Annotated in this window: 58 protein-coding genes and 2 tRNA genes (2 of these 60 running past the window's edge); 24 read left to right on the top strand and 36 right to left on the bottom strand. The window is 69.0% G+C overall.

Annotated features, from left to right (window positions below; translation table 11 throughout):
- Together A2790_RS09060 and pyrC are read left to right on the top strand one after the other, a co-directional pair.
- Window positions 1-948, top strand: the 3' portion of a protein-coding gene (locus tag A2790_RS09060; RefSeq protein WP_293390238.1) for an aspartate carbamoyltransferase catalytic subunit. Its footprint begins 33 nt before the window's first position; the window shows 948 of its 981 coding nt (coding positions 34-981); its start codon lies beyond the left edge, outside the window; it ends in the stop codon at window positions 946-948.
- Window positions 948-2234, top strand: a complete 1287-nt coding sequence (gene pyrC / locus A2790_RS09055; RefSeq protein WP_293390235.1) for a dihydroorotase — start codon at window positions 948-950, stop codon at window positions 2232-2234. Before A2790_RS09060 ends, pyrC begins: the two co-directional genes overlap by 1 nt.
- Window positions 2235-2241: 7 nt before the next feature.
- Here pyrC and A2790_RS09050 read toward each other — a convergent pair whose 3' ends face one another.
- Entirely contained in the window at window positions 2242-2703 is a 462-nt protein-coding gene (locus A2790_RS09050) for a chemotaxis protein CheW (RefSeq protein WP_293390232.1), read from the bottom strand.
- Complete coding sequence (locus A2790_RS09045) at window positions 2703-4199, bottom strand: PAS domain-containing methyl-accepting chemotaxis protein (protein WP_293390229.1); 1497 nt, start codon at window positions 4197-4199, stop codon at window positions 2703-2705. The genes A2790_RS09050 and A2790_RS09045 overlap by 1 nt, the downstream gene beginning before the upstream one ends.
- 358 nt (window positions 4200-4557) lie before the next feature.
- Here A2790_RS09045 and plsY point away from each other — a divergent pair, with 358 nt between their 5' ends.
- From plsY to A2790_RS09025, 4 genes are all read left to right on the top strand, one after another.
- Window positions 4558-5211, top strand: a complete 654-nt coding sequence (gene plsY / locus A2790_RS09040; RefSeq protein ID WP_293390226.1) for a glycerol-3-phosphate 1-O-acyltransferase PlsY — start codon at window positions 4558-4560, stop codon at window positions 5209-5211.
- The gene (gene dprA / locus A2790_RS09035) at window positions 5208-6308 is read left to right on the top strand and encodes a DNA-processing protein DprA (protein ID WP_293390223.1); all 1101 of its coding nucleotides are present in this window, start codon (window positions 5208-5210) and stop codon (window positions 6306-6308) included. The genes plsY and dprA overlap by 4 nt, the downstream gene beginning before the upstream one ends.
- A gap of 91 nt (window positions 6309-6399) precedes the next feature.
- Window positions 6400-9060, top strand: coding sequence for a type I DNA topoisomerase (gene topA / locus A2790_RS09030; protein ID WP_293390220.1), 2661 nt, complete (start codon window positions 6400-6402; stop codon window positions 9058-9060).
- Window positions 9061-9113: 53 nt separating this feature from the next.
- Window positions 9114-9911 (top strand): alpha/beta hydrolase, encoded by a 798-nt coding sequence (locus tag A2790_RS09025; protein ID WP_293390217.1) that lies wholly within the window; start codon window positions 9114-9116, stop codon window positions 9909-9911.
- On the opposite strand, the gene A2790_RS09020 is transcribed toward A2790_RS09025, so the two are convergent.
- Window positions 9908-11065 (bottom strand): iron-containing alcohol dehydrogenase, encoded by a 1158-nt coding sequence (locus tag A2790_RS09020; protein WP_293390214.1) that lies wholly within the window; start codon window positions 11063-11065, stop codon window positions 9908-9910. The two genes, A2790_RS09025 and A2790_RS09020, sit on opposite strands and share 4 nt — an antisense overlap.
- A 44-nt stretch (window positions 11066-11109) precedes the next feature.
- On the opposite strand from A2790_RS09020, the gene rnr reads away from it, so the two are divergent.
- From rnr to A2790_RS09005, 3 genes are all read left to right on the top strand, one after another.
- Entirely contained in the window at window positions 11110-13422 is a 2313-nt protein-coding gene (gene rnr / locus A2790_RS09015; protein WP_293390211.1) for a ribonuclease R, read from the top strand.
- Window positions 13423-13496: 74 nt separating this feature from the next.
- Window positions 13497-14219: an NUDIX hydrolase gene (locus A2790_RS09010; protein WP_293390208.1), complete on the top strand. Its 723-nt coding sequence runs from the start codon at window positions 13497-13499 to the stop codon at window positions 14217-14219.
- Window positions 14220-14269: 50 nt separating this feature from the next.
- Window positions 14270-14674 carry an NIPSNAP family protein gene (locus A2790_RS09005; protein WP_293390205.1) on the top strand — a complete coding sequence of 135 codons (405 nt, stop codon included), beginning with the start codon at window positions 14270-14272 and terminating at the stop codon, window positions 14672-14674.
- Here A2790_RS09005 and A2790_RS09000 read toward each other — a convergent pair.
- Entirely contained in the window at window positions 14652-15020 is a 369-nt protein-coding gene (locus A2790_RS09000) for a GFA family protein (protein ID WP_293390202.1), read from the bottom strand. The genes A2790_RS09005 and A2790_RS09000 overlap by 23 nt on opposite strands.
- A gap of 183 nt (window positions 15021-15203) precedes the next feature.
- On the opposite strand from A2790_RS09000, the gene rpmG reads away from it, so the two are divergent.
- A complete protein-coding gene (rpmG, locus tag A2790_RS08995) occupies window positions 15204-15371 on the top strand; it encodes a 50S ribosomal protein L33 (RefSeq protein ID WP_068874184.1) in 168 nt (55 codons plus the stop codon).
- A 39-nt stretch (window positions 15372-15410) separates the two neighbouring features.
- Here rpmG and A2790_RS08990 read toward each other — a convergent pair whose 3' ends face one another.
- The gene (locus tag A2790_RS08990; RefSeq protein WP_293390199.1) at window positions 15411-15782 is read right to left on the bottom strand and encodes a hypothetical protein; all 372 of its coding nucleotides are present in this window, start codon (window positions 15780-15782) and stop codon (window positions 15411-15413) included.
- A gap of 227 nt (window positions 15783-16009) precedes the next feature.
- Here A2790_RS08990 and A2790_RS08985 point away from each other — a divergent pair, with 227 nt between their 5' ends.
- A complete protein-coding gene (locus tag A2790_RS08985) occupies window positions 16010-16756 on the top strand; it encodes a phytanoyl-CoA dioxygenase family protein (protein WP_293390196.1) in 747 nt (248 codons plus the stop codon).
- Here A2790_RS08985 and A2790_RS08980 read toward each other — a convergent pair.
- Both A2790_RS08980 and A2790_RS08975 read right to left on the bottom strand, forming a co-directional pair.
- Window positions 16753-18120, bottom strand: a complete 1368-nt coding sequence (locus A2790_RS08980) for a PleD family two-component system response regulator (RefSeq protein ID WP_293390193.1) — start codon at window positions 18118-18120, stop codon at window positions 16753-16755. The genes A2790_RS08985 and A2790_RS08980 overlap by 4 nt on opposite strands.
- A 2-nt stretch (window positions 18121-18122) precedes the next feature.
- Entirely contained in the window at window positions 18123-18488 is a 366-nt protein-coding gene (locus A2790_RS08975) for a response regulator (RefSeq protein WP_068874180.1), read from the bottom strand.
- 104 nt (window positions 18489-18592) lie between these two features.
- Here A2790_RS08975 and A2790_RS08970 point away from each other — a divergent pair, with 104 nt between their 5' ends.
- Window positions 18593-19249 (top strand): hypothetical protein, encoded by a 657-nt coding sequence (locus A2790_RS08970; RefSeq protein WP_293390190.1) that lies wholly within the window; start codon window positions 18593-18595, stop codon window positions 19247-19249.
- On the opposite strand, the gene A2790_RS08965 is transcribed toward A2790_RS08970, so the two are convergent.
- A complete protein-coding gene (locus A2790_RS08965; protein WP_293390188.1) occupies window positions 19246-20694 on the bottom strand; it encodes an MFS transporter in 1449 nt (482 codons plus the stop codon). The two genes, A2790_RS08970 and A2790_RS08965, sit on opposite strands and share 4 nt — an antisense overlap.
- A gap of 190 nt (window positions 20695-20884) precedes the next feature.
- On the opposite strand from A2790_RS08965, the gene A2790_RS08960 reads away from it, so the two are divergent.
- From A2790_RS08960 to clpA, 4 genes are all read left to right on the top strand, one after another.
- Window positions 20885-21760, top strand: coding sequence for an ROK family protein (locus A2790_RS08960; protein ID WP_293390186.1), 876 nt, complete (start codon window positions 20885-20887; stop codon window positions 21758-21760).
- Window positions 21757-23028 (top strand): DNA polymerase IV, encoded by a 1272-nt coding sequence (locus A2790_RS08955; protein ID WP_293390183.1) that lies wholly within the window; start codon window positions 21757-21759, stop codon window positions 23026-23028. Before A2790_RS08960 ends, A2790_RS08955 begins: the two co-directional genes overlap by 4 nt.
- Before the next feature lie 197 nt (window positions 23029-23225).
- Window positions 23226-23555 (top strand): ATP-dependent Clp protease adapter ClpS, encoded by a 330-nt coding sequence (gene clpS / locus A2790_RS08950; protein WP_293390180.1) that lies wholly within the window; start codon window positions 23226-23228, stop codon window positions 23553-23555.
- Window positions 23556-23560: 5 nt separating this feature from the next.
- Window positions 23561-25876 carry an ATP-dependent Clp protease ATP-binding subunit ClpA gene (clpA, locus tag A2790_RS08945; RefSeq protein ID WP_293390177.1) on the top strand — a complete coding sequence of 772 codons (2316 nt, stop codon included), beginning with the start codon at window positions 23561-23563 and terminating at the stop codon, window positions 25874-25876.
- A gap of 63 nt (window positions 25877-25939) precedes the next feature.
- Here clpA and A2790_RS08940 read toward each other — a convergent pair whose 3' ends face one another.
- Window positions 25940-26869, bottom strand: coding sequence for a phytanoyl-CoA dioxygenase family protein (locus A2790_RS08940; RefSeq protein ID WP_293390175.1), 930 nt, complete (start codon window positions 26867-26869; stop codon window positions 25940-25942).
- A gap of 90 nt (window positions 26870-26959) precedes the next feature.
- Entirely contained in the window at window positions 26960-27394 is a 435-nt protein-coding gene (locus A2790_RS08935) for an HIT family protein (RefSeq protein ID WP_293390172.1), read from the bottom strand.
- A 55-nt stretch (window positions 27395-27449) separates the two neighbouring features.
- Here A2790_RS08935 and A2790_RS08930 point away from each other — a divergent pair, with 55 nt between their 5' ends.
- Window positions 27450-28034 (top strand): DUF4287 domain-containing protein, encoded by a 585-nt coding sequence (locus A2790_RS08930; protein ID WP_293390168.1) that lies wholly within the window; start codon window positions 27450-27452, stop codon window positions 28032-28034.
- On the opposite strand, the gene A2790_RS08925 is transcribed toward A2790_RS08930, so the two are convergent.
- From A2790_RS08925 to phaP, 5 genes are all read right to left on the bottom strand, one after another.
- Complete coding sequence (locus A2790_RS08925) at window positions 28031-29281, bottom strand: S41 family peptidase (RefSeq protein WP_293390166.1); 1251 nt, start codon at window positions 29279-29281, stop codon at window positions 28031-28033. The genes A2790_RS08930 and A2790_RS08925 overlap by 4 nt on opposite strands.
- 63 nt (window positions 29282-29344) lie before the next feature.
- On the bottom strand, window positions 29345-30508 hold the full coding sequence (locus tag A2790_RS08920) for a GNAT family N-acetyltransferase (protein ID WP_293390163.1): 1164 nt from the start codon (window positions 30506-30508) through the stop codon (window positions 29345-29347).
- Entirely contained in the window at window positions 30505-31266 is a 762-nt protein-coding gene (locus tag A2790_RS08915) for a glycerophosphodiester phosphodiesterase (RefSeq protein WP_293390160.1), read from the bottom strand. Before A2790_RS08915 ends, A2790_RS08920 begins: the two co-directional genes overlap by 4 nt.
- Window positions 31263-31724 carry a RidA family protein gene (locus A2790_RS08910; protein WP_293390157.1) on the bottom strand — a complete coding sequence of 154 codons (462 nt, stop codon included), beginning with the start codon at window positions 31722-31724 and terminating at the stop codon, window positions 31263-31265. Before A2790_RS08910 ends, A2790_RS08915 begins: the two co-directional genes overlap by 4 nt.
- A gap of 181 nt (window positions 31725-31905) precedes the next feature.
- Window positions 31906-32340 carry a TIGR01841 family phasin gene (gene phaP / locus A2790_RS08905; protein WP_293390155.1) on the bottom strand — a complete coding sequence of 145 codons (435 nt, stop codon included), beginning with the start codon at window positions 32338-32340 and terminating at the stop codon, window positions 31906-31908.
- A 280-nt stretch (window positions 32341-32620) separates the two neighbouring features.
- Here phaP and A2790_RS08900 point away from each other — a divergent pair, with 280 nt between their 5' ends.
- A complete protein-coding gene (locus tag A2790_RS08900; protein ID WP_293390153.1) occupies window positions 32621-33928 on the top strand; it encodes a D-alanyl-D-alanine carboxypeptidase in 1308 nt (435 codons plus the stop codon).
- A 51-nt stretch (window positions 33929-33979) separates the two neighbouring features.
- Here the strand turns inward: A2790_RS08900 and A2790_RS08895 are convergent, their stop codons facing one another.
- On the bottom strand, window positions 33980-34408 hold the full coding sequence (locus A2790_RS08895; RefSeq protein WP_293390151.1) for a molecular chaperone DnaJ: 429 nt from the start codon (window positions 34406-34408) through the stop codon (window positions 33980-33982).
- Window positions 34409-34411: 3 nt separating this feature from the next.
- Entirely contained in the window at window positions 34412-35245 is an 834-nt protein-coding gene (locus tag A2790_RS08890; protein ID WP_293390148.1) for a division plane positioning ATPase MipZ, read from the bottom strand.
- A 144-nt stretch (window positions 35246-35389) separates the two neighbouring features.
- On the opposite strand from A2790_RS08890, the gene panC reads away from it, so the two are divergent.
- On the top strand, window positions 35390-36241 hold the full coding sequence (gene panC, locus A2790_RS08885) for a pantoate--beta-alanine ligase (protein ID WP_293390145.1): 852 nt from the start codon (window positions 35390-35392) through the stop codon (window positions 36239-36241).
- 4 nt (window positions 36242-36245) lie between these two features.
- On the opposite strand, the gene A2790_RS08880 is transcribed toward panC, so the two are convergent.
- Both A2790_RS08880 and A2790_RS08875 read right to left on the bottom strand, forming a co-directional pair.
- On the bottom strand, window positions 36246-36656 hold the full coding sequence (locus A2790_RS08880) for a DUF1489 domain-containing protein (protein ID WP_293390142.1): 411 nt from the start codon (window positions 36654-36656) through the stop codon (window positions 36246-36248).
- Between the two features lie 42 nt (window positions 36657-36698).
- The gene (locus A2790_RS08875) at window positions 36699-37538 is read right to left on the bottom strand and encodes an enoyl-CoA hydratase-related protein (protein WP_293390139.1); all 840 of its coding nucleotides are present in this window, start codon (window positions 37536-37538) and stop codon (window positions 36699-36701) included.
- Window positions 37539-37609: 71 nt separating this feature from the next.
- Here A2790_RS08875 and A2790_RS08870 point away from each other — a divergent pair, with 71 nt between their 5' ends.
- The 3 genes from A2790_RS08870 to A2790_RS08860 all read left to right on the top strand — a co-directional run bounded on the left by A2790_RS08870 (window position 37610) and on the right by A2790_RS08860 (window position 40517).
- Window positions 37610-39418 carry a patatin-like phospholipase family protein gene (locus A2790_RS08870; RefSeq protein ID WP_293390136.1) on the top strand — a complete coding sequence of 603 codons (1809 nt, stop codon included), beginning with the start codon at window positions 37610-37612 and terminating at the stop codon, window positions 39416-39418.
- Between the two features lie 566 nt (window positions 39419-39984).
- Window positions 39985-40257, top strand: a complete 273-nt coding sequence (locus tag A2790_RS08865; protein ID WP_293390133.1) for a hypothetical protein — start codon at window positions 39985-39987, stop codon at window positions 40255-40257.
- Complete coding sequence (locus A2790_RS08860) at window positions 40254-40517, top strand: hypothetical protein (RefSeq protein ID WP_293390130.1); 264 nt, start codon at window positions 40254-40256, stop codon at window positions 40515-40517. The genes A2790_RS08865 and A2790_RS08860 overlap by 4 nt, the downstream gene beginning before the upstream one ends.
- Window position 40518: 1 nt before the next feature.
- Here the strand turns inward: A2790_RS08860 and A2790_RS08855 are convergent, their stop codons facing one another.
- Window positions 40519-41721: a TonB family protein gene (locus A2790_RS08855; protein ID WP_293390127.1), complete on the bottom strand. Its 1203-nt coding sequence runs from the start codon at window positions 41719-41721 to the stop codon at window positions 40519-40521.
- Between the two features lie 245 nt (window positions 41722-41966).
- On the opposite strand from A2790_RS08855, the gene A2790_RS08850 reads away from it, so the two are divergent.
- A complete protein-coding gene (locus A2790_RS08850; RefSeq protein ID WP_293390124.1) occupies window positions 41967-42809 on the top strand; it encodes a helix-turn-helix transcriptional regulator in 843 nt (280 codons plus the stop codon).
- Window positions 42810-42849: 40 nt separating this feature from the next.
- Here the strand turns inward: A2790_RS08850 and A2790_RS08845 are convergent.
- Window positions 42850-42926: transfer RNA gene (locus A2790_RS08845), tRNA-His, on the bottom strand.
- 53 nt (window positions 42927-42979) lie between these two features.
- The gene (locus A2790_RS08840) at window positions 42980-43768 is read right to left on the bottom strand and encodes a LytTR family DNA-binding domain-containing protein (protein WP_293390121.1); all 789 of its coding nucleotides are present in this window, start codon (window positions 43766-43768) and stop codon (window positions 42980-42982) included.
- A 128-nt stretch (window positions 43769-43896) separates the two neighbouring features.
- Between A2790_RS08840 and A2790_RS08835 the strand changes: the two genes are divergently transcribed.
- Entirely contained in the window at window positions 43897-45045 is a 1149-nt protein-coding gene (locus tag A2790_RS08835; RefSeq protein WP_293390118.1) for an acyltransferase, read from the top strand.
- 74 nt (window positions 45046-45119) lie between these two features.
- Here the strand turns inward: A2790_RS08835 and A2790_RS08830 are convergent, their stop codons facing one another.
- The 14 genes from A2790_RS08830 to A2790_RS08765 all read right to left on the bottom strand — a co-directional run.
- Window positions 45120-45824, bottom strand: a complete 705-nt coding sequence (locus tag A2790_RS08830; RefSeq protein WP_068876981.1) for an energy transducer TonB — start codon at window positions 45822-45824, stop codon at window positions 45120-45122.
- A gap of 10 nt (window positions 45825-45834) precedes the next feature.
- Window positions 45835-46269, bottom strand: a complete 435-nt coding sequence (locus tag A2790_RS08825; RefSeq protein ID WP_293390114.1) for a biopolymer transporter ExbD — start codon at window positions 46267-46269, stop codon at window positions 45835-45837.
- Between the two features lie 5 nt (window positions 46270-46274).
- Window positions 46275-47180: a MotA/TolQ/ExbB proton channel family protein gene (locus A2790_RS08820; protein WP_293390111.1), complete on the bottom strand. Its 906-nt coding sequence runs from the start codon at window positions 47178-47180 to the stop codon at window positions 46275-46277.
- 631 nt (window positions 47181-47811) lie between these two features.
- Window positions 47812-47887, bottom strand: a tRNA-Phe gene (locus A2790_RS08815).
- A gap of 83 nt (window positions 47888-47970) precedes the next feature.
- Window positions 47971-48138, bottom strand: coding sequence for a DNA gyrase inhibitor YacG (gene yacG / locus A2790_RS08810; protein WP_293390108.1), 168 nt, complete (start codon window positions 48136-48138; stop codon window positions 47971-47973).
- Complete coding sequence (locus tag A2790_RS08805; protein ID WP_293390105.1) at window positions 48135-49175, bottom strand: ribonuclease E/G; 1041 nt, start codon at window positions 49173-49175, stop codon at window positions 48135-48137. The genes yacG and A2790_RS08805 overlap by 4 nt, the downstream gene beginning before the upstream one ends.
- Window positions 49172-49747 carry a nucleoside triphosphate pyrophosphatase gene (locus A2790_RS08800; protein WP_293390303.1) on the bottom strand — a complete coding sequence of 192 codons (576 nt, stop codon included), beginning with the start codon at window positions 49745-49747 and terminating at the stop codon, window positions 49172-49174. Before A2790_RS08800 ends, A2790_RS08805 begins: the two co-directional genes overlap by 4 nt.
- 27 nt (window positions 49748-49774) lie before the next feature.
- Window positions 49775-49993 (bottom strand): translation initiation factor IF-1, encoded by a 219-nt coding sequence (gene infA, locus A2790_RS08795; protein ID WP_068875720.1) that lies wholly within the window; start codon window positions 49991-49993, stop codon window positions 49775-49777.
- A 119-nt stretch (window positions 49994-50112) separates the two neighbouring features.
- Window positions 50113-50580, bottom strand: a complete 468-nt coding sequence (locus tag A2790_RS08790) for a low molecular weight phosphatase family protein (RefSeq protein WP_293390102.1) — start codon at window positions 50578-50580, stop codon at window positions 50113-50115.
- Between the two features lie 6 nt (window positions 50581-50586).
- A complete protein-coding gene (locus A2790_RS08785) occupies window positions 50587-51066 on the bottom strand; it encodes a UPF0262 family protein (protein WP_293390098.1) in 480 nt (159 codons plus the stop codon).
- Window positions 51067-51195: 129 nt separating this feature from the next.
- The gene (locus A2790_RS08780; protein WP_293390095.1) at window positions 51196-51768 is read right to left on the bottom strand and encodes an SH3 domain-containing protein; all 573 of its coding nucleotides are present in this window, start codon (window positions 51766-51768) and stop codon (window positions 51196-51198) included.
- Between the two features lie 93 nt (window positions 51769-51861).
- On the bottom strand, window positions 51862-53088 hold the full coding sequence (locus A2790_RS08775; RefSeq protein WP_293390092.1) for a mechanosensitive ion channel domain-containing protein: 1227 nt from the start codon (window positions 53086-53088) through the stop codon (window positions 51862-51864).
- Window positions 53089-54375: a histidinol dehydrogenase gene (gene hisD, locus A2790_RS08770; RefSeq protein ID WP_293390089.1), complete on the bottom strand. Its 1287-nt coding sequence runs from the start codon at window positions 54373-54375 to the stop codon at window positions 53089-53091.
- Between the two features lie 43 nt (window positions 54376-54418).
- Window positions 54419-54569 carry the end of a DUF2948 family protein gene (locus A2790_RS08765; protein ID WP_363080642.1) on the bottom strand. The gene runs 221 nt beyond the window's last position, so 151 of the gene's 372 nt are visible here — the last part of the coding sequence; its start codon lies beyond the right edge, outside the window — the gene reads right to left on this strand; the stop codon is at window positions 54419-54421.

Raw genomic sequence — 54569 nt, 5'->3', positions numbered from 1 at the left:
CTGCAGCGGACCTTCTCGTTCCCCAAACGCCACTTCCTGTCCGCCACCGACCTCAACGAAGTCGAGGTCGCGAACCTGCTGGATCTCGCGGACGGATTCGTCAGCCTGAACCGGCAGACCTCGAAGAAGCTGGACCTGCTCAAGGGCAGGACGCTGATGAACCTGTTCTTCGAGAATTCCACCCGCACCCAGAGCTCGTTCGAGCTGGCCGGAAAGCGGCTGGGCGCCGACGTGGTCAACATGAGCCCGCGGTCCTCGTCGATCTCCAAGGGCGAGACCCTGATCGACACGGCCGTGACGCTTAACGCCATGCAGCCCGACCTGCTGGTCGTGCGCCACGCCTCGTCGGGCGCGGCGTCGCTGCTCTCGCAGAAGGTGGGCTGCTCGGTGATCAACGCCGGCGACGGCCAGCACGAGCACCCGACCCAGGCGCTGCTGGACGCGCTCTCGATGCGCCGGGCGTTCGGCTACATCTCCGGGCTGAAGGTGGCGATCTGCGGGGATGTCCTGCACAGCCGCGTGGCGCGGTCCAACATCGCCCTGCTGCAGATGCTGGGCGCCCACGTGCGCCTGGTCGGGCCGCCGACTTTGATCCCGCCGTCCGCGGACCGCTGGAACGTCGAGGTCTTCCACGACATGCGCAAGGGCATCGCCGGCTGCGACGTGGTGATGATGCTGCGCCTGCAACTGGAGCGGATGGACGGGGTCATGGCGCCGTCACAGCGCGAGTATTTCCGCTTCTTCGGCCTGGACCGCGAGAAACTGGCCTTCGCCGCGCCGCACGTGCGGGTGATGCACCCGGGTCCCATGAACCGCGGCGTCGAGATCGACTCGGAGGTCGCCGACGACCTCTCAGTCAGCCTGATCCAGGACCAGGTGGAGATGGGCGTCGCCGCCCGCATGGCGGTGCTGACCTCGCTGGCCGCGCGCCTGGAGAACGACCGCTGATGCGCCCCGTCGCCTTCACCAACGCCCGTATCGTCGACCCGGCGAGCGGCTATGACGGTCCCGGCGCCATCATCGTCACCGAAGGCGTCATCGCCGACGTGGTCCGCGGCGGCGGGCTCGGCGCCCTGTCGGCCGACGTCGAGGTGGTGGACGCCGGCGGCGCCCTCCTGATCCCGGGCCTGATCGACGTCCGGGTAAAGACCGGCGAGCCGGGGGCCGAGCCCAAGGAGACGCTGAAGTCCGCCGCCATGGCCGCCGCGGCCGGCGGCGTGACCACCATGGTCGTCCAGCCCGACACCCACCCGGTGATGGACGAGCCGTCGGTGGTCGATTTCATCCTGCGCCGGGCCCGGGACATCGAGCTGGTGCACGTCTACCCCGCGGGCGCCGCCACGAAGGGCTGCGAAGGCAAGCGAATGGCCGAGATCGGCCTGATGCACGAGGCGGGCTGCCTCTATGTGACCGACGCCGACCGGCCGATCGTGGATTCGAAGGTGTTCCAGCGGGTCCTGATGTACGCCAAGGCGTTCGACACGCCGGTCGCGCACCGGCCCGTGGACCCGTGGCTGTCGGCCGGCGCGGCCGCGACGTCGGGCGAGTTCGCCGCGCGCATGGGCCTGCCCAGCGTTCCGGCCGTCGCCGAGAAGATCATGCTGGAGCGCGACCTGGCGCTGGCCGAGCTGACCGGCGCGCGGCTGATCGTCGACCAGATCACGACAGCGGCGGCCCTGGAGAGCCTGAAGCGGGCCAAGGACCGCGGCCTCGCGGTCACGGCGACGACCTCGATCAATCACCTGTCGTTCAACGAGATCGACATCGGCGACTACCGCACGTTCTGCAAGCTGGACCCGCCGTTGCGGTCGGAGGACGACCGCCAGGCGGTGATCGAGGCGGTGGCCTCGGGCCTGATCCAGGTGGTGGTCTCGGCGCACGCGCCGGCCCCGGCCGAGGACAAGCGCCTGCCCTACGACGAGGCCGCGCCGGGCGCCGTGGGATTGCAGACCCTGTTGGCCGCTCTGCTCGCCTTCCACCACGAAGGCCGGATCCCCCTGATCGACCTGATCCGCACCGTGACCGTCGCGCCGGCGGACCTGCTGGGGCTGCAGGCCGGCCGGATCGCCAAGGGCGCGCCGGCGGACCTGGTGCTGTGCGACCTCGACGCGCCGGTTCGGATCGACGCCGACAAGCTGGTGTCGAAGTCCAAGAACTCCCCCTTCGACGGCCGCCGGCTGCAGGGAAAGGTTCTGCGGACGGTCGTGGACGGCCGGACGGTCTACGCGGCTTAGCGCCCGGTCAGGCGGCCTCCAGAACCTCCAGCGGCAACAACGACGGCACGTGCAGCCGGCTCAGGATGCGGCCCTCCAGCGGGATCAGGGCGTCGACAAACGCTTCCCCGGGGCCGTTGTCGTAACGGGGCGGCGGCTGGAGCTGGTCCATCGGCAGGATCATCGTCTCCTGCACGGCGTCGACCAGGAGGCCCGCCGGGCGGTCCTCGTGATGGACCACCACGATGACGTGCCGTCCCGACGCCTCGGTCTTGCCCAGTCCCAGCCGGGCCCGCAGGTCCAGGACCGGCATCACCGCGCCGCGGAGGTTGATCACCCCCAGGACGAAGTCCGGCGCCTGGGGCAGCGGGGTGGAGGCGGTGAACCCGCGGATCTCGCGCACGGAGCGGATGTCGATGCAGAAGTCCGCCCCGGCCACTTCGAGCAGGATCAGCTCGACGGCGCCGTGCGTGTCGAACGCGGCCGACATCAGAATTCGCTCCAGTCGCTGGCGCCGCCGCCGCCCACCGCGACGCGCAGCTTGTGCTGCAGGCCTGCGGCGTCGTTCTGGGTGCGCGCGGGGGGCGTCCGCGCCGGGGCTGCCCGGGCCGCGGCCGGCGCCTGCTCGCCCACCTCGAACCGCTCCACCAGCTGGGCCAGTTCGACGGCCTCGCGCTTGAGCTGGGCCGCCGCGGCCGTGGCCTCCTCCACCATCGCGGCGTTCTGCTGGGTCACCTGGTCCATCTGGTTCACGGCAGTGTTCACCTGACCGAGCCCCGTGGATTGCTCCTGAGCCGACTGGGCGATCTCGGACACCAGGCCATCGATGCTGGCGACCCGCTCGACGATGGCGGTCAGCGCCTGGCCGGTGTCGGTCACCAGCTTCACGCCGCGGTCGACCTGGGCGCCGGACGAGGAGATCAGGGTCTTGATCTCCTTCGCCGCCTCGGCCGAGCGCTGGGCCAGAGCCCGCACTTCCTGCGCGACCACCGCGAAGCCCTTGCCAGCCTCTCCGGCGCGGGCGGCCTCGACCCCGGCGTTCAGCGCCAGCAGGTTGGTCTGGAAGGCGATCTCGTCGATCACCCCGATGATGTTCGAGATCTTGGCCGAGCTCTGCTGGATGTCGTGGATGGCGGACACCGCCTCGCGCACCACCTCGCCGGAGCGCTCCGCTTCGGTCCGGGCGCCGGACGCGACGGCCGAGGCTTCCTTCGCGCCCTCGGCGCTCCGCTTCACCGTGGCGGTGATCTCGTCCAGCGCCGCGGCGGTCTCCTCCAGGCTCGCCGCCTGCTGCTCCGTGCGCCGCGACAGGTCGTCGGACGCCGAGGAGATCTCGTCCGCGCCGCTGCGGATGGCGCCGGTCGTGTGCAGGACCGAGCCCATCGCCGAGCGCAGGCTGGACGTGGCGCTGTTGAAGTCTTCCTTGATCCGGGCATAGGCGCCCTGGAAGTCAGCAGTGATCGTCGCCGTCAGGTCCCCAAGCGAGAGGCGCTTCAGCCCGTCGGCCAGGATGGAGACGACCTCGTTCTGCTCCTTCTCGGTCGCCGCGCGGGCGGCGTCGTTCTGCATCCGCTCATGTTCGGTCGCGGTGATGTCGGTGGCGAACTTCACCACCCGGACAGGCTTGCCCGCGGCGTCCAGGATCGGGTTGTACGAAGCCTGGATCCAGACCTCGCGCCCGCCCTTGCCGATACGGCGGAACTTGGCGGCGACGAACTCGCCGCGGTTCAGCGTCTGCCAGAACTCGCGATAGGCCGGGCTGCCCGCCTCCTGCGGGTCGACGAACATCGCGTGCTTGCGCCCGGCGACGTCGCTCTCGACATAGCCCAGGGTGTCCAGGAAGTTCTTGTTGGCGCGGACGATCGTGCCGTCGAGCTCGAACTCGATCACGGCCTGCGAACGCTCGATGGCCGCGACCATGCCTTCCAGGCTGCGAACATGAGCATCCGCCGCCTTGGCGCCCGAGGCGCCGCCGAACAGTTTCATCACCAAACCCTTGCTGCAGACTCCCGCCGCAGCGGGAATGACGTTGTTCGGCGAACGAGTGGCTCAACCACCCTTAACTTTGTATAAGTTGTGAGAATACCTACCCCATTATGGGTACGTCGGCGGATATACAGATTATCGTGACACCCTGAGGTATATCGAATGGTATAGGCGCAACTATACCAAAGTCTTATACTCGCCCGGATTGCGCGCCCCTCCCCCGCAACCGGCAGCTGCCCTAGCCCCATAGTTCATCTTTTGTTCTTGAACAGGTCGCAGGGGGTCTGTATGGCCCGTGGAGACCGACGCTGACGCGGACGGCGAGCCACGCTAGGACTCAAGGCGATTGGGAGGGTCCATGTCAGAGTCCTTGAACGCCGTGATGATCGGAGCCGCCCTGGCCGGCGGCTATCTGCTGGGATCGATCCCGTTCGGCGTGATCGCCACGCGGCTGGGCGGCGCGGGCGATGTGCGGACGATCGGATCCGGCAACATCGGGGCGACGAACGTCCTGCGCACCGGCCGCAAGGATCTGGCGCTGTTGACGCTGCTGGGCGACGGGGGCAAGGGCGCGGTGGCCGTGCTGCTGGCCTGGCTGGCGACCCGCGACGGGACGGCGGAACAGCAGGCCGTGCTGACGTCGTTGGCGGCCGGGGCAGCGTTCCTGGGGCACCTGTTTCCCGTCTGGCTAGGCTTCAAGGGCGGCAAGGGCGTCTCGACCTTCTTCGGCACCATGCTGGCGGCGGCCTGGCCCGTCGGGCTGGCGGCGGCGGCGACCTGGCTGATCGTCGCCTTCCTCTTCCGGATGTCTTCCCTGGCCGCCTTGGTGGCGGTGGCCGTGGCCCCCCTGGTGGCCCTGCTGCTCGGCCGCCCCGGGGCGATCGCGCTGCTGGCGCTGTTCATGGCGCTGCTGGTCTATGTGCGCCACGCCGAGAACATCCGGCGGCTGCTGAAGGGCCAGGAGCCCCGCATCGGCGCCGCCAAGGGATCCACGGAGAGCGCCCAAGGGTGACCCGTCAGCTCACCGACGCCCAGCGGCGCGACTGGCTGCGGCTGGCGCGGACGGAGAACGTGGGCGCCGTCACCTTCGACCAGCTCATCGGACGGTTCGGCGAGGCCTCGCTGGCGCTGGCCGCCCTCCCCGACCTGGCCCGCCGCGGCGGCCGGGCGGCCGGCATCCGGATCGCGAACGCGGCGGAGGCGGATCGGGAGCTGGCGGACGGCGCGGCGCTCGGCGCCCGCCTGATCGCATCCTGCGAGCCGGACTTTCCCCAGGCCCTCGCAGCGCTCGACCCACCCCCGCCGCTCATCTGGGTGCGGGGCGATCCCGGCCTCCTGGACCGCAAGGTCGTGGCCATCGTCGGCGCGCGGGTCGCCTCGGCCGCCGGCCAACGGTTCGCCCGCGGCCTGGCCGCCGACCTCGGACAGGCCGGCCATGTGGTGGCCTCGGGCCTGGCGCGGGGCATCGACGGTGCGGCGCACGAGGGCTCGCTGCCCACCGGGACGATCGCCGTCCTGGGCGGCGGCATCGACGACATCTATCCGCCGGAGCACCGCGATCTCTACGCCCGGATCGTCGAGCAGGGCTGCGTGGTGTCCGAGAACCAGCCGGGCCGCACCGCCGTCGCCCGCGACTTCCCGCGCCGCAACCGGATCATCGCCGGCCTGTCCCGCGCCGTCGTGGTGGTCGAGGCCGAGTTCCGCTCCGGCTCGCTGATCACAGCGCGACTGGCCAACGAGCAGGGCCGCGAGGTGCTGGCGGTGCCAGGCTCCCCCCTCGACCCGCGGGCCCGGGGGACCAACGACCTGATCCGCCAGGGCGCGGCGATCTGCGAGGGCGTCGAGGACGTGCTGCGGGCGCTGGAGGGCCTTACCGGCCTGCGCGAGCCGGAGCCTGCGCCTTTCCAGCCGGCGCCGGTCGAGGCCGATGACGGGCTGCGCGAGCGGCTGGCCGACCTCCTCTCCCCGACCCCTGTTTCCCGGGACGAGCTGATCCGCGCCGCGGCGGCCCCGGCCCCGGCCGTATTCGCCGCCCTGATGGAGCTCACCCTCGCCGGCCGGGCCGATTTGTTGCCGGGCGGGATGGTGGTGAAAGGAATAGCCCCTTAAGGGGCTGGCTTGACCGCGCGGTCGTGGCCCGTTGACAGGCCTGCAAGACCACCCCCACCTTCCGCGCTCTTTTGGATCAGACACACCCTAGATGAAGCTCGTCATCGTCGAGAGCCCCGCCAAGGCCAAGACCATCAACAAGTACCTTGGCTCCGACTTCAAGGTGCTCGCCTCCTACGGCCACGTCCGCGACCTGCCCGCGAAGGACGGTTCGGTGCGCCCGGACGAGGACTTCGACATGTCGTGGGAAGTCGACGGCAAGGCGGCCAAGCGCCTCTCCGAGATCGCCGACGCGGCGAAGTCGGCCGACCGCCTGTTCCTGGCCACCGACCCGGACCGCGAGGGCGAAGCCATCTCGTGGCACGTGATGGAGGTGCTGAACAAGAAGCGCGGCCTGAAGGACATGCCGGTCCAGCGCGTGGTGTTCAACGCCATCACCAAGGCCGCCGTCACCGAGGCCATGGCCAATCCGCGCGACCTCGACATGGAGCTGGTGGAGGCCTACCTGGCCCGCCGGGCGCTGGACTATCTGGTGGGCTTCACCCTCTCGCCGGTGCTCTGGCGCAAGCTGCCGGGGGCGAAGTCCGCCGGCCGCGTGCAGTCCGTAGCCCTGCGCATCATCGTCGACCGCGAACTTGAGATCGAGCGCTTCAAGACCCAGGAATACTGGACCGTCGAGGCCGAGGTCTCCGCCGGCAGCGATCCCTTCACCGCCCGCCTGGTGAAGCACGAGGGCAAGCGTCTCACCAAGTTCGACCTGGCCAACGAGACGAGCGCGTTTGCCGCCCGCGACGCGGTCAAGGCCGCGACGTTCAAGGTGGCGGCCCTCGAGCGGAAGCCCGGCCGTAGGTCCCCGCCCCCGCCCTTCACCACCTCCAGCCTGCAGCAGGAGGCGGCGCGCAAGCTCGGCTTCAACGCCCAGCGGACGATGCAGACGGCCCAGAAGCTGTACGAGGGCATCGACATCGGCGGCGAGACCGTGGGTCTCATCACCTACATGCGGACCGACGGCGTGCAGACCGCGCCCGAGGCGCTGGACGAAGCCCGCGGCGTGATCGGCGGCCTCTATGGCAAGGAATATGTGCCGGAGAAGCCGCGCTTCTATTCCAGCAAGGCCAAGAACGCCCAGGAGGCCCACGAGGCGATCCGCCCGACCAGCCTGGCCCGCAACCCCGGCAAGCTGCGCCTGGAGGGAGACCTCGGCCGCCTCTACGAGCTGATATGGAAGCGGATGATCGCCTCGCAGATGGAGAGCGCCCGCATCGAGCGGACGACCATCGATCTCGAGAGCGCCGACGGCAAGACCGGGCTGCGCGCCACCGGCCAGGTGGTGACCTTCCCCGGCTACCTCGCCGTCTACGAAGAAGGCCAGGACGATCCCGAGGACGAGGAAGGCGGCCGCCTGCCGCAGGTGGCCGAAGGCGCCGACGCCAAGGTGCGCTCGGCCAAGGCCGACCAGCACTTCACCGAGCCGCCGCCGCGCTATTCCGAAGCCAGCCTAGTCAAGAAGCTGGAGGAGCTGGGCATCGGCCGGCCCTCGACCTACGCCTCGATCCTGACGGTGCTGCGCGACCGCGCCTATGTGCGGATGGAGAAGCAGCGGTTCGTGCCCGAGGACAAGGGCCGCCTGCTGATCGGCTTCCTGGAAGAGTATTTCGCCCGCTATGTGGAGTACGACTTCACGGCCGGCCTGGAGGAACGCCTCGACCTCGTCTCGGCCGGCGACCTGGACTGGAAGGTCCTGCTCCGCGAGTTCTGGAACGACTTCAACGCCAAGATCGGCGAGACGGCCGAACTGCGCATGAGCGACGTGCTGACCGCGCTCGACAAGACGCTGGGCCCGCACCTGTTCCCGGAAAAGCCCGACGGCAGTGACCCGCGCGCCTGCCCGGTCTGCAACACCGGCCGCATGGGTCTGAAGAGCAGCAAGTACGGGCCGTTCCTGGGCTGCTCGAACTATCCGGAATGCCGCCACACCCGACCGCTGACGGTGGCCGAAGAGGGGGAGGACGGCGCGACCGGCGACCGGGAGCTGGGGATCGACCCGGTGACCGGCGAGACCGTGTTCCTGAAGACCGGCCGCTTCGGCGTCTACGTCCAGCTCGGCGAAGGCGAGAAGCCCAAGCGGTCCAGCTTGCCCAAGGGCTGGTCGGCGCCCGACATGGACCTGGAAAAGGGCCTGCGCCTGCTGCGCCTGCCGCGCGAGGTGGGCAAGCACCCGGAGGACGGCAAGCCTATCCTGGCGGGCATCGGCCGCTTCGGCCCGTTCGTGCTGCACGAAGGCACCTACGCCAACCTGCCGACGGCGGACGAGGTCTTCGACGTGGGCGTGAACCGCGCCGTCGACCTGATCGCCACGAAGCGGGCCGGTCGCCGAGGCGGGGCAGAGGCGGCGGCGCTGAAGGAGCTGGGCGCCCACCCGGTGGACGGCCAGCCGATCCGCGTGCTGTCCGGCCGCTATGGCCCCTACATCAAGCACGGCTCGACCAACGCCAACGTCCCGCGCGGCGCCGATCCGCTGGAGGTGACGCTGGAACAGGCGGTCGCCCTGATCGCCGAACGCGAGGCCAAAGGCGGCGGCAAGAAGGCGAAGAAGCCGGCGGCCCGCGCCACGAAGGCCAAGGCGACCGACGGCGCGGCCAAGACCACGGCAAAGAAGGCGCCGGCCAAGAAGAAGGCCGCAGCCAAGAAGCCGGCCGCGAAGAAGGCGCCCGCCGCCGCGGCCATCACCGACGACGAGACGCCGTTCTAGGAACCGACCGCGAGTCCGGTGGCATGGGGCGCGAAGACCACTAAGGTCGACCCATGCCTACCGCGACCCTCAACGGCCTGAACTTCCACTACGAGCGTGCGGGCGAAGGCCCGCGACTGCTGTTCATCTCGGGCACCGGCGGCGACCTGCGGGTGCAGCCGAACGTCTTCGCCTCGCCGCTGGCGCGCGCGTTCGACCTGGTGGCCTACGACCAGCGGGGCCTGGGGCGGACGGACAAGCCCGACGTCCCCTATTCCATGGCCGACTATGCGGACGACGCCGCGGCGCTGCTGGACCACGTGGGCTGGGAGGAGGCCCTGGTGCTGGGCGTCTCCTTCGGTGGGATGGTGGCGCAGGAGCTTGTGCTGCGGCATCCGTCGCGGGTGACGCGGCTGGTGCTCGCCTGCACCTCGCCGGGAGGCGAAGGCGGCGCCTCGTACCCCTTCCACGAGATCGAGGACCTGAAGGGCGAGGCCCGCGCCCATCACCTGATCCCGATCAGCGACACGCGCCGGGACGCCACCTGGGCGGCCGCCCACGCGGGGGAGTACGCGAAGCTGATCGAGCTCACGGCGGCCGACCCGTTCGCGGGCGAGCCCGGGCGGGCCGAGGGCGCGCATCGCCAACTCGAGGCGCGGGCCAAGCACGACACCTGGGATCGGCTTCCGGACATCGCCTGTCCCGTCCTGGTGGCCGGGGGTCGCTACGACGGCATCGCCCTGCCCGAAACGCTGGAGAAGATGGCGGGTCGGATCCCGGGCGCGGAGCTGCGCTTCTTCGACGGCGGCCACCTGTTCATGTTGCAGGACCGCGCCGCGTACCCGGCCATGATCGCCTTCCTGAAGGCCTAGTCCGCCGCCAGTTCCAGGATCTCGACGATATCCTGCGGCCCGGTGATGGGGCGGGGGCTGAAGCGCACGCCCCCGTCGTGCATGGTGTGCTCGGCAATGGCCTGGAAGTCCTTGCGGAGGATGCCGATGCTCTTGAGGTCGTTCGGCAGGTCAAGGCCGTCGGCGAGCCGGCGCACCGCGTCGGCGGCCGAGCCCTGATACCCCAGAAGGCTGCTGATCAGGGCTTGCGGCGCGAGGGCGGCGTCATGGGTCCAGGCCAGCACCGCGGGCAGGATCACGCACGAGGTGATCCCGTGCGGGACCCCATAACTCCCGCCGAGAGTGTGGCCGATGGCGTGGCTGGGCCCCATGCCGCGGCCCGATCCCACACCGCTGATGGCCAGCCACATGCCGAACTGGCACTCCATCCGGGCGCCGAGGTCTTCGGGATCGGCATGGCTGGCGGTGAGCCCGCGCGCGAGGCGCTTCAGTCCCTCGGCGGCCAGGACGTCGGCGTAGGGCGCGCGCACCGGATGGCAGAGCTGTTCGACCGCATGGTCCACCGCCTTCATGCCGGTGGAGCCCCACAGCCGCGGCGGCGTCGCCAGGGTCATGGCCGGATCCAGCACCACCGCCCGCGGCGCCAGCATGGGATGGGTGTAGCCCTCCTTCACGCGGCGGGCCGGATCGCTGACGCCGGCAAAGGGCGTGAACTCGGCGGCGGACAGGGTGGTCGGAATTGCGATGAAGCGGAGGCCGGGCGAAACCTTGGCCACCTCAACGCGGTCGGGCCCGCGGCCGGCCCGGTAGGCGTCGAGCTCCTCCGCACGCTCCAGCCCGGCCCAGAGGCAGAGCTGCATCACCTTGGTGGCGTCGATCACCGATCCGCCGCCCAAGGCCACGATGAGGTCGGCGGCGGTCCGGCGGGCTTCCGCCGCGCCGGCGATCACGCCCTCGCGCGGCGAGTGGGCGCCGATTTCGCTGAACAGGCCCACGCAAAGATCGCCAAGGTCCGCCGCCAACTCGGCGGCCACGCCATCCCTCAGCGAGCGGGTCGTGGTCAGCAGAATGCGGCGGGCGCCCCAGGCTTTCGCCAGCTCGCGCACCACCTCCACGGCGGGCCGGCCGTAGACGACCTGGTCCTGGCCTGGGAACCTATGCGCGCCGGCGAGCATCTTCCGTTCCTCCGCTGAGCCGCCAAAGGTGCTAAGCACGACCAATGGCCCGATCCAAGATGCCGAAGTCGACCCGCTTTGCGAAAGGCGTGCCCGACCGCGAAACCCTGCTGAAGTTCATCCGCGAGAGCGGCGAGACCGACAAGGCCGCGATCGCGCGGGCGTTCGGCCTCAAGGGCGAGGACCGCCGGGTGCTGCGCAGCCTCCTGCAGACGATGGAGGCCGAGGGCGCCCTGGGCAAGCGCGGGCGCAAGGGCTTCGCCGAGGCCGGCGCCCTGCCCGAAGTGGGCGTGGCGGACGTAGCCGAGCGCACCACTGACGGCGACCTCCTGGTGCGACTGACCCGTGGCGAGGACGCGCCTCTCGTGCCGCTGGCGCCTGGCGGCGACGCGCGCGGCGGGGCTCCCGGCCTGGGCGACCGCCTGCTGGTGCGGTTCGTCACGCTGGAGAACGGCGAGACCGAGGCGCGGCTGATCAAGCGGCTGGGCCAGAGCGCGCACCGTATCCTGGGCGTGGTCCGCAAGGTGCGCCGCGAGATCCGGGTGGAGCCTGTCGATCGCAAGTCGAAGGACACCCTGCTCCTCCCCGATGGCGAGGACGTCCGGGACGGCGACCTGGTGCTGGCGCAGGTGGAGCCGCACGGCCCGCGATACGGCCCCAAGCGAGGCAAGCTGCTGGAGGTGGTCGGGCGCGAGGACGAGCCGCGCGCCTATTCGATCATCGCCATCCACGCCCACGGCATCCCCACCGGCTTCTCGGAAGGCGCCGAGGCCGAGGCGGAGGCCGCACAGCCGCCCACGCTCGGGGGGCGAGAGGATCTGCGCGAGATCCCGCTGATCACCATCGACCCGCAGGACGCCCGCGACCACGACGATGCGGTCTATGCCGAGCCGGACGACGACCCCAAGAACCCTGGCGGCTGGGTCTGCTGGGTCGCCATCGCCGACGTGGCCGCCTATGTGCGGCCGGGCTCGGAGCTGGACCGCATCGCGCGGGACAAGGGCAACAGCGTCTATTTCCCCGATCGGGTCGAGCCGATGCTGCCCGAGCGGCTGTCGAACGGCCTCTGTTCCCTGCGCGAGGGCGAGAACCGCGCGACCATGGCCGTACGGATGGTGTTCGGGGCAGACGGCCGCAAGCGCAGCCACAGGTTCGTCCGCGGCCTGATGCGCTCGGCCGCCAAGCTCTCGTACGAACAGGCCCAGGCCGCCATCGACGGCCAGCCGGACGACAAGGCCGGCCCGCTGCTCGAACCCGTGCTGAAGCCCCTGTGGGCCGCCTATGCCTGCCTGAAGAAGGGCCGCGACGCCCGCTCGCCCCTGGCCATCGAGAGCCTGGAGCGGAAGATCAGCATCAACCGCGAGGGCGAGATCGCCCAGATCACGCCGCGCCCCAGCCTGGAGGCGCACAAGCTGATCGAGGAGTTCATGATCCAGGCCAACGTCAGCGCCGCCGAGACCTTGGAGCAGAAGAAAACGCCTCTGGTCTACCGGATCCACGACCAGCCCAGCCAGGAGAAGATCCAGGCGCTGGTGGACTTCCTGTCGACTCTCGGGCTGCCCTGGACCAAGGGCGAGGCGCCGCGCACCGAGCGCTTCAACCGCCTGCTGGAGGAAACCCGCGACGGGCCGCATGCCGACATCGTCAACGAGGTGGTCCTGCGCACGCAGATGCAGGCGGTCTATTCGACGGACAACATCGGCCACTACGGCCTGAACCTCGCCAAGTACGCCCACTTCACCTCGCCGATCCGCCGCTACGCCGACCTGATCGTCCACCGGGCGCTGGTGACGGCCCTGGGCCTGGGCAGCGACGGCCTGTCGGACCGGGACATCGCCACCATGAAGGACACGGCGGAGGTCATCACCTTCGCCGAACGCCGGGCCATGGCGGCGGAGCGCGACGCCACCGACCGCTACGTGGCCGCCTTCCTGGCCGACCGGGTGGGCGCGGAGTTCACGGGACGTATCACCGGCGTCACCCGCTTCGGCCTGTTCGTCCGCCTGGCCGAGACCGGCGCCGACGGCCTGGTGCCGATCTCCAAGCTGGGCGGCGAGTTCTTCATCCACGACGACCGCAGCCACGCTCTGGTGGGCGAGCGGTCCGGCGCGCGCTGGCCGCTGGGCATGACGGTGGAGGTTCGCCTCGAGGAGGCCACGCCCATCACCGGCGGGCTGCTGTTCGAGATGCTGAGCGAGCCTGCGCCCCCCGACAAGGCCGCCCCACGCCCCCGCCTGGGCATGCGAGCCCGCGGCGACCGGCGGCCCGGCGGCGGCGGCCCCGGAAAGCCCAAGAGCGGCCGCCCGCCCGGCATCCGCACCGGCCGCAAGAAAAAGATGGGCGGCAAGCGCCGCTGACACCGCTGCCCCGCCAGCGGCCTTCCGCCACGGCGCCCTTCCCTCGCCGCCCGGCGTGGCCATACAGTTGTTTCATGACGACGAACGGGCCGCCGAAATCCGAAGACGGGGTATCCAAGCCCGAGGGACCGCCCCGCGTGCCGGGCCAGCGGGCCGTGCGCCCGAAGAACGCGGCGACCGTGATGATCATCCGCCGGGACGCCGCCAAGCCGCGCGTCCTGATGGGCAAGCGCCACGGCGGGCACAGCTTCATGCCCGACCGCTGGGTGTTCCCGGGCGGCCGGATCGACCGGGCGGACTATCGCGCCCCTTACGCTACCGACCTGCGGCCCGACGTGGGCGGGCTCTTCGACCGTTACCTGCCCGCCGGACGCGGCCGGGCGCTGGCCCTGGCCGCCGTACGCGAGACGTGGGAGGAAGCGGGCCTGCTGCTGGCCCGGCCCGGCCAGGCGCGCGCCAGGGGCCCGTGGAGCACCTTCGCCGCCCAGGGCGTGCTGCCGGACCTGGAGGCCATGGACGTCGTCGCCCGGGCGATCACCCCGCCGGCCGTGGGCAAGCGGTTCGACACCTGGTTCCTGATGGCGGACGCCGAGCGGCTGACCAGCCTGGATCGCCAGCCGGACTGCGGCGAGTTGGAGGAGATCGACTGGGTCGACTTCGACGACGCCATGAGCCTGCCTCTGCCAACCGTCACGCGCCTGATGATCAAGGAGGCCGTGGCCCGGATGGAGGACCCCAGCCGCCCGAAGCCGTTCCTGCGGTACAAGGACCGCGGAATGCGGCCGACCAGCCTCTAGCCACCGGCCGCGCGGCGCCTATCTCTCGAAGATCTCATCGGGAGCGTTGCATGAAGTCCCTCGCCCTTGCCGCCATGGCCGCGGCGCTCGCCTCGCCCGCCGCGGCCCAGCCGGTGCAGCAGCTGCGGATCTACGAGATCTTCGACGGCAACAAGCAGGCTTTCCACGACCGGTTCCGCGACCACGGCGCGCGGATCATGGCTCGCCACGGCTTCAAGGTGCTGTCGATGTGGGACAGCCGCTTCGACGGGAAGACGGAGTTCGTCTACCTCCTGGAGTGGAAGGACGAGCCCACGATGAAGGCCGCTTGGGCCGCCTTCATGGCCGATCCGGAATGGGCGGAGATCAAGCGCGTGACCGGTGCGCAGCATGGCCGGCTGGTCGGCGCGATACAGGACCGGACCCTGCGGCTCACCGACTATTCGCCGACGCTCACCAGTCCTCCCGCCCGTTGACGTGCTTCACGGGCAGCGTCTCCCAGGACGTGTCCTCGAACAGCCGGGCGTTCACGGCGATCCTCGGGTTGTCGAAGTCGGGCTGGCCGCTCTCGAAGCCGGGCATCTCGGAGTGCGTCCCCATCCCGCAGACGGGGCAGTAGTGATGCTGCACGAGGTAGTCGCCCCACTGATAGGTCCAGACGCGGCTGGGCGCGGTGGCGAGCTTGAACTGCCCGGGCTTGTAGTAGGCGACCAGTCCGCCGCGGCGAACGCAGAACGAGCAGTTGCACGAGGTGAGCTCGGCCGGCATCTCGCCGACCTCGAACTGGATCGCACCGCAATGGCAGCGGCCTTTGACGGGCATCGGGCATACTCCGTGATGGCACGAAGGCCACCCTGGAACCCCCGTCCCGCCACCGCGGTGTCAGCAGGCGACCTAAGCGGTTGACTTACGCGCGCGGATTCGTATTTTCCGCGCCTCCTGAACACCCGCCGGCGGTGCGACTCCGTTTGGCCCCGCCCATTTCTTGCTTCTAGGATTCGAGCCATGGCGAAGCCCGCCTCCATCAAGATCCGCCTCAACTCGACGGCGGACACCGGCTACTTCTACGTGGCCAAGAAGAACGCCCGCACCAAGACCGAGAAGATGGTGGTGCGGAAGTACGACCCGGTCGTGCGCAAGCACGTCGAGTTCAAGGAAGGCAAGATCAAGTAGGCCATCCAAGCCTCTGATTTCGCATGAAGACGCCCGGCCTCACCGCCGGGCGTTTTTCGTTCCGGCGAGGGCGGTGACGAAGCCCAACATCGTCAGGCCGAACATGATTCCGATGATCAGCGTCAGGCGCTGTTCGCGCGCGCCCACGGCCGCGCCCTGCCTCAGCACCTCGTCGAAGTGGCCGAAGAACGACATCCAGAACATGGCGCAGGCAAAACCCCAGCCGGCCGTCAGCCAGTGCGCCGGGCCGCGGCGCAACACCAGCACGCCGCCGACCACGAGCAAGGTCGCGGCGACGTAGTCCACAACCCAGAACGGCCACCACTGCCAGTCGCCCCAGTTTCGGACAGCCTCCAGCACGGCCAGCGCCAAGCCGAAGACGACGGCCAACCACGCTGAAATCCGGATCAAGACGCCCTCCCCGTTTTACCTGAGCATAGGCTCGCAGGCTTGGCCGTAAAGCGGGCGACCGCCGGTTGACGGCCCCCCGGGACGGCGCGAGCATGGCGGATCGATAACCCGCGCCTTGCGGGTGTTCGCGGGGTACCGCCCCGCGGCGAACAGGTGGACGGCCCGACTTCCCAGCGAAGTTGCCGCCCGCCCGTTCTCCGCGGGGCGTTTCCTTTCAGGAGCCTCCGATGGAGCATCCCCGCACCGGCCTCACCGCGGATCAGGCCGAAACCTACGCCCGGGACGGCGTGGTGCGCCTTTCCGGACTGATCTCCGCCTCTGACATTGAGAGGATGCGGGATGCAGTCTGGCGCAAGCTGCACGCGCGACCAGGGCGGGCGGCCCGCCCGTCCAAGCTCACCGCGCGCGACGGCGAGTTCGATGCGATGGCCAGCCCCGCCATTCGCGGCCTGCTCGACGATCTTCTGAGCGAATGGGCCGAGCCGACGCGCTGGGGCTTGCCGCTGGTGGCCTTCCACACCGGCGAGGCGGTCTGGGACGTCCCACATGAAAACTGGCACATCGATCTCGGCGGGCTTCCCGGCGAATACGCCCTCGCGCGGTTCTTCGTGATCCTCGAGCCGTCGCGGCCGGGCGGCGGCGGCACCGGTTACGTCGCAGGCTCACACAGGCTCTTCGCGGCCATCGTCGAGCGTGAGGGCCGCCTCCGTTCGTCCGCCGAGGCTCGGCGCAGACTGATCGAGCGCGCGCCCTGGTTCGGCGAGCTATCGTCCACGCGCCCGGGCGAAGACCGTATCCAGCGCTTCATGCAAGAAGGGGCCGAGATCGACGGCGTCCGGGTCCGCGTGTGCGAGATGTTGGGCGATCCCGGTGATGTGATCGTCATGCATCCGCTGATGCTGCACGCGCCCATGCCGAACGTCCTGCCGACGCCCCGGATGATGCTGACGCAGTTCGTATACGGACGCCGCTAGGCCGCCGCGCGGGCGATGACGCGGTTGCGGCCGGCGGACTTGGCCTCGTAGACCGCCTCGTCGGCGCGCTTTAGCAGCGCGGTGGGGGTGTCGTCCGTGCCGGAGCTGGAGGCCACGCCGATGGAGATGGTCACCGACAGGAGTTCCTCGCCGCCCATGACGCGGAACGGCGCGCCGGCCGCGTGGAGGCGGATCCGCTCGGCGATGCGGCGGGCGTCCTCCAGGTCGGTATCGGGCATCACCACCACGAACTCCTCGCCGCCGTGGCGGACCGGCAGGTCGATGGCGCGGACGTTGGAGGCCAGGCGCACCGCGAACTCGGACAGCACCTCATCGCCCACGTCGTGGCCGAAGCTGTCGTTCACGCGCTTGAAGTGGTCGATGTCGATGACCAGCAAGGAGACGGGCTCGCCGCCCTGGTTCGCCCGGCGCATCAGCGCCTCGAGCTGGCCGGACATGTAGCGGCGGTTGTGCAGGCCGGTGAGCTGGTCGGTGACCGCCAGCTCCAGCGAATGATCTAGGTTGGAACGCAGGTAGTCGGTGTAGCGCTTGCGGCGGATCTGGGTCCGCACGCGGGCGGCCAGCTCGCCGGGATCGATCGGGCGTGCCAGGATGTCGTTGACGCCGATCTCCAGCGCCTTGACCGCCTTCTGCCGCTCGTCGAAGTCGGCGATGGCGAGGATCGGAAGGCTGCGGGTGGCCTCGTCCGAGCGCAGCTGGGCGGCGAAGCGCAGGCCGTCGAAGGCCTTGGCGTTGGCGTTGACGATGACGAGGTCGACCGGGCCGCGGGCGGTCAGCACCGCCTTGTAGGCCTCGCTCTCGACCACCGGGCGGTGCTCGACGGCCAGCTCGGCGGCGACGCGTTCGGCCTGGCGCACATTGTCGTCGACGATGAGGATACGCCCGCCCGATCCGCCCAGGCGCGAGGCGGCGCCGGCGATCACGCCCATGCGGCGACCCGAGGCCTCGCGGGCGCGAAGCTCGTCGATCACGGCCTTCAGGCGGGTCAGGCTGCGCACGCGGGCGAACAGCATGACGTCGTCGATGGGCTTGGTCAGGAAGTCGTCGGCCCCGGCCTCCAGGCCGGCGACGCGGTCGGCGCGGCCGTCGAGGGCGGTCACCAGCACCACCGGCACGTGGCGGGTCTCGGGGTCGTCCTTCAGCCGGCGGCAGACCTGGAAACCGTCCATGCCGGGCATCATCACGTCGAGCAGGATGATGTCGGGCTGTTCCGAGGCGGCGATGGCCAGGGCCGTCGGGCCATCGCTGGCGGTCAGGACCTCGTAGTACTCGGCCGAAAGCTTGGCCTCGAGCAGGCGCACGTTCGATTCGATGTCGTCGACGACCAGGATGCGCGCGGACATGGCTAGTTCAGCAGGCGCTTGATGGTGTCGAGGAAGTGGCTGACCGAGATGGGTTTGGAGATATAGGCCTCGCAGCCGCCCTCCCGGATCCGCTCTTCGTCCCCCTTCATGGCGAAGGCGGTGACCGCGACGACCGGGATGTGAGCCAGATCGTCGTCTTCCTTCAGCCACTTGGTGACCTCGAGGCCCGAGATCTCCGGCAACTGGATGTCCATGAGAATCAGGTCGGGGCGGTGCTCGCGCGCAAGCGACAGCGCCGCGAGCCCTTCACGGGTCTCGAGGGTCTCGTACCCCTGGGCTTCGAGCAGATCATGAAAGAGCTTCATGTTCAGCTCGTTATCCTCGACGATGAGGACCTTCTTGGCCATTGAGGACCCGACTGCTGGGGGCTCGGCCGAAGTCGGCCCTCCCACCCTTCCGGAGCTTATCGGGCCGGATATCCTTAAACTTCGTTATCCGCGCTGGAACAACGTTGGCCGAGCAACCTCACATCGTCGCCCCCAGCCTTGCTTCGCTGGGCCTGTCCACCGGGCGTCCCCTGGTGCTGGTCGACGTGGACGAAGTCCTGGGCCTCTTCATGCAGGGGTTCGGCGACTTCCTGACCGGGCATGGCCTGGAGATGCGGATCGAGCGGTTCGCGCTGTTCCAGAACATCTATCGTCCCGGGGCGACCGAGCACCTTCCGCTCGAGGACGGCAAGGCGCTGTTCGACGCCTTCTTCGCGACGCACTGCCACGAGATCGAGCCGGCGCCCGGCGGCATCGAGGCCCTGAACCGGCTCGCGCGGTCGGCCGAGATCCTGATTCTCTCCAACGCACCGGCCGAGGCCGAGCGGCTGCGGACACAGTGGCTGCGCAAGCATGGCCTGCCGCACCCGCTGATCCTCAACTCGGGACCGAAGGGTCCGATGGCGGCCGGCCTGGTGGCGCAGACGTCCCAGAGGACGGCCTTCGTCGACGACCTGCTGCCGAACCTCGACTCGGTGCAGGACCACTCGCCCGCCACGGCCACCTTCCAGCATGTGGCGGACCTGCGCCTGCGGCCCTTCGCGCCGCAGTCCGAGCGGCACCCGCGGATCGACGACTGGGCCGAGCTGGCCGACGCGATCGAGGCCGCGATCCGGTCTTAAGCCTTCTGCGCCAGCTTGCTGACCGTGGCCTCGTGATCGGCCTTGGTGATCCGGTACAGGGAGATCGCCAGAATCGCGCCGCCATAGAGCGCCGCCAGCACCACGACGTAGGACAGGCCCAGGCGCTCGATGACCTCCGGGGTGACCTGTCCCGGCTTCGCGCCATTGGGAAAGGCCACGAGCGCCAGGATCGCGCTGGAAATGAAGATGCCGACGCCCGACACGACCTTGGACACGAAGGCGCTGACCGAGAAGAACAGCCCCTCCGACCGGCGCCCCGTGCGCAGCTCCGAGTCCTCCACCACATCCGCCATCATCGATGAGATCAGGATCGAGGTGATGATCGTGGTGGCGGTGGCAAGGGCGCCGGCTGCGAACAGCAGCGGCATAAGCAGCGGATCACCGTTGGCCGGGAAGACCCCGAGCAGCCGCAGGATGATGGGGGTCGTGGCGAACGCCAGGGAACAGGCCTTCATGAGGCGGGCGGCGTCGCGCTTTCCGATGCCCTTCGAGACCGGCGGCGCGAAGATCAGGGCCAGGATCGCCGACAGGAAGTTGCTGGCCGCCAAGATCGCGATCTGGCCCGACGACAGCTGCCAAAGATAGGTGCCGAGATAGAGGTTGAGGGACAGGAAGAGGCCCTGGGCCATGGCGTTGAACAGCCCCGCGACGATCAGCATCAGGAACGACCGGTGGGCCACGGTCGCCGCCATCTCGCGGAACACCATCGGCAGCGAAACCTTCCGCTGCGGCGGCACGCGAAGGCGGGGGATATGGCGATGGGTGCCCGCCGCCGACACCAGGATCGCCACGAGCATCACCGCGGCCGCGGCCACGGAATAGGCCTGGTAGCCGTCGCGGTTGAGTTGGCCGACCGGGTTGTCCGCGGACGGCCGCAGGAAGACCTGCAGCGCCAGGATGGTCATTCCGACGCCGCCGAACCACCCGAAGAACTGGCGGTAGGCGAAGACGCGGGTGCGTTCGTGATAGTCCTGGGTCAGCTCGGGCGCGAGCGCCGAGGACGGGATCTCGTACATCGTGATGAAGCTGCGGATCACCATGGCCACCACGACCAGGTAGGCGAACAGCAGCGACGGCGGCAGGTCCGGCGGGTTCCAGAGCAGGACGTAGGACAGGGCCACCGGCACGGCCGCGGCGTACATGAACGGGTGCCGCCGGCCCCAGCGCGATCGCCAGTTGTCCGACACCTGGCCCATGATCGGGTCGAGCACCGAGTCCACCATCAGTGCGATCATGATCGCCGCGCCGACCGTCGCCGCGGGGAGCCCGATCACCTGATTGTAGAAGATGAGCAAGAGCGACGAGAAGCCCTGGTCCTTCACCCCGAACGCCACCGTCCCGAATCCGTAGAAGAGTTTGGTCGACAGCCCCAGCTTCGGCGAGGCGGCCGGGGCTCCGGCCCCCTCGGCTTTCGACGCGGTCATGGTTGCTTCTCCTGCGGCGCGCCGCATCTCAGCGGACGCTACCCAACGCCTTTAACGTACAGTGTAAACTTTTGCAGCCGGAAGACCCTTTCTCGCTGGAGGCGTTGGCGCTGAGGGAACGGCCGTTGCGCCGATCGACGCTTCGGCGCAGACCCGTGAGCCTGTGGAACAAATCGGGTATTCAGGGTCGATGATCCGCATCGGCGTCGATATCGGGGGCACCAAGATCGAAGCGGCGGCGCTGGACGCCGACGGGCGGTTCCAGGCGCGCGTCCGCGGCGCCACGCCGCCCGCCTACGAGGACCGGCTGGAAGCGACCCGCGAGATCGTGGCCGAGGCCGAGCGGCAGGCGGGTGTCGCGGTGACCCGTGTGGGTGTGGGCGGGCCAGGATCGCCTTCGCCGGCCACCGGCCTGATGCGCAACTCGAACTCCACGGTCCTCAATGACCGGCCCTTCCCCACCGACCTCCAGCGGGTTCTGGGCCGTGCCGTCCGCTACGCCAACGACGCGAACTGCCTGGCGCTGTCCGAAGCGCGGGACGGGGCGGCCGCGGGCAAAGGCGTGGTCTTCGCGGTGATCGTCGGCACGGGCTGTGGCGGCGGGATCGCGGTGGACGGGCGTCTGGTGGAGGGGCGCAACCTCGTCGCCGGGGAATGGGGCCACACGCCCCTGCCCTGGCCGCGGCCGGAGGAGATCCCCGGAATCCCTTGCTGGTGCGGGCGCGTGAACTGCCTGGAGCTCTGGCTCAGCGGAACGGGCTTCGCACGCGATGCCGGGCGTCCTGCAGAGGCCGTGATCGCCGAACCGGACGCCGCGGGCGCTGCGGCGCTGGAGCGCTACATCGACCGGCTGGGCCGCGCGCTGGGCGTGGTCTGCGACATCCTCGATCCCGACGTGATTGTCCTGGGCGGCGGCCTGTCGAACCTGGACACCCTCTACCCGCGGCTGCCCGCCGCGATCGCCCCGCACGTCTTCTCCGACGTCTTCGAGACCCCCGTCCGCCGGGCGCTGCATGGGGATTCCTCCGGGGTCCGGGGAGCGGCCTGGCTGTGGCCCCTGGAATGAAGGCGTTCTGCCGCGACTGCTTCTGGCAGGGCGAGGAGCCGGTGCGGCGCTGCCCGGACTGCGCCTCCCCGCGGATCGTCAGCCATCCGGAACTGAGCCGACTGTCCATCGCGCACATGGACTGCGACGCCTTCTACGCCAGCGTCGAGAAGCGCGACCGGCCGGAGCTGCGCGACGTGCCGGTGATCGTGGGCGGCGGGAAGCGCGGCGTGGTGACGACCTGCTGCTACATCGCGCGCATCAAGGGCGTTCGCTCGGCCATGCCGATGTTCAAGGCGCTGAAGGCCTGCCCGGAGGCGGTGATCGTCAAGCCGGACTTCACCAAGTACCGCGCGGAGTCGAAGCGGATCCTCGGCATGGCCGCCGAGCTGACCCCGCTCATCCAGAACCTCAGCCTGGACGAGGCCTGGATGGACCTGTCCGGCACCGAGCGCCTGCACGGCGCGCCGCCGGCGATCACGCTCGCGAAGCTGCAGGCGCGGATCGAGGCCGAGACCGGCCTGACCGTCTCCATCGGCCTGGCCGTGAACAAGTTCCTGGCCAAGGTGGCGTCCGACCTCGACAAGCCGCGTGGGTTCTCGGTGATCGGCCACGAGGCGCAGACCTTCCTGGCCGGCAAGCCGGTGAGGATCCTGCCCGGGGTCGGGCCGGCCATGGTCGCCAGCCTGGAGAAGGCCGGCTACCGCACCGTGGGCGACCTGGCGCGCGTGGACATCAAGGTGCTGGCCGATCGCTGGGGCGCCTACGGCCTGCGCCTGCACGACCTCGCACATGGGCGGGACGCCCGCGCGGTGAACCCCAATGAGGCGCGCAAGGGAATCAGCTGCGAGACCACGTTCAACGAAGATCTGCACCGCATCGCCGACCTGGAGGACAAGCTGGCGCCCCTGTGCGAACGGGTCGCACGCCAGGCGCGCCAGGGGGCGGTGGCCGGCCGGGTGGTGACCCTGAAGCTGCGGACCACCGATTTCCGGATCGTGACCCGGCGGCGCACCCTGCCCGTGGCGACGCAGACGGCGCACACCCTGTTCAAGGTCGGCCGCGAACTGCTCGCGAAGGAGGCGACCGGCCGGCCCTGGCGGCTGATCGGCATCGGGATCGCCGACCTGATCGACGCCGAGACCGCCAGCGACGACTTCTTCGCCGGCGATGAGCGCCGGGCGCTGTCGACCGAGCGGTCCATCGACGCCATCCGGGCCCGCTTCGGCGCCGACGCCGTCACCTCCGGCCGCATCCTCCGCGCCCGCTCGGCCTCCGACGACGATTGATCGCCGGACGGGTCCAGGACCGCGTTCCTACCTTGCGAACCGCCTGCGACGTTCGGGCGCAACCGAAGTGCGGATTTCGTAATCACTGTGGGTGGAGGGTGAGCATCGTCAATTCAACCCTTCCAAAAGGCGATATCTTCCATATCTAATCAGGTTGGCAGCCGGCGTTTGGCCGCCCACCCTTGGAGAATGGACAGATGAGCGAACGGAAGGATGGTGGCGCTGACACCGGCGTTCGCTCTGCGGTCATCACGCAGACGAAGCCAAAGACGCAAAAGCCGTCGATGTACCGCGTTCTGTTGCTTAACGACGACTACACGCCAATGGAATTCGTCGTCTATGTGCTCGAACAATTCTTCAATAAGTCGCGCGAAGACGCGACTCGCATAATGCTCCATGTCCATCAGCACGGCGTGGGCGTTTGCGGGGTCTACACATACGAAGTGGCGGAAACAAAAGTGGCCCAGGTCGTTGATACGGCGCGGCGGCACCAACACCCGCTGCAGTGCACCATGGAGAAGGACTAAGGCGCTTGCCTTCATTTTCTCGCCAGCTCGAAGAATCCCTGCATCGCGCCGTGGCGTACGCCAACCAGCGCAAGCATGAATATGCCACCCTGGAGCACCTGCTCCTTAGCCTGATCGATGACGAGGACGCCGCCGGCGTGATGCGCGCCTGCGACGTAGAACTCGGCGCGCTCCGCACCACGCTCACCAACTACGTGGACAACGAGTTGCGCTCCTTGGTCGTCGACGATGGCGAGGACGCGAAGCCCACGGCCGGCTTCCAGCGCGTGATCCAGCGCGCGGTGATCCACGTCCAGTCCTCCGGCCGCGAGGAGGTCACCGGCGCCAACGTGCTTGTCGCCATCTTCTCGGAGCGCGAGAGCCACGCCGCCTACTTCCTGCAGGAGCAGGACATGACGCGGTACGACGCGGTGAACTACATCGCCCACGGCATCGCCAAGAAGGCCGGCGCTTCGGAACAGAAGCCGGTCAAGGGCGCCGAGGACGAGGACAAGCCGCAGGTGAAGACCGGCGGCGAGGCGCTCGAGGCCTACTGCGTCAATCTGAACGAGAAGGCCAAGCAGGGTAAGGTGGATCCGCTGATCGGTCGCATGGCCGAGGTCGAGCGCTGCATCCAGATCCTGTGCCGCCGGACGAAGAACAATCCCCTGCTCGTTGGGGACCCCGGGGTTGGCAAGACCGCGATCGCCGAAGGCCTCGCGCGCAAGATCGTCAACAAGCAGGTGCCGGACGTTCTGGCCGGCTCGACCATCTTCTCGCTCGACATGGGCGCGCTGCTGGCCGGGACCCGCTACCGCGGCGACTTCGAAGAGCGCATCAAGCAGGTGGTCAAGGAACTGGAGAACCACCCCGACGCGGTGCTCTTCATCGACGAGATCCACACCGTGATCGGCGCGGGCGCCACCAGCGGCGGCGCTATGGATGCTTCGAACCTGCTGAAGCCTGCCCTGGCCTCGGGCACCCTGCGCTGCATGGGCTCTACGACCTACAAGGAGTTCCGCCAGCACTTCGAGAAGGATCGGGCCCTGGTCCGGCGCTTCCAGAAGATCGACGTGAACGAGCCCACGATCGACGACACGATCAAGATTCTGAAGGGCCTGAAGGTCTACTACGAGGAGTTCCACAAGCTCCGCTACACCAACGACGCCATCAAGGCGGCGGTGGAGCTGTCGGCCAAGTACATCACTGACCGGAAGCTGCCGGACAAGGCGATCGACATCATCGACGAGGCCGGCGCCTCGCAGATGCTGCTGGCCGAGGGCAAGCGGAAGAAGACGATCGGCCTGAAGGAGGTCGAGGCCGTCGTGGCCAAGATCGCCCGCATCCCGCCGAAGTCGGTCTCCAAGTCCGACACCGAGGCGCTGAAGCAGCTCGAGGGTGACCTGAAGCGCGCGGTCTATGGCCAGGACAACGCCATCGACCAGCTCTCCTCGGCCATGAAGATGGCCCGGGCTGGGCTACGCGACGCCAACAAGCCGATCGGCTGCTACCTCTTCTCGGGGCCTACCGGCACCGGCAAGACCGAAACGGCCCGCCAGCTGGCGTCGACCCTGGGCATCGAGCTCCTGCGCTTCGACATGTCGGAGTACATGGAGCGCCACACCGTGAGCCGCCTCATCGGCGCGCCTCCCGGCTACGTGGGCTTCGACCAAGGCGGCCTGCTGACCGACGCGGTCGACCAGCATCCGCACGCGGTGGTCCTGCTGGACGAGATCGAGAAGGCGCATCCCGACGTCTTCAACATCCTGCTCCAGGTCATGGACCACGGGCAGCTGACCGACTCGAACGGCAAGAAGATCGATTTCCGCAACGTGGTCCTGATCATGACCACCAATGCGGGCGCGTCCGATGCGCAGAAGAACTCGATCGGCTTCGGCCGCGGCAAGGCGGACGACGAGGTGGAAGAGGCTCTGAAGCGCCTGTTCACCCCGGAATTCCGTAACCGCCTGGACGCCATCGTCCAGTTCCGGCCGCTGACGCCCGAGATCATCCGCCAGGTGGTGCAGAAGTTCGTCATGCAGCTGGAAGCCCAGCTGGCCGACCGTCACGTCACTATCGAGACGGCCGACGACGCGGCGGACTGGCTGGCCAAGAACGGCTTCGACGAACTCTACGGCGCCCGGCCTCTGGCCCGGGTGATCCAGGAGAACATCAAGAAGCCGCTGGCCGACGAGATCCTGTTCGGACGCCTCACCAAGGGCGGCCACGTCAAGGTCATCCTCAAGGACGGCAAGCTGGCGTTCGAGATCGAGGGCGAGGAGCGCGAACGCGGCGCTCCGATCGTCGAGAACCCGGCCGAAGAGGCCGAGGTCGTCGACTGACCCGCGGCTAAACCGACAAGACCAGGGCCTCGGACTTCCGTCTGAGGCCCTTTTCTTTGGTCGTTAGAGCGCCGCCGGACGCCGTCTTCGGTCGCGCACCCAGGCGGCGGCGATCAGATGCCTAGACAGCCGCGCCGGGCGGCCATTGCGGGTCGGCCAGCGCCACCAGCCGGTGCGCACGTTGGAGGGCAGCCGCATGTGCAATCGGCCGTCCGGCTCGTCCGAGTGCATGGGCGTATAGTAGAGGCAGTCCTCGAAGTAGTGGTGCACCACCAGGCTGCGGCGCGTGGAGCCGGGGTCCTGGATCGGCGATCCCCCGTGGGCGAGGTTGGCCGCCCAGACGAACGCCCACCCCTTCGGAATCACCGCCCACGCCAGCGGCAGCTGCGCCGCCTCCATGGCCGCGTCGAACCGCGGAATATAGGAGCGGACGTAGTCCTCGGCGCTTGGCTCGGATGAGTTCACGCCGACGTCGCGCATGGTCAGGACCGGCAGCCTGTGGCTGCCCTTGAGATAGGCCAGCGGCCCGGCCTCGCGGCGGACGTCCTCCAGCGCGATCCAGACCCCGCACATGAAGCGTTCGGGGACGCTGTGGAAGTGGATGGTGTCGGAATGCAGATGCTGCTGGCTGCCCTGCCGAAAGTTGAGCGTCTGGAATGGGAAAGGATCCCGCCCGTAGGCAGCCCGCAGTAGCCGGCGAACCTCGGGCCAGGCCGCCAGCTTGCGGACCGCCGGCGAGCGGTACCAGGCGTCCTGCACCCGGTTGACCCCGTCCACGAAGTAGCCTTCGGTTTCGGCGATGGCCTGGTCGCAGAGGCCGCGCGCCGCATCGCCGAGATCGATGGCCGCGGCGCCGTCCCGGGCGAAATCGCGGATGAAGGTCTCGGTCGCCGGATCGAACGCCGACCGGGACAGGTGTTCATCCAGTTGGTCGGATTCGAACCACGGCCTTGCCGGCTTCCGGCCGGCTCCGAACAACGAGAACAGACTCACGCACGCACTCCGGCAACGGCCCGGCGCGAAGCTTCATCAACGTCGCGCCGGTTGCAAGCAGGGCCCGCACGTCGCCAGGTGGAAATTTCTTCAGCTGATCTTCGCTGCGATCTGCTCGGCGAGCGCCTTCAGCTCGCCGGGGTCCGCCATCCCTTCGCCATGCCGGCCGAGCGGGACGCCCTCCCAGCGCGGGATTATGTGGAAGTGGAGGTGGTAGACCGTCTGGCCGGCCGGCGCGCCGTTGAACTGGGTGATCACCAGCCCGTCGGGATTGAGGGCGGCGCGGACCGCCCGCGCCACGCGCTGGACGCCCAGCATCAGCGGCCCCACGATCTCGGGCTCGGCTTCCAGGAAGTTCCGCGCCTGGGAGTGTTTCGGGATCACCAGGGTGTGGCCCTTGGCCTGGGGAAAGACATCCATGAAGGCGAAGACGTGCTCGTCTTCGAATACCCGCGCCGACGGCATTTCGCCCCGCAGGATCTTTGCGAAGATGTTGCCCGCGTCATAGGTCCCGTCCAAGCTCATGCGCCGTGCTCCTCAGGTGGGGCGTCACGCGTAGCAAATCGCCCGGGAGTCTGGAATGTCGCAAGCGGACAAGCCGGCCACGATGACCGCGCGGCAGGAGAAGTGGTTCGCCTCGATCCTTGAGAGCATGGAGCGAGAGACTGGCAGGACCCTGGACGAATGGGTGGCCATCGCGCGCACCTGCCCGGAAACCAGACCCGGCGCGCGCAAGGCTTGGTTCAAGACCCAACACGGCATTGGCACGAACCGCGCAAGCGTGATCCTCGGCACGGCGTTCCCCGAGGCCGCGGTCTGGGCGCAGCCGGACAACCTCCGCGACGCCCTCTGGGCCGACGCCGGATCTCGCGCGATCCTGGAGGCGATCGAAGCCGCGGTGGCCGCCCTGCCCGGCCTGGTGTCGGCGCGGCGCAAGGGGTTCACGGCCTTCTCGAAGGACGTACAGTTCGCCGCGATCCGCCCGACCAGGGGCGGCGGCGCGCGCCTTGGCCTCGCTGTCGATCCGGCCGCAGACCCGCGCCTGGAAGCTCCGAAAAACGAGGGCTGGAGCGAACGGCTGAAGTCGGTGCTCGTGCTGGCCTCGCCGGCCGAGGTGGATGCCGGGGTCGCGAGGCTGGTCAAGCAAGCCTACGAGCGCTCTTAGGGCGTGGTCACCAGCTCGACCGCCTTGGCAAGGTCCGGGTCGTTCGCCCGGCAGACATCGGCGGCCGTGCGCGTCAGATGCACGTCGGGCTGAACCGGCTTGTCGGCATAGTCGCGGCCGTCGGGCGCCCAGACGCCATCTACCGGCAGGGTCAGGCGCCAGCCGCCGGTCAGGGGGATCACGTCGCTGCTCAACAGATACCCGGCGGTTGGGCGTCCGATCAGCTTCGCCCCCGCCAGCTCGCGCATCATGATCGCAAAGCCCTCCCCGGCGCTGGCGGTCTCGGTGGAGGTCACGACCACGACACTGCCCTTGTAGCGCTTGGCCCCAAGGTCTTCTGAGTGGAAGACTGCAGCGCCCTGCCCGGCCTTGATCGCCCCGACCACGGCCTCGGTCGTATAGGCGCCGCGCACGGGCGGCAGCCTGGCCAGATCGGCGGCCGTCGCCGGCCGGCCCAGCGGCGCGAGATAACTGCGTCCCAGCAGCGCCACCGCCGGCCTGCTCTCCCCGCTGAAGTAGCTGACGAGCCGCAGGCCCGACATGTTCCCGCCGGTGTTGCTGCGCACGTCGATGACGAGGCCCTGCGTGTCGGCCAAGTCAGCCATCGCCTGGTCGGCCAACGCCGCCGCGCCGTCGTCGAAGCGGTCGGCCCGGATGTAGCCCAGCTTCACCCCCGGCCGGACCGTGATCCTGCGCCACTCGAAGCCCGGATGACGCAGGGGCCAGGCCGCGCTCTCATGACGGATGACAAGCGTGCGCCGAGCCCCGTCGCAGCCTACAACCTGCAGAGTCGTCGGCTGGCCGAGCCCGCCACGCAGCCCTTCTGGGTTGGCGATCCGATCACCCACACGCAGGCCTTGCCGCTGAGCGTCGCTGAGCGGCACGACCCCGACCACCACCTCGTCCTTGCCGATCCTCTCTGTGAGCGCACCGATGCCGACACCTCTGGCGCCGCTGGCGGCCGGAGGGGTCAGGTAGAGGTGGGAGACATCCAGCTCGTCCAGCATGCCGTTGGCGAGGCGCGCGAAGCCGGCGTCGTCCTGCGCCTCGCCCAGCCGCGCCCGATAGCGCGCGCCGATCGCCGTCCAGTTCCGGCCGTGGAAGCCAGGGTCATAGAAGCGCTCGTCGACCACCTTCCAGACCTCATCGAACAGTGCGCCATAGGCCCGCGACGGCTCTGCGGCCCGCGCCGGCGAGCACAGAATTGCGAGGCCCGCGAAGGTGATGGCGAGGGTGCGAAGGGTCATCAGGCAGCTCCGGACGTCACGGCCGAGCTGCTACCAACGTCGGTGGAGCTTGCAAGCCCCGCGTCAGAGCTGATCGCGGAACGGCGAGAACTCCTCCTCCAGCCACTCCATTTCCTGCTCCACCCCCGCCCGCTCCTGCTCCAGAAAGCGCTCGACCGGGCCGCGCAGCGCGGGATCGGCGATGTAGTGGGCGCTGTAGACCGGCCTGGGCAGGTATCCGCGAGCGATCTTGTGCTGGCCCTGGGCGCCGGCTTCCACGCGGGGCAGGCCCTGTTCGATGGCCCACTCGATGGCCTGGTAGTAGCAGAGCTCGAAGTGAAGGAAGGGAACCTCCTCCACGCAGCCCCAATGGCGACCATAGAGGCAGTCGCCGCCGATCAGGTTCAGGGCGCCCGCGACCCAGCATCCGTCTTTGCGGGCCATCACCAGCAGGACCCTGTCGGCCATCCGCTCGCCCAGCAGCGAGAAGAAGGCGCGCGTCAGGTACGGCCGGCCCCACTTTCGCGACCCGGTGTCCATGTAGAAGCCAAAGAAGGCGTCCCAGTGATCCTCGGTGAGGTCTGAGCCGGTGAGCCGAAGGATCTCCACGCCCGCTTGCGCGTCACGCCGCTCCCTGCGGATCGTCTTGCGGCGACCGGACGACAGCGCGCCCAGGAAGTCGTCGAAGTCGCGATACCCACGGTTCTCCCAGTGGTACTGCTGGCCCTCGCGTCGCCCGAGGCCCTGCTCGCCCATCCAGCGCCACTCGGCCTCGGTCAGGAAGTTCAGGTTCAGGCCGGACGCGCCGTAGCGCTCGCATAGGGTCAGTCCGCCGCCGAGCAGCAGCCGCCAGGCTTCTTCCTGGTCTACGTCGGGCCGGGCCAGGAGGCGGGCGCCGGTGGCGGGGACGAATGGGGCGGCGGACAGCAGCTTGGGATAGTAGCGGCCCCCTGCCCGCTCATAGGCGTCGGCCCAGGCGTGGTCGAAGATGTACTCGCCTTGGCTGTGGCTCTTCAGATAGAGCGGCATCACCGCCGCCACCCGGCCGTCCTCGTCCTCGATTGCAAGATGCTGCGGCCCCCACCCGGTCCGCTCGACCGCACAGTTCGCCTCTTCGAGCGCGTGCAGGAAATCGAACCGGATGAAGGGGTTCTGGTCGTAGGCGGGATTGTCGGCGCAGGCGTCCCAGGCCTCGCGGCCGATCTCGGAGATACGGCGGCAAACCTTCACCGCCGGCGTGAGCCTCACGCAGCGAACCCTTCGAAGATGAGGTTGTCGCAGCCGTCCTTGACCGCCTCCCACTGGGCCGGGTCGCGCACCGTCCAGGCGATCACCGGCATGCCCCGCGCCCGCATCGCCGCCGCCTTGGGGTTCGGCAGCATGTCGAGGCCGAGCGCCAGGAAGTGCGGCCTGGCGATCTCCACATGCTCCAGCGCGGCGAACGCCCGGCGCTGATCCTCGGCCATGTGGGGCGCCTTGTCGTACGAGTAGCTGTCCAGGCCACGGAGCACGCCCGGATAGCGATCGGCGAACCAAGCGTGGGAATAGGGGTTGAAGCCGATGACGCAGATCGGACCGTTGTGGTCGGCGATCACCTCATGGACCCGCTGCTCCAGCGGACCGACCTCGCCGTAGGGCGTCTTCAATTCAATGTGAACCATCGCGCGGTGGCCGACGACGGCCAGAGTCTCAAGCAGAGTGGGGATCTTCTCGTCGCTGCCGGCCAGGCGCAGGTCGGCCAGTTCTGCTGCGCTGCGGTCGCGAAGCCGGCCCTCCGCGCCCGTCATCCGGGCCAGCTTGTCGTCGTGGAACACCACGGCTTCACCGTCGGCCGAAAGCTGGACGTCCAGTTCGATGCCATAGCCGGCCGCGCAGGCCGCCTGGAAGGCCCCCAGCGAGTTCTCCGGCGGGCCGTCGGGGCTCCACAGCCCACGATGCGCGATCGGCGGGTGGAAGAGGAGGTCCCAGGCCTGGCCGAAGCCCCCCTTCTCCGCGGCCGCTCTCACCGGACCTGCACCACGGCGTCGACCTCGACGGCGAAGTTCATCGGCAGGCGGTAGACTCCCACTGCCGAGCGGGCATGGCGTCCGGCGTCGCCCAGGGCTTCAACCATGAGGTCCGAGCAACCGTTCACGACCTTGGGGATGTCGAAGAACGTCGGGCCCGCCTGGACGAAGCCGCCCAGCTTGACCACCCGCACGACCCGATCGAGGTCTCCGTCGCAGGCGGCCTTCATCTGGGCCAACAGGTTGACCCCGCAGATGCGCGCGGCGCGGACCGCGGTGTCGAAATCCACGTCCTCGCCCACGATCCCGCGGACGCCGCCAGCGGCGTCGACCGACACCTGGCCAGAGATGTGGACTAGGTCGCCGACCCGTACGAAGGGGACATAGTTGGCGACGGGGGCGTTGGGCGTGGGGAGTTGGATCCCGAGGCCGGCGAGGCGTTCTTCGACTTGCGACATGGCGCCACGTCTAGCGCGCGGCCGGTCAAAGAAAAAGGGCCGGCCCTCGCGGACCGGCCCCAACGCTTACTTAGAGAAAATGCGCTTCGATCGGCGGAGAACGAGGCGCTGTACGCGTACTTGGGACAGGAAAGCCCGGGCCTCGCGGCCCGGGCTTTCGCACTTCCGTACTCGTGGAAGCTTAGCGGACGGCCTGGAACTTCTCGACGACCGCGGTGACGCGCTCGTTGAGCGGCTTCATCGACTCCTTGACCGACGAGGAGACGGTCTCGGACATCGCGCCGAACTGGGCCATGTAGGTTTCCAGAGCGGACTTGGCGAAGGCGGTCTGCAGTTCGACCACTTCCTGCACGCTCTTGGCGCCGGCGAGCGACTTGGCGGCGCTCACCTGGGTGTCGAAGACGGCCTTGGAGAAGGCCATGGCCTGGGCGCCCAGGGCTTCCGCACCCTTGGCCGAAGCCGTCGCCGAGGCGACCATGGCTTCCAGGTTCTTCTTGGAATGGGTGTTCATCTCGTTCAGCGCAGCGAGGCTCTTCTCGACGCCTTCCTTGAAGGCGACGTTGGAGGCGGTGGTGAACTGCTCGACGGTGGACTTCGCGGCTTCGGCGGCGGCCATGGGGCGGCTCCTCAGGAAAATTGGGACGGGGGACGGCGCTTAAGGCGCAGAACGCCCTCTGGATCACACCCTCTTGTCTCATGTTGCACTGCAGCAGTCAAACACTTTTTGTGCACTGCACAATGCGCTTCCATCAAGCTTCACCGCCCGTTCATCAGGCGCCGCGACAATTGCGCCCGTTCAATCCTTGTTTACTCTCCTGCAAGGGTGCGGGACGCATGATACGAACTTCCCGCGCGGCGCAGTGGCCGCGTCAACGCTTTGATTCGACGGACGAAGCATGATCCAGCACGCTCGCCGCCTGTTGCTTACCCTCGGTCTGGCTGCGGCCACGGCCCTCGGCGGGGCGTCCTCGCCTGCCATGGCGCAGGTCCCCTACTTCCAGCTCATCCCGCAAAACTCGTCGAAATACGCGGCCATCGTCGTGGACGCGAAGACGGGCGAGGTGCTGTACGCCAAACGCGCGGACGCGCCGCGGTATCCCGCCTCGATCACCAAGGTGATGACGCTGTACCTGGCGTTCGAGGCGCTGGCGTCGGGCAAGATCCAACTAGACGATCCGGTCGTGTTCTCGCCGCGCGCCTCCGCGCAGGCGCCGACGAAGCTGGGCATCCGGGCCGGCGACTCGATCACGGTTGAGCAGGCGATGCAGGGCATGGTGACGCGCTCGGCCAACGACGCGGCGGTGGCCCTGGCGGAGAAGCTGGGCGGCACCGAGCAGCGCTTCGCCACGCTCATGACTCTGCGGGCCCAAGAGCTCGGCATGAGCAACACCAACTTCGCCAACCCGCATGGGCTGCCCGACAGCCGCAACCTGTCCACCGCCCGGGATCTGGCGATCCTTTCGCGCGCGGTGATGCGCGACTATCCGCAGTACTATCGCCTGTTCTCGACCAAGAACTTCGCGTTCCGCGGCCAGAACATCCGCAACCACAACGGCCTGCTCTACACGATGGACGGGGTGGACGGGCTGAAGACGGGTTTCACCAACGCCTCGGGCTTCAACCTCGCGGTTTCGGCCGTGCGCGACAATCGCCGCCTCATCGCCATCGTCCTGGGCGGGCCCACCGTGGCGACGCGCAACAAGGTGGCCGAAGGCCTGCTGCTGACCGGTTTCGACGTGCTGGACCGCCGAGCCCGTGGCGAGCAGATCACCGTCGCCCAGAACTTCTTCGAACCGCCGCAACTGGCCGAGGCGACCCAGCCCTCCATGCAGCAGGGGGACACCGAGGCGGGCCTCAAGGTCGCCCTCGCCTCCTCGACGCCGCCGTCGCGGGCCTCGAAGATTCAAATCGTCGAGCCCAAGAACGTCCCGAAGCTGAACGGCAAGGGCAAGAAGGAGGCCGCCGGGCGCTGGACCGTCCAGGTCGGCAGCTTCTCCAGCCGCGCCGACGCGCGCGAGCAGCTCGCCTTGGTCGAGAAGCGGTTCGGAAAGCAGTTCGACGACGCCCGCGGCGTCGCCGAAAAAGACGGCGGCAAGTACCGCGCCCGGTTCTCCGGCATGTCCGAGGGCGAGGCGCGCAACGCCTGCAAGACGCTCAAGGCCAAGAAGCAGCCCTGCATGGTCATGCCGCCCGGCCGCGGCTGAAACGCTCACCCTTGATGGTCCAAAGGCCCCGGTTCCGCCGGGGCCTCTTCCTTATCCGCGCCCCAGCAGCCGGTCCCGCGCGGCGTTGAGTTGGGCGGCGAGGCCAGCGGTGCCGCCCTTGTCTGGATGCACCGCGCGCATCAGGCGGGTGTAGGCGGCCTGGATCTCCTCGCGACCTGCTTCGACGCCGACGCCCAAAATGCGGCGAGCCTCGGCCTCGCTCATGCGGGCGGCGGGAGGCGGCGGAGCGATCGGGGTGGTCTTGCGCGCAGACGCCGCCAGCCAGAGCCCCACGACCACGAGCACGATGGCCGTGCCCCACGACCCGCGCACGCCCACGAAGACGGCGCCGGTGAAGGCCGCCAGCGCGAGGGCCGCAGTCACGACGCGCCATTCACGGCGTTTCAGGAGGGGGGCCTTGCCCCGAGTCAGCCAGAGGTAGCCAACGAGCAGCGCGCCGCCGAGGGCGATGTAGAGCATCGGCTACTCAGCCGCGATCCGCTCGCCTTCGTCCAGCCCATTGAAGCCGAGAGCGACCATCACGGCCCGAAGTTCCTGGCGCGCGGCCACGTGCTGCAGGCTCATGGCGACCGGGCGGATGGCGGGCGAGAGGTCGGCGACGGTCAGCCCGAAGGGAAACAGCTCGCGATAGATCACCCGGTCGCGCAGGCCCGGGCCCACGCGGAAACCCACCTTCTTGGCGAGGGACGAAACCCGCTCGTCCAGGCGGCGGCGGTTCCGGGCCTCGGTAGGGGCCAGGCGATTGCGCAGCACGACCCAGTCGATCTGCTTGCGCTCGCGCGTCGCCCGCTCCTTGCGGCAGGCCCAGACGGTTTCGGCGTAGAGGCTGTGGCGCTTCAGCTCGAGGGTCACGGGATCCACGACGCCCAGCATGTCGAAATCGACGAAGCTGTCGTTCATGGGGGTGACGATCAGGTCGGCCTTCACGTGGGCCGCGCGCATGATCGCGGTGTCCGCGCCGGGCGTGTCGATCAGGACGAAGTCCGCCTCGTTCGCCACCTGAGCGAACGCCTCCTCGAAGCGCGACAGCTGTTCGGCATCGGGCGCCTTGGCCAGGGCGTCGCCCGCCGAGCTGATCGGATGCTGGATCGGCATGGGCGCTTCGGCCCCGTTGGCCGCGAGCCAGGCCGCGCGATTGGCGAAGAAGTGCCCCAGAGTCTGCTGGCGCAGGTCGAGGTCGAGGACCGCGACCTTGGCCCCGCCGTGCAGCAGGGCGGTGACGATGTGGATGGCGAGCGTGGACTTGCCGGCCCCGCCCTTCTCATTGCCGACCACGATGACGCTGGCCTGGCCCATGATCTTCAGCTCCCCCAGACGGCCAAGCAGGCCGACTCATTAACGAATAGCAGGTGAGCGCGCCCCACGCCGCAGCGTCAACGTGCGTATGGTCGCGCGGCTGTGGATGGACTTGGCCTCCGCCGCGCACCATAAGCCGCGCGGATGCCAGAGCTGCCGATCGTCCGAACCATCGCCGACCTCCGCGCCCAGGTCGCCGCCTGGCGCCGGGCGGACCTGCGCGTCGGGTTCGTGCCCACCATGGGCGCCCTGCACGAGGGGCACTTGTCCCTGGTCCGGCTTGCGCGGACCCGCGCCGACCGGGTGGTGGCCAGCGTCTTCGTCAACCCGACCCAGTTCGGGCCTAACGAGGACTTCGACGCCTATCCGCGCGACGAGGCGCGGGACGCGGGCCTGCTGGAGAGCGCGGGCTGCCATCTGCTCTACGCTCCCTCGGTCGCGGAGATGTACCCGCCCGGCGCCTCGACGACCGTCACGGTGGCCGGCGTTTCGGAGCCCCTGGATGGCCAGGCCCGGCCCGGCCACTTCGCCGGCGTGGCCACGGTCGTCACCAAGCTCCTGAACCAGTGCGCGCCGGATGTGGCGGTGTTCGGCGAGAAGGATTTCCAGCAACTCGCGGTGATCCGCAGGCTGGTGCGAGACCTGGACCTGGCGGTGGAGATCGTCGGCGGGCCGACCGCCCGGGCGGACGACGGCCTGGCCCTGTCGTCGCGCAACGCCTACCTCAGCGAGGCCGAAAGGCCCGTGGCGGCGCGCCTGAACGCGGTGCTGCGCGAGGTGCTCGCCAGGGTGCGCGCGGGGGAACCCGTCGCCGCCGCGGAACAGGCGGCCGTGGCCGCCTTGCTGGCCGCGGGATTCCGGAAGGTCGATTATGTGGAGGCGCGCGTTCCGGAGACCCTGGAGCGCCTGGGCCCCGGTCCCGCGTCGGGCCCTGTCCGTGTGCTGGGCGCCGCGCACCTGGGCCGCACTCGGCTGATCGACAACCTCGGGGACTGACGCCCTACCAGGCGCCGATCTCGCGGAGCTGGCGGGCCAGCTCCTCCGGCGCCTCTCCGAACGCCTCGGCGTCGAGGTCCGGCGGCGCATCGCAGGCTTCCAGATATCGCCAGCCCTGGAAGGCGCGCCGCGGCGTCGGCGCCACGCGCACGATCTGTTCGTCCAGGGTGATCTCGCAGCGGGCGGCGGCGCCCTCGCCCACGGTGTTCACCGCCAGGATCCGCTGACGGCAGAGGATCACGCCCTTGAACACGCGGTAGATCGAACCACCATCGACCATTTCGGCGCCGCGCTTGGGCGTCATGCGGGTGCGCAGGATCCAGGGCTCGCCTGGCCCGGCGTGGCCGGCGCGCCAGTCCAGCAGGTCCTCGATGGTGGCGGTGCCCACCACCAGCTTGATCATGTGCAGAGCCATCGGGCCTGGATTAGGCCGAGGCCCTGCGGTTGGGAAGTGCGGCTACTCGGCCCAGAGGGGCTTGCGCCGCTCCAGGAACGCACGGACGCCCTCCTGTCCTTCGTCGCCGACCCGGGCGGCGGCGATGCGATGGGCGGTCAGCTCCATGAGGTCCCGGTCGATGAGCCGCCCTGCCACGTCGTCGACAAGCCTTTTCGAGGCCTCGACCGCGCCCGGTGCGCAGGCGACCATGCCCGCTGCGACCGCGTGGGCCGCGGCGCGCAGGCCCGCCACGTCGGCCACCGTCTGCGTCACCAGCCCGATCTTCTCGGCATAGGCAGCGTCGAATACCTGGGCGGTGGCGAAAAGGGCGCGTGCGGTTCGCGGCCCGACCGCTTCGATCACATAGGGACTGATGGTCGCGGGCAGGAGCCCGAGCTTCACCTCGGAGAAGCTGAACCGGGCGTCCGCCGTCGCGATGGCCATGTCGCAGGCGGCCGCGAGGCCCGCACCGCCGCCGAACGCCGCGCCCTCCACCAGGGCCACCGTCAGGGCCGGCAGGTCGCGCAGCTTCTTGAGCATCTTGGCCAATTCCATCGCATCGGCGCGATTGTCGGCCTCGGTCCGGTCGATCGCGGCCCGCATCCAGTCGAGGTCTGCGCCGGCCGAGAACGTCCCGTCCGCCCCGCGCACGAAGACCACGCGCACGCCCTCGGCGCCGGCCAGGGTGTCGAACGCTTCGGACAGGGCGGAGATCAGCCCCTCCTCGAACGCGTTCTTTTTCGCGGGGCGGTTCATGGTCACCGTGACGGAGCCCGACTGAGTGGCCGAGATGTGCACCAGCTCCGTCGTGGCGCTCACGTCCGGAAACTCCACCAGCGGGTGAGCGATCTCATTGGTCATGCCACAGACTCCTTCGGGCGCGAGGCGCAGCCATAGCCCTGGCGGTTCCGGGGCGCTACCCTTCGCGCGTCGTGGGTCCCCTACCCGAAATACCGGTCGATTCGGCCCTCGCGCGGCTGTTCCGCCAGCCGCGTGCGCGGAGCGAGACCATATGGTTCTCTCTGCCGGGGGGATCGAAGCTGTTCGGCCAGGGCGATCCTTCGGACCAGCTCTACGTCGTGCGCACGGGTCGGCTCGGCGCCTTCCGGCATGAGGAAGGCCAGGAGTCCCAGTTCCTGGGGGTGATCCGTCCTGGCGAGCCCGCCGGCGAGATGGCGCTGATCGCCGGCATCCCGCACTCCGCCGACGTCTACGCCCTGCGCGATTCCGAGATCTTCGCCGTGCCCAAGGACGCCTTCTTCGAGGCCTGCGACGCCGACGGCGCGGTGATGACGGAACTGGCCCGGCTGATGATCCTGCGCAGCCGGCAGACCGCGCGGCGGGGTCCGGTCGGCGAGCCTTCGGTGTTCGGGTTCGTGCCCGCAGGCCGGCCCGGCCCGTTGCGGCCGATCGTGGAGCGCCTGGAGCGAGAGATCGCAGCCCTGGGCTATGCCGTCACCACCGTCGGCTCCGAGGCCGCCAGCGCGCCCACGGAATGGTTCTCGGAGGTCGAGCGGGTCCACGATTTCGTCCTCTATGTCGCCGAGCGCGACGAAACGGCCTGGGCGCCCTTCGTGCCACGCCAGGTCGACCGCCTGTTCCGGGTCGGCCGCGGCGACCGGACCGCGGAGGCTCACGATCGCCTGCCGGGCGCGGCGACCCTGCACGAGCAGGGCCTTGTCGACCTGATCCTCATGCAGCCGGCCGACGCGGTGCGGCCGCATGGGTCAGAGGCCTGGCTGGACGCCACCGGCGCCACGCGGATTTTCCATCTGCGGCGGGGCGCGGCGCCCGACTTCCAGCGGATGGCGCGGGTGCTGACCGGCCAGTCGGTGGGTCTGGTCCTGTCCGGCGGCGGCGCGCGCGCCTATGCCCACGTCGGCGCAATCAAGGCGCTGCGCGAGCGGCAGGTGCCCATCGACTTCGTCGGCGGCTCGTCTATGGGCGCGATCGTCGGGGCCGGGGTCGCTATGGGCTGGGGCGAGGCCGAGATGGACGCGCGCCTGCACGAGGCGTTCGTCGACACCAGCCCGCTCGACGACATAGCCCTGCCCCTGCTCGCCATGACCCACGGGCTGAAGGTGAGCGACAGGCTGGCTCAGCATTTCGGCGACACCCAGATCGCCGACCTCTGGCTGCCGTTCTTCTGCCTGTCGTCGAACCTGACGACCGGCGCCTATCAGCTGCACCGGCGCGGGATGCTGCGACACGCGCTGCGAGCCTCCATCGCCTTGCCCGGCGTCATGCCGCCCGCGACCGACGGGCCGAATGTACTGGTCGACGGGGCGGTGATGAAGAACTTCCCGGCCGACATCATGCGCGCGGCGCACCTCGGGCCCATCGTGGGGGTGGACGTGACGACGGCGCGCAGCATCACCGCCAAGGACGTCGCCCGCCCCTCTTCGGTGTGGCGCTGGATCCGCTCCGGCCAGTGGCGGCTTGGACCGCCCATCGTGTCGCTGCTGATGCGGACCGCCACGGTCTCCACCGGCCGGGACCTGGCGGCCGCGCGCGAGGCCACCGACGTCCTTATCCAGCCCGACGTGTCCGGCATCGAAATCCGCGACTGGCGCGCCTACGACGAGGCCGTGGAGGCCGGCTACCGCGCGACGCTCGCTGCGCTCGACAAGACCTCGCGGCCCGTGCCCCACCTTCGCCGCCGGCAGTCCCTGCGTGAGCAGGCGGCGGCTGGCGCCGTGATGACGCCCTTCATGGCTTCGACGACCGCTGCGGCGGAATGAACCGTTGGCAGACTCGAAAAACGCCCCCCATATTCTGAATGTCTGTCCAACTTCAGAAAGGAGGTGATCCAGTGTCTCATAGTTTCATCCGCGGTGCGGAGCTCACGACCTGGACCTCCGTGAACGGGGTCCGCGCCTAGCCTAGGCAAGGTCGCGCAACCGCTAAGCGGTCCGACTATGGAAAGGCCGTCCCAGCAATGGGGCGGCCTTTCGCTTTTCCCGGCGATCGGCTATCCAGCGCGGGCAGGAGTTGTCCCGGCCATGAGCCCGACTACGTCCATCGCCGCACTGACCACCGCCGGCTCCCCGGCCAGCGGCGGCGTACGCGCGCCTGCGATGATCAAAATGTCGATGATTATCACCCGCCACGCGGGGCGCCGGCGCACGTCCTAAGGACGACGCCACGATCTTTAGAAGATCGACCGCCCCGCGCCCCAGGCCGCGGGGCTTTTTCATACGCGGCCGTCCCCAACCCGAAAAGGACACCGCCATGACCCTCCGCCCGATCGCCATCGCCAAGCCCACGATCATCATGACAAGCGGCCGCTCCAGCGGGAGGCGCGTCCATGTCGTTGGCTGAACCCGCCCCGGAAGCCTTGCAGGTCTTCGTCTTCGCTACGCCCCATCCGCACGCCGCCCTGGCCGCCATCGACGACGCCCTGGGCCGCACCACGGGCGAACTGGCGGCCCTCCGCCTGAAGCCGGTGGGGCGGATTGTCGAAGCCACCTTGACCCTGCGCGGTCTCAGCGCGGCCGCCGCGCAGTCCCTCGCCGACCGGCTAGCCGGCCATGTAGGGGTGCAGTCCCTGCGCCTCGAGCACCTGCGGGGGCGCTCGTGAGCAGCGAGAAACGGGAGCCGGCGGAGCGGCGCTGGATATTCGTCCTCGAGATGGCCGCCGGCGGGGACCTGCTCCTGCGCGCGTTGTCGCCGTTCCCGGTCCAGGGCGCGGCGGTCACCCGCCTCGACCTCCGGACCGAGGGCGGCCTGTCCCTCCTGGAGATCGAGACCGGCGGCCTGCCGCCCCACCGCGCTGAACACCTGCACGCGCGCCTTCAGACGCTGGCGGGGGTGCGCTCGGTGGCCTGTGGCTGGAGGTAGGCTACTTGGCCGACGGCGACGCCGCAGCAGGGCCAGGTTCGTATCGAAGCGGGATCACCACCTTGCCGCCGACCGTCGGGAGCCCCTCGGCCGTCCAGGTCGTCACGCGGAACGTCGGCGCAAGCGTCAAGGCCATGGCGCCGAGGCCCTTCCCAGCAGGCTGCTCCGAGATGGCTTCACAGTCTCCGACGTACCCGCCTGGGCGAATGACGCACTTCAGCTGAACCCGGAGTACGCCCTCCATCTTGAGAGCCTCGAAGGCGGACCGCAGCGCGTCCGCGCTGGGAAGCGCCGACCAGTTGGGTTTGCCGACCACCGGCTCGGCCTGCTCCAACATGGACGGATCGAACGTCACGGGCAGGTGGACCACGATATTCCGGGTGGCCGTCGCGTCCGAGGCAGACAGAACCTCCAGCCGGAAACGCTTCGCCAGACTTTTGGCGGCCGCGTCGAACCCGTAGCCGCGCGGCAGGGCCGTGAGCGTGCTGCACTGTGTGAGCCGCCCTTCGCGCGTCATTGAGCACCCCACGGTGGCCCGCCCACCAACCCTCTGCTCGCGCGCCTTGGGTGGATAGGCCGCAACGACATCGGCGTAGGTGGGCGCCTCGATCCATGGCAGGTTCGGTGGCGCGACCTTCTTGCTCTCCCCAGGCAGTCCGGGGCCGAACAGCGTGAAGTTGATCGGCACGCGCACGATGGACGGTACGGGCGCGCCCTTCAGGGTAGCCGGCCTCATCGAGAACTGGGGCGTAAGCGCGATCGCCGCGCCGCCGAACGCCATCCCCGCCGGCCTCTCGTCGAGCACGACGCACTCGCTCAGCCCACCCTGGATCGTCGCGATGCAGTCAATGATCGCGCTGCCGCTGATTCCCTTGTCGTAGGCTTCGCTCGGGAATACGGCGCGTAGCTCGGTCGCGCTGGGCCGTTTCACCCAGTCCGGCGGGCGATCCACTGTCGTCCAGGCGCCGGGAACATCGACTTCGCGCAGACTCTTGGGTCCCGGTCGCGCACGCCCGAATTTTGGCGCCAGCGACAACAGCGCTGCGCCGACCCCCGAGCCGGCGGGCATTTCCCGCGTGATGCGGCACTTCTCAAGGTCGCCGCTGTCCGCGACGGCGCACCGCATGACGGCTCGCGCGAACTGTCCTCTGCGCGCCGGCTCGGGCGCCACAGCCGTCCAGTCCGCCGGTTCCGGATACCGCACCCACTCGCTCTTCGGTGGCTTGGAAGCCGTTGCGCCCGGACCGGCTGCGCTCCCAGGGCGAGCAAGCCGCCCCACGCAACAGAACCCCTACGCTTACCCATCGCCGACGCACTCCCCAACGCGTTGACGATGCCGCTGGCGCGGCCCGAAAGCAACCCAAGCGCGTAGGCCGACCGCATACACGCCGCCAGTTACATTACCTCGGAGGTCATGGACCGACGCCTGGCGCCGGGTAAATTCGCCGCATGATCAGCCCTCACAAGCCCGTCGGCGAGCATCTCCGCGACTGGCGCACTCGCCGTCGGATGAGCCAGCTGGACCTGGCGCTGGAGGCCGAGATCTCGACGCGCCATCTAAGCTTCCTCGAAACCGGGCGGGCCCAGCCCAGTCGCGAGATGCTCCTGCACCTGTCGGACCAGTTGGAGATCCCGCTGCGGGAACGCAATGTGATCCTGGTGGCGGCCGGCTTCGCGCCCGTCTTCCCGGAGCGCAGCCTGGAGGCCCCCGAACTGGCGGCCGCCCGCCGCGCCGTGGATGTCATCCTGAAGGCGCACGAGCCCTACCCCGCCCTGGTGGTGGATCTGCGCTGGAACCTGGTGGCCGCCAACGCCGCGGTGGCGCCGCTGCTGGAGGGGGTCGATCCGGCGTTGCTGGGCCCGACGCTGAACGTCATGCGGCTCACCCTGCACCCTAAGGGTCTGGCCCCCCGGATCGCGAACCTGGGCGAGTGGCATCATCACGCGCTGGAAAGGCTACGGCGGCAGGCAGAGCTCACCGCCGATCCCGGGCTCCTGGCTCTGATCGAAGAGATCCGGGGTTACCCGCGCCCGCCCGCCCCGGACCGCCGACCCGAGGACTTCGGCAATGTGGTGATCCCGTTCCAGCTGATGGCGGGCGACACCCTGCTCTCCCTGTTCGGGACGACCACCGTCTTCGGCACGCCGGTCGATATAACGTTGTCGGAGCTGACGCTGGAGACCTTCTTCCCCGCAGACGCCGCGACGGCCGACGCGCTGCGCGTCGCCCACGAGATGCGGCAGGCGGCAGCGGCCCCCGAAGCGCCTACGTCGCCGCGTCCCGCGGCCTAACCGATCCCGGAAAAATCCCGACGTTTCAGCGTCGAAGCGATGGTACCGCCCTCCCGGATCGAACGGGAGACCTCCAGAGCCACAATCTGGCGCTCTAACCAACTGAGCTAGGGCGGCGCATCGCGAGCGCGCTTTCTAGTCGTGCGAGGCGGTCCGATCAAGCCGTGCGATCACGCGTCGAGCAGAGGGCGGCGATAGCGCCGGGAACCCGCAAGCTCGCGCCCGTCGGCCAGCCGAACCACGTAGTCGCCGGAGGGCTTCGACTCCACCTCGGCGATGGCGGCCCGCCGCACGATCCGCGACCGGTGGATCCGGACGAAGCCCGCGCCTTCCAGCTGCCGCTCGATGTCGCTCAGCGCCGCGCGATGCAGGATGGGGGTCTGGCCTCGGTGCAGCTCGACGTAGTTGCCCGCCGCCTCGATCCACGCCAACTCGGCGAGAGGCACGAAGAGGCGGCGGGCGCCATCGCGAACCTCGATCGCCTCCGGCGCGGCGACTGCTTCGGTTCGCGGCCGCAGATGCTGTCGCCACAGCACGTAGAGCAGGACGAAACCTGTGTAAGCGAGAGCGTCCTTTCGGAACTCGTAGATGAAGTTGGCCAGCGGCCAGACCGGCGAGTAGTGAGCGCCCACCGCCGCGTAGACCGCCCAGCGCGCCGCGCCCATGGCGGTGACGTGAGCCACGGCGAAGGCCACAAGGCCGGCCAAATGGACCACCGCCGCGCGCGGCCAGGGCGGGTCCAGCGGCCACACCCGCCGGACCAGCGCCATGAAAACCGGCATCATGGCGAGGATCACCGCGATGCTCGTGGTCTCCCAGACGAACGGCTCCCAGAAGTCCAGCGTACGCCCCGCGCCCTCCATGTCGTCCAGGACGCTGAACGTGTTGACGAGCGCGAAGAGAAACAGCCCGGCCGCTGTGGCGGCAAAGAATGGTCCATCCCCCTTACCGCGCGTCACGGGCGTCCCACCGTTCGTCCCTGAGGTCTGCCGATCCGTCACAACCGCTCCGCCGCGCGCCCCTTCCTTGTGGCGGGATTCCAGGTCCGCGCGGCATCTCCTTGGCGCCCGCTGACCGGAGTCTGCACATGTCCGCCCCCGCCCGACGATACGACCTGGACGCCCTGCGCGTCGGCGCATTCCTGCTGCTGCTGCTCTACCACCTGGGCATGTTCTACGTGTCCTGGGATTGGCACGTGAAGAGCAACCACGTCTTACGGAATCTGGAGCCATGGATGGGGGTGCTGAACCCGTGGCGGCTCACCCTCCTGTTCGTCATCTCCGGCGCCGCCAGCCGTTTCATGGGCGAGAAGGCCAGCTCAGCCACGCTCGCAAAGGAGCGCTCGCAGCGGCTGTTGGTCCCACTGTTGTTCGGCATGATCCTGATCGTCGCGCCGCAGAGTTGGGCCGAAGTCGTGGAGAAGAACGGCTATGCCGGGAGCTTTCTCGACTTCTGGCCGCGCTACCTGACCTTCGACCCCAGCTTCGGCCTCATCCTGCCAACCTACAACCACCTGTGGTTCGTGGCCTACCTGTGGGTCTACACCATGCTGGCTGTCGCGCTGCGGCCGTTCTGGCCCGCCATCGAAGCCGGGGCGACGCGACTGCTCAAGGGGCCGGCGCTCCTGCTCCTGCCGGCTCTCATCTTCGGTCTCTACCGCGCCACCGCGGCGCGTGCGTGGGGCGAGACGCATATCGTCTTCGCCGACGGCTACGGGCATCTGCAGTACGGGACCGCCTTCCTGCTCGGCTTCGTCATGGCGCGCAACGACGCGGCCTGGGATCTTCTGGAGCGGCGACGGCTGGGCGTCCTGGCCACCGCATGCGCCGCCCTGGCGGTGGGGCTACTCGTGCGCCGCTACGAGTACGTCCAGGAGGCCGGAAGCCTCACCACGGTCGCGGCGTTCGTCCGCGAGACCTACGCCTGGACGGTGATCTGCGCCCTCTTCGGCTATGCCCGGCACTATATCCGCTCGGGGTCGCCGCTCCTGACGATCCTCACCGAAGCCGTCTTCCCGTTCTACATCATCCATCAGACGGCGATCGTGCTGGCTGGCCATCTCCTGAAGCCGCTGGCCCTGCCCGCCCTCATTGAGGCAAGCGCCATCCTGGCCCTTGAGATCGTGGCCTGCCTGGCGACCTATGGCCTTGCGCGCCTCGTGCCGATCCTGCGTCTCCCGCTCGGTCTGAAGCCTGCGCCCCGCCGCCCAAATGCTGCGGCGGTCGCCGCGGAATAGCGGCCAACGAAAAAGCCCCGGCCGCTCGCGCGACCGGGGCTCGTTCTCGTTAGGCCGACCCAAAGGCCGGTGGCTTAGCCCTTCGGCAGGGAGAAGCGGATCGGGATCCGCACCGTGCCCCCATCGACGGGCTGACCGTCCCGGGTCTGCGGCCGCATCTTGAAGAGCCTGGACATCTTCATGGCGGCGTCGCCGAAGCCCATGTCACCCGGCTCCTCGGACACCACCGAGCAGCTTTCAAGGGTGCCCCGGGCGTTCACCTGGCAGCTCAAAGTCGCACGGCCCTCAACCTCCATCCGCGACGCACGGTCGGGATAGTAGCGGTTGATGTCGTCACCGGTCGGACGGCGGAGCCAATCCGGGTTGGTGATGACCGACGGGCGCGGCGGCTCGGGCGGCGGCGCGGCGGGCGGCCGAGGCTCCTCGATCCGACGCTCGACCGGCGGAACCGGCAGCGGCGGGATCGAAGGCATATCGGGCACCGCGACGGGCGGCCGGGGCTGCAGCTTCGGCGGCGGCGGAGGCGGCGTGTTCGGCGGCGGAGGCGGCGGAGGCGGCGGAGGCGGCGGCGGAACCGGCTTGATGAGAGCCACGTCCGTCACCTCATCCGAGTACTCCTTGTACTTCGGCTCGAAGCGCGTCTTCCAGAGGTAGACGCCCAGCGCCCCGTGCACGACGACGGCCAAGATCAGCGCGATGATGGTCCCAGGCCGGCGTTTCGGCTTGGGATCATCGAACGGATTGTGCCGGGTGAGAACTTCGTGGTGAGCATCAGTCATGGGTCACCACCTAGTTGTTGTCTTCACCGACGAGAGCCACGCTGTAGAACCCGTTGTCCTGCAGCATGTTCATCACGCCCATGAAGTCACCGTAGAGCACGTCCTTGTCCGCACGGATAAAGATGCGCTCCTTCGTCGGGTTCCGCGTCGCGCCCAGTTGGGTGCGAAGGTCGTCGCCCAGGCTCGGAAGGTCCGTCCGGAAGTCCTGTATGAACAGGCCGCCGTTCGGCTGGATCGAGATATAGACCGGCTTGGGCGGATTGGTGCCGGGCGGAGCGACGGCAGGCGGCAGAACCACCTTGACCGTCACGGCCGCCATCGGCGCCGCCACCATGAAGATAATCAGAAGGACCAGCATGACGTCCACGAAGGGCGTGACGTTGATCTCGGCGTTCTGAGTCTCTTCGTAGCGGCCGCCTCCGGAACTGGAGAGCTTGGCGGCCATCTAGGTTAGGCCCCCTTGTCGAGCTGCCGGGAAATGGCGTTCATCAACTCGGCCACGAACCCTTCCGAACGCGCGCCGAAAGCGGAGATGCGGGTTTGGAAGTAGTTGTAGAAGATAACCGAGGGGATGGCGGCGAACAGGCCCAGACCAGTCGCCAGCAGGGCTTCGGCGATGCCGGGCGCCACAACGGCCAGGTTGGTCGTGTTGGTGTTCGCGATCCCGATGAACGAGTTCATGATCCCGTAGACGGTGCCGAACAGGCCGATGAACGGACCGTTGGAGCCGACCGAGGCCAGGTACTGCATGCCGCCCGAGAGACGGCGAGCCAGCGAGGCCTGAACGGCGCTCACCGCGTGTGCCGCGCGGTCGATCGTGGTGTCGCGGTGTTCGCCGGCGATCTGCAGGCCAGCCTGGCGGCTGAGCTCGATCTCCTGGGCGGCCGCGGCGGCCATGTCGGCCAGCGGGTTGCCGTCATATTCCTCGCTCAGCGCGATACGGCTCATGTCGTTGATCGACTTGGCGCCGCGGAAGGACTCCACGAAGCCGTCAGAGACCTTATTGAGCGCGTTGAACTCGAGGATCTTGGTGACGAGGATCGTCCAGCTCAGCACCGAGGCGAGAGCTAGGCCGATCATGATCACCTTAACGACGGGGTCGGAGTCCATGAACATGGTGCCGACATTCAGCTTGCCAGCGCCCTTCATGGTCGGCGGATCGGCCGATTCAGCGGCGGCCGGTTCAGCCGGGGTGGCGGCGGGAGCCGCGGCGGCGTCAGCGGCCGGGGCGGCGGCGGCGTCGGCCGCGGGCGCGGCCGGGGCGGCGGCGTCCTGGGCGAACGCCGGCGCGCTCGCCATCAGCGCGACGGCGCCGAGGAGAGCGGAAAAAGTGGTCTTCAGTTTGTTGTCGAGCATCTGTCGCCAGTTCCTGGTTGGTCTAGCACGATTGGCCGGAGGGTCGTCGCGCGAGAGCGTCTCCACCCTAGTTGAAACAAGCCCGGCGCCCCAGCCCGCTTTCGCGGCCCGGAAACACCAGAGGCGCTGTCGCTGCGCCCGACCCGGAACGCGGACTCCCGACTTTGCGCAGGGATTGGCGTTTCGAAGGTGCGGACGGCCTTGAACTCCCACGAGGGGACCCCAAAGTCTTACCGCTTTTTTAGACGAGCGGCCCGGACCCTTTGGCAACCCCTTGTCGAAGCGTCAAGGGGCAGAAGCTTTCCCTACATCGTCAAATTATTGACGCATGCGCACGGATTGTGCGCTGCACACGCAAGAAGCGTCTTGAGCTCGTCGATTCAACACCGTTCGTCGTAGAGGTTTGCTGCAACGCAGCAATTTCACCAAACCAGGATTGATCAAGTCGAGGCGCCGTAGGCGAGCAGGTCGCGCGGATTCGAGGCGCCCTGATCTACTCTTCGCCCCGCGGCGACTTTGAGCTTTGCCTTAGACCCAGGCGACCGATCGCGACCTCCTGATCCGCCGAGCGCGCGCGGCGGATCGCGGCTAGGCCGCAGCCACCGTCGGGGATGAATTGGTTTGGGAGAAGTGGTGCCTGGGGGCGGATTCGAACCACCGACACGCGGATTTTCAATCCGCTGCTCTACCAACTGAGCTACCCAGGCCTAGGCCCCGCCGCGCGGGAGCCGCTCTATAAAAGAGGCGTCGGCGTAAGTCCAGCGAGCCGGGCCGCGGTTTTTTCGCGCCCTCAATCTTCGTAGGATTCCGCCTCCGGTCCGGCTTCGTCCTCCTGTGCCGGGACCGCATAGCGGCCCGTCAGCCAGCGCTGCAGGTCGACATCCGCGCAACGCCGCGAACAGAACGGCCGATATTCCGGCTGGGGCAGCTTGCCGCAGATGGGACACTTGGCGCTCATGCCGGCGCAACGTCGAAACGGTCACGCGGCTGCGATGGATCGGCCGACACCTTGAATCGGGCGCCGTAGCGTTCGGCCAGCAGGGCGACGAGCGGCTCGGCCGCCTTGGCCACCTCCGGTGCGCAGGTGGCCGCGATCCGTGCGCCCGGCGCGGTCTGCGCCTCGGCCTCGATCCGGCGGACGAGGCGCTGCGCGAGCGCGCGGTCGGCGAGCCCCCCGCCGGCCCGCAGGAGGTAGTCGGAGACGGGTCGGGTCCGACGCGGGATCGAGAGCTCCATAGTTCCGAACCGCCCGACGGGACCAATCGCAACGCCTGGATTGTCAGGGGCAAACGCGAGCCGCGCGGCCGCCAACAGCGCGGCGCCGTCGTGTCCGCGTCCAACCAGATCGAGGATGATCAGCCCGCCCAAACCCTTCAGTCGAAGCAGGCGAGCGCCCTCGGCGATGGCGGCCAGGTTGGCGTGGCGCGCGGCCCGCTTCGAATCCTGTCCCTTTCGATCACCGAGATCCACGTCGATCGACGTGAGCGCGCGGGTAGGCTCGATGGCGATATCTCCCCCGCCGGGGAGCCGATGCACAATCTCGAGCGCCTCGGCCTCGGCGTCGTCGGCGGCTTGGCGCGCCTCGCGACCCTGGACCGGATCCGAGTCCCGCACGATGCTGCGAAGGATGTCGGCTACGCTGGGCGGAGGATGCAGAAGCCGCGGAGCCCCGTCTCCTTCGCCTGTCTGTCGCGCCGTGGCCAACTTGCCTTCCCGCGCCTCGCTTCGGATTTCGACCTCGAGCGCTCCGCCGCGCACGGGCCGTGCATCGGGCTTGAAGGGAAGCATGGCCTCCCGCCCCTCCCCGAGGTCCAGGAACGCGACGCCGATGGCCGGCTCGACGGTCGCCACCCGAGCAATGAGCCGTGCGCCGAGCGCCAGCCGCAGGTCCTCTTCATCGCGCCGCAGGATGACCCGCTCCGGCCGGCCGTCGAGGGTGACCACGCCGCGGGTCTCTCCAATGCCACGGTCGAGAAAGGTCCGGCGCTCGCTCATGGCGTGCGAAATCCAAGGCCGGTGAGCAGATTGGCGGTCTCGTACAGCGGCAGGCCCACGACGCCGGAGTACGAGCCTTCCAGCGAGATGATCAGCGCCCCCGCGCGGCCCTGGATCGCATAGCCGCCGGCCTTGCCCACGCCCTCCGCGCACGCGAGGTAGGCCTCGACGTCAGCCTTGGTCAGGCGCTTGAAATGGACGCGGCTCTCCACCAGCCGGGTAGCGGTGCGGCCGCCCGGCGCCATCACCGCGATGCCGGTAAGGACCTTGTGGGCGCGACCGGACAGCAATTCGAGGCAATGGCGAACCTCGGCGTCGTCCTCGGCCTTGGGCAGGACGCGGCGGCCCACCGCGACCACCGTGTCTGCCGCCAGCACGTGAGCCGCGGGGTGGCGCGCGGCCACATGCGCGGCCTTGGCGACGGCGAGGCGCAACGCCAGGCGGCGCGGTGTCTCGTCAGGCTCGGGCGTTTCGTCGAGATCGGCGGCCTCCACGGCGTCCGGCACGAGGCCAATCTGGCGCAACAGATCCAGTCGACGGGGGCTCGCGGAGGCCAGGACGAGGCGCGGCATAACAGTCAAGGTGGCGCCTCAGGTCAGTCAGCGGATGCGGAAGGTAATGCGGCCCTTGGTCAGGTCGTAGGGAGTCATCTCCACCAGGACCTTGTCGCCGGCCGATACCCGGATGCGATTCTTCCGCATCTTACCGGCTGTGTGGGCGATGATCTCATGGTCGTTCTCGAGTTTCACCCGGAAGGTCGCGTTCGGCAGCACCTCGCTCACCGTTCCCGGAAACTCCAGCAGCTCTTCCTTCGCCATGCAGCTCTCTTAGATCCCGACGCCTTCCATACGACGACGGCTCGCGCCGTCTGGCCGCGAGCCGCATTCTGCACACGCGACTATAGCGCGCCGCTGCGGAGAAGGTCGATGGGCCCCGATCAGCCGCCGAAGCGACGGACGATGCGCTCCGCTAGGCCGTCGCGAACCTGCCGGTAAGCCTCCAGCCTGTGCTCGCGCGAGCCCTCGGTCAGGGTCGGATCCTGGGTGGGCCAGTACTCGATCTCCGCCGACCGACCGCGGGCGAGTTCGACCGCCCGGTGCTGGGCTTCCGGAGTCAGGGAGATGACGAGGTCGAAGGAGTCGTCTTCCAGCTCCGCGAACGTCTTGCAGCGATGCCGGGTGAGGTCGACGCCCAACTCCTTCATCACCTGGGCGGCCAGCGGATCGACCTCCATGTCGTCCACGTCCGGATCGAATCTCGCGCGCCTCAGGCCGCAGCTGTCGACGAAAATCCGGGTGCCGATCAGGTGCTTCATCAGCGCCTCGGCCATGGGCGAGCGCACCTGGTTGAAGTTGCAGCAGAAGAGGACGGCATCGGGCAGCCGTTTCCCGGGGTCGCTGGCCATCCGGCGTCAGCCCCGCCAGTGCAGGGCGCAGATCAACGTGAAAAGGCGGCGCGCGGTGTCGAGGTCGGTCTCGATCTTCCCGGCCAGCCGCGCCCGAAGCAGTTCGGACGCTTCGTTGTGGAGCCCGCGCCGCCCCATGTCCAAGGCCTCGATCTGCTGCGGCGTGGAGCTGCGGATGGCTTGGTAGTAGCTGTCGCAGATCATGAAGTAGTCTTTGATCAGCGTTCGGAACGGCGAGAGCGACAGGATGTGGCGACGCTCGTAGGTGGGGCCCCGCACGTCCAGCACCAACCTGTTCTCTAGCAGGCCCATGCGCAGGTCGTAAGGCCCGCCCTCCGCCCCCTCCGGGAAGAAGAAGTTGTCCTCCAGCAGGTCGAAGATCGCGATCTGGCGTTCCTGTTCCTGGTCGCGCGAAACCGCCGCGAGCGACTCTTCGTCAAGCTCGACGGACTGCAGCCGGTGAATCTTCTTTGGGTCGTCGGCCATGGGTTCGCAGCCGAGCTTTATTGCAAACCGGGGGCTGTCGTCATCCCGCAGCAGCGAAGAGCGCCCTTAGGACGCAAAAAAACGCCCGGCACGTCCTGGGCGCCGGGCGTTATCCGTTGAGCGGCGGCTCTAGCGGCCGGCGTAGCGGTGACCGGTCGGGCGGACGAAGTCGCTACGAACGTAGCCGACCCCAACCCCATCGTGACCGACGAGGATCCAGTCGCTGCCCCGCACCTCGGCGAGGGCCTGGAACCGCTCGCCGCGCTGCAGCCGACCGACGCGGGTCGAATTCGTGGTGGGCGCCGCGCGAAGGTTGACGCCGCTCTCCGCCACGAAGACCTCTCCGATCCGGCTGTAGGCCGCCGGCGAAATGTTGCGCTGGAGGCGGTAGCCGTTCTGCACATAGGTCCCGGCGTTCTGCGCACGGCTCTTCTGCGCCTCGCAGCCGATGGCGGAGCCGGCCGCCGCACCCACGGCGGCGCCTGCGATCGTCTCACCGGTGGCGTGACGCCCGCCGACCTTGTTGCCGATCACGCCACCCACCAGGGCGCCGATCACCGCGCCGGCCTCCTGCTTGCCACCCGGCGCTGAGCAGCCGGTGACGCCGGCGCTCGCGCTCGAGGCGCCGCCCAGCGCGAGGGCTCCGGCCAGGATCGCTGCAGCCACACCGCCACCGGTCGTCGTCGTCTTCAGGGTCCGCATGGGTCTTGCTCCGTCCTCTGCGTTCAGTTCGATGACCGAGCTTCTAGTCGGCACAGCCTGAACGGGCCCAAGACCAGCCCTGACAGGAATTGTTCAGCTTCCGGGTCCGGGTCCGGGCGGCGCCGGCGGCGCGCGGTCTTCCAGCGGCTGGGCCTGTACCGGCGTGGTCTTCACCGGCGCCAGGATGCGAGCCCCCTCGAACGCGTTCTTGAGCCGCCGGTTGAACTCGCGGCCGACATCCCACTGCGCGCGAGGCTCAGTTATGAAGCGCGCCTTAATGTAGACGGCGTTGTCCGCCAGCCGATCGACCCCCATCACCTCGAACGGCTTGGTGATCTGCTTCTTGAAGGCCGGATCGGCGCGCAGGTCGTCGCCGACCTGCTGGATCACCGCCAGCGCCCGATCCAGGTCGGTATCGTAGCTGACCGGGATTTCCGCCAGATACGATGAGAACACCTTGGTCCGGTTATGGATGACCTGGGCTTCGCTGTAGGGGAAGATGTGCAGCGTGGCGTTGGCGTCGCGCAGCCGGATCGTTCGGAGCGTCATGGCCTCGACCACGCCGCTGAAGCCGCCTATCTCCACATTGTCGCCCACCGAGACGACGTCCTCGGCGATCAGGAACAGGCCGGTCAGGAAGTCCTTCACCAGCGTCTGCGCGCCGAACCCGACGGCGATGCCGAGAACACCCGCACTGGCCAGGATGGGCCCGACCTTCAGGCCCAGTTCGGTCAGGATCGTCAGCCCGCCGACCACGACCAGCACCGTCTGAGCGCAACCGGTGAGGATCGGGCCGAGCGTCCGCAGTTGCGCGGCCCGGCGCGGATCGGCGCTGCGGCGCGCAAAGCCGCCCACCAGACGCTTGATGATGAAGCCGGAGATCTCGACCAGCGCCGTGGCGATGATGATCACCAGCCCGAGGCGAACCAGCCGCGCGCCCGCGTCGCCCGATAGCCAGGCCCTCGCGTCCACGCCCCAGATCCCCAGGACCAGCACGACGACGCCCACGACCGCCGCCAGGCGCACCAGGCCCCAAGTGAAGCGGGCGGCCTGCTGCGTGCGGGCCGCCTCGTCCTCCGCGCCGCCGACATGGACGCGCGCGAGCCAATGGTCCGACAGCCGGCGCACCACCCAGAGCACGCCGTAGACCGCCAGCACCACGCCCACCGATAGGGCCGCGTTGATGCCAGCTTCGACCGGATCGAGGCCCAGGATGTGGTCGATCGCCGCCGTCGTCGAGGTCACGAGTTGCTCGGTGAAGCTCGGCTTGGTCGGCTCGGCCGCCGCTGCGGCCTTGGCCGGCGCCTCCGCAGCGAACACCTAGCGCCCCTGCCCCAGCCGGATTGCCGCCGATCGGGCGTGGGCCGGAAGGCCCTCCGCCTCCGCAAGGGCGATGGTGGACGGCGCCAGCCGCGCGAACGATTCGGCGTCGCACTTCACCAGCGACGTGCGTTTCAGGAAGTCATAGAGCGACAGGCCCGAGGAGAACCGCGCCGCCCGGCTCGTAGGCAGGACGTGGTTCGATCCGGCCACATAGTCGCCGACCGCTTCCGGGGCGTGCCGGCCGAGGAAGATTGCGCCGGCGTGGCGGACCCGGTCGGCCAGCCGCTCGGGCTCGTCCAGCGCGAACTCCACGTGCTCGGGGGCGATCTCGTCAACCAGGCCAGGAGCCTCGTCCAGCGGCGCGATGACGATCGCGCCATGGTCGCGCCACGAGGCGCGTGCGTCCTCGCCGGTGGAAAGCGCCCCCAGTTGCTCCTCGACCGCAGCCTCCACCCGACCCGCGAAAGCCTCGTCGTCGGTGATCAGGATGGCCTGGGCGGCCGGGTCGTGCTCGGCCTGCGAGAGCAGATCGGCGGCGATCCACTGCGGATTGCTTGCGCCGTCGGCGACGACGACGATCTCCGAAGGCCCGGCCAGGGCGTCGATGCCGACGACGCCGTAGACCCGCCGCTTCGCCGCCGTGACGAACGCGTTTCCGGGGCCCACGATCTTGTCCACAGGCTTGATCGGGCCGGCGCCATATGCCAGGGCGGCCACGGCCTGGGCCCCGCCCACCCGCCAGATTTCGGTGACGCCAGCCTCCTGCGCCGCCGCCAGTACGGCCGGCTGCAAACGTCCCGGTGGCGTGACCATGGCGATGCGCGCCACGCCGGCAGCCGCCGCCGGCACGGCGTTCATGAGAACGGTGGAGGGATAGGCGGCCCGCCCGCCGGGAACATAGATTCCGACCGACTCCAGCGGCGTCCACCGCCAGCCCAGTTCAACCCCGGCCTCATCCACGAAATGCTGATCGGCGGGGCGCTGCCGCTCATGGTAGGCGCGGATCCGGCGCGCGGCGAAGGCGATGGCTTCGCGAACCTCGCCCGGGCACGCCGCCGCGCCCTCGGCGATCTCCTCCGCACTGACCCGCAGCGTGGCTTCCGTCAGTTCGACCCGGTCGAATTCATGCGCATAGCGCAGCAACGCCGTGACGCCTTCGGCGCGGACCGCCGCCAGCACATCCCGGACCACCGCATCGACATCTTCGGGCGTGTCGCGGCGTTCGTTGACGAAGGCCGAGAAGGCGGCCCGGAATCCTGGTTCGGAAGAGCGAAAGCGGCGCATGGGCCGCTCTTTAGCGGCGCAGCCCGGCCAAGACCACTCTCGGTCAGGCCTCGTGTGCAGGCGCGCGGGGCGTAGGCCAGGGCTCCGAGACGTCCGCAAGCACCGCGTCGATGCATTCCACATCCGCACGCAGGTCGCCGCCGCCCGCGAAACTCAGCGTCAGGACGCCGCCGGGCGGCTCGCCAGGCTCAAAC

This window comes from Phenylobacterium sp. RIFCSPHIGHO2_01_FULL_69_31, from assembly GCF_001824475.1.
GTDB lineage: Bacteria > Pseudomonadota > Alphaproteobacteria > Caulobacterales > Caulobacteraceae > Phenylobacterium.
This window is presented reverse-complemented; position numbering and strand designations above follow the sequence as displayed.

Coding starts and splice junctions, on each gene's coding strand:
- pyrC (WP_293390235.1), top strand. CDS start 948: ATGCGCCCCGTCGCCTTCACCAACGCCCGTATCGTCGACCCGGCGAGC.
- plsY (WP_293390226.1), top strand. CDS start 4,558: ATGTCAGAGTCCTTGAACGCCGTGATGATCGGAGCCGCCCTGGCCGGC.
- A2790_RS08890 (WP_293390148.1), bottom strand. CDS start 35,245: ATGGGCCAGGCCAGCGTCATCGTGGTCGGCAATGAGAAGGGCGGGGCC.
- A2790_RS08980 (WP_293390193.1), bottom strand. CDS start 18,120: ATGTCCGCGCGCATCCTGGTCGTCGACGACATCGAATCGAACGTGCGC.
- rpmG (WP_068874184.1), top strand. CDS start 15,204: ATGGCGAAGCCCGCCTCCATCAAGATCCGCCTCAACTCGACGGCGGAC.
- A2790_RS09025 (WP_293390217.1), top strand. CDS start 9,114: ATGCCTACCGCGACCCTCAACGGCCTGAACTTCCACTACGAGCGTGCG.
- clpS (WP_293390180.1), top strand. CDS start 23,226: ATGAGCGAACGGAAGGATGGTGGCGCTGACACCGGCGTTCGCTCTGCG.
- yacG (WP_293390108.1), bottom strand. CDS start 48,138: ATGAGCGCCAAGTGTCCCATCTGCGGCAAGCTGCCCCAGCCGGAATAT.
- A2790_RS09020 (WP_293390214.1), bottom strand. CDS start 11,065: ATGCTCGCCGGCGCGCATAGGTTCCCAGGCCAGGACCAGGTCGTCTAC.
- phaP (WP_293390155.1), bottom strand. CDS start 32,340: ATGGCCGCCGCCGAAGCCGCGAAGTCCACCGTCGAGCAGTTCACCACC.
- A2790_RS08805 (WP_293390105.1), bottom strand. CDS start 49,175: ATGAGCGAGCGCCGGACCTTTCTCGACCGTGGCATTGGAGAGACCCGC.
- A2790_RS08875 (WP_293390139.1), bottom strand. CDS start 37,538: ATGACCAATGAGATCGCTCACCCGCTGGTGGAGTTTCCGGACGTGAGC.
- panC (WP_293390145.1), top strand. CDS start 35,390: ATGCCAGAGCTGCCGATCGTCCGAACCATCGCCGACCTCCGCGCCCAG.
- hisD (WP_293390089.1), bottom strand. CDS start 54,375: ATGCGCCGCTTTCGCTCTTCCGAACCAGGATTCCGGGCCGCCTTCTCG.
- A2790_RS08925 (WP_293390166.1), bottom strand. CDS start 29,281: ATGACCCTTCGCACCCTCGCCATCACCTTCGCGGGCCTCGCAATTCTG.
- A2790_RS08965 (WP_293390188.1), bottom strand. CDS start 20,694: ATGACCGCGTCGAAAGCCGAGGGGGCCGGAGCCCCGGCCGCCTCGCCG.
- A2790_RS08880 (WP_293390142.1), bottom strand. CDS start 36,656: ATGGCTCTGCACATGATCAAGCTGGTGGTGGGCACCGCCACCATCGAG.
- A2790_RS08865 (WP_293390133.1), top strand. CDS start 39,985: ATGTCGTTGGCTGAACCCGCCCCGGAAGCCTTGCAGGTCTTCGTCTTC.
- A2790_RS08935 (WP_293390172.1), bottom strand. CDS start 27,394: ATGAGCTTGGACGGGACCTATGACGCGGGCAACATCTTCGCAAAGATC.
- A2790_RS09045 (WP_293390229.1), bottom strand. CDS start 4,199: ATGAAACTGTTCGGCGGCGCCTCGGGCGCCAAGGCGGCGGATGCTCAT.
- A2790_RS08830 (WP_068876981.1), bottom strand. CDS start 45,824: ATGACTGATGCTCACCACGAAGTTCTCACCCGGCACAATCCGTTCGAT.
- A2790_RS08895 (WP_293390151.1), bottom strand. CDS start 34,408: ATGCTCTACATCGCCCTCGGCGGCGCGCTGCTCGTTGGCTACCTCTGG.
- A2790_RS09010 (WP_293390208.1), top strand. CDS start 13,497: ATGACGACGAACGGGCCGCCGAAATCCGAAGACGGGGTATCCAAGCCC.
- A2790_RS09005 (WP_293390205.1), top strand. CDS start 14,270: ATGAAGTCCCTCGCCCTTGCCGCCATGGCCGCGGCGCTCGCCTCGCCC.
- A2790_RS08910 (WP_293390157.1), bottom strand. CDS start 31,724: ATGTCGCAAGTCGAAGAACGCCTCGCCGGCCTCGGGATCCAACTCCCC.
- A2790_RS08780 (WP_293390095.1), bottom strand. CDS start 51,768: ATGCGGACCCTGAAGACGACGACGACCGGTGGCGGTGTGGCTGCAGCG.
- A2790_RS09050 (WP_293390232.1), bottom strand. CDS start 2,703: ATGTCGGCCGCGTTCGACACGCACGGCGCCGTCGAGCTGATCCTGCTC.
- A2790_RS08985 (WP_293390196.1), top strand. CDS start 16,010: ATGGAGCATCCCCGCACCGGCCTCACCGCGGATCAGGCCGAAACCTAC.
- A2790_RS08900 (WP_293390153.1), top strand. CDS start 32,621: ATGATCCAGCACGCTCGCCGCCTGTTGCTTACCCTCGGTCTGGCTGCG.
- infA (WP_068875720.1), bottom strand. CDS start 49,993: ATGGCGAAGGAAGAGCTGCTGGAGTTTCCGGGAACGGTGAGCGAGGTG.
- A2790_RS09000 (WP_293390202.1), bottom strand. CDS start 15,020: ATGCCCGTCAAAGGCCGCTGCCATTGCGGTGCGATCCAGTTCGAGGTC.
- A2790_RS08975 (WP_068874180.1), bottom strand. CDS start 18,488: ATGGCCAAGAAGGTCCTCATCGTCGAGGATAACGAGCTGAACATGAAG.
- A2790_RS08825 (WP_293390114.1), bottom strand. CDS start 46,269: ATGGCCGCCAAGCTCTCCAGTTCCGGAGGCGGCCGCTACGAAGAGACT.
- A2790_RS08850 (WP_293390124.1), top strand. CDS start 41,967: ATGATCAGCCCTCACAAGCCCGTCGGCGAGCATCTCCGCGACTGGCGC.
- A2790_RS08790 (WP_293390102.1), bottom strand. CDS start 50,580: ATGGCCAGCGACCCCGGGAAACGGCTGCCCGATGCCGTCCTCTTCTGC.
- A2790_RS08930 (WP_293390168.1), top strand. CDS start 27,450: ATGTCGCAAGCGGACAAGCCGGCCACGATGACCGCGCGGCAGGAGAAG.
- A2790_RS08955 (WP_293390183.1), top strand. CDS start 21,757: ATGAAGGCGTTCTGCCGCGACTGCTTCTGGCAGGGCGAGGAGCCGGTG.
- rnr (WP_293390211.1), top strand. CDS start 11,110: ATGGCCCGATCCAAGATGCCGAAGTCGACCCGCTTTGCGAAAGGCGTG.
- A2790_RS08785 (WP_293390098.1), bottom strand. CDS start 51,066: ATGGCCGACGACCCAAAGAAGATTCACCGGCTGCAGTCCGTCGAGCTT.
- A2790_RS08800 (WP_293390303.1), bottom strand. CDS start 49,747: ATGCCGCGCCTCGTCCTGGCCTCCGCGAGCCCCCGTCGACTGGATCTG.
- A2790_RS08820 (WP_293390111.1), bottom strand. CDS start 47,180: ATGCTCGACAACAAACTGAAGACCACTTTTTCCGCTCTCCTCGGCGCC.
- A2790_RS08835 (WP_293390118.1), top strand. CDS start 43,897: ATGTCCGCCCCCGCCCGACGATACGACCTGGACGCCCTGCGCGTCGGC.
- A2790_RS08960 (WP_293390186.1), top strand. CDS start 20,885: ATGATCCGCATCGGCGTCGATATCGGGGGCACCAAGATCGAAGCGGCG.
- topA (WP_293390220.1), top strand. CDS start 6,400: ATGAAGCTCGTCATCGTCGAGAGCCCCGCCAAGGCCAAGACCATCAAC.